The sequence below is a fragment of the Mesorhizobium sp. M0983 genome, assembly GCF_040318975.1.
Lineage (GTDB): Bacteria > Pseudomonadota > Alphaproteobacteria > Rhizobiales > Rhizobiaceae > Mesorhizobium.
On the sequence record NZ_JAMYNH010000027.1, the window covers coordinates 1 to 55,322 of the forward strand.

Genomic DNA, 55,322 nt, shown 5'->3' on the forward strand with positions numbered 1-55,322 from the left:
CCTCGGGGAGAGGTCGGATTGCCCCGAATTGCCCTTCGCAATTCGGATGGCAATCCGGGTGAGGGGGCACTTGCCCCTATGCGATTGCTACAGTTGAAACGAAGGCCGGCGTTCTTTCGCGCCCCCCTCTGCCCTGCCGGGCATCTCCCCCTCAAGGGGACCCTCAGGGGGGAGATTGGCTGTCATCGGCGCTTTCGCCAGCGTTGCAGGATGAGCGCCAAGGCGGAAGCCGCGATCTCCCCCCACGTGGGGAGATGGCCGGCAGGCCAGAGGGGGGCGCTGTCCCGCCGACCTATCAGTCGATGGCATTAGCGTACCCGCGCAAGTTCCAGCTCATCACACGTTGAAACGAAGGCCGGCGTTCTTTCGCGCCCCCCTCTGCCCTGCCGGGCATCTCCCCCTCAAGGGGGGAGATTGGCTCATCACGCCTTCCCCGCCGCATACTCCAGCGCCACCACGCCGTTGCTGAATTGCCTGGCAAACACCAGTTCGAGCGGCAATTGCGCGCCGGGCGGGAACAGCAGCTTGCCCTGGCCGACGGCACCGGGGTAACTGAGCAGCCTGATGCGGTCGACCAGGCCGTGGCGCAGCAGTTCCTGCGCGACGCTGAGGCTGCCATGCACATAGATGTTGCCGCCGCTGCCTTGCTTCAGCCCTCTGACCGCGTCCGGCAAGGCGCCCTGCAGCAACTCGGCCGGCTGCCAGTCGAGCGCCGTCAAGCTCGTCGACGCCACATATTTCGGCAGCGCATTGAAGCGGTCGGCGAAATCTCCGGTTTCCTTCGGCCACGATCCGGCAAAGATCTCGTAGGTCGTGCGCCCCAAAAGCATGGCGCCGCTGTCGGCAAGCTCGTCGTCCTTGAACTTTTGCATCTCATCGTTCCAGGCCACGCTCGGCAGCTTCTCGACCTCGGCAATGCCATCGACGCTGATGAATTCGGTGATGATGAGTTTTCTCATGGCGGGTTCCCTTCTGTTGGGGCGGCCGTGCGGGCCTTATGCGAACTGCGCCATCAACTAGCGCGCCGCTTTTTCAGGGGGAGGGCTTTCCCCGGTTCGCTTCCAAAGAGCGATGGCCGCCTCTGCTCCCTAAGCCGCCCGTCGTTCGGCCATGCCACAAGGTCCGCGTCGGGTGGGGGGCGGTCTTTTTGCCTGTCCCCGATTGGATCTGGTTCGTAATTACGGGCTGCCTACAGCTTGGCAATACCGGCTTTCAGCAGTCCTTCGCGGACGTGCTGCACATCAGGCTCCTGGGCATAGTGCAGGGTGGCGATAAATGAATCGAGGTCGAATTGGGGATCGAGCGTTCTGATCTTGCCTAGATGCGCCGCGGCCGCGATTTCGTCGCCGAGCCAGCCGTAACAGGCAGCGGCGAAAGCGTGCTGAACCGAGTCCATGGTTGACAGATGCATGAAAGCTTCGATCGCCTCGCCATACTGGCGCGCGGCGAAATGCGCCTTTCCCAGATGGCTCCAGAACCTCTCCGGGTGGTGCGGGTTCAACTGCATTGCCTTGCGGATCCATTCAATTCCCTCTTCCGGCCTCCCGAGCCACGTCAACAACTCGCCTTGCTGCACCACCACGAGGTCGTAATTGGGATTGAGGGCGAGGGCGCGCTCTTGATGGTAGCGCGCTGTGGTCAGCTCATTGTTGTTCACGTTCACTGCGGCGAGGATGCGGTGGACATCGGCATCGTTGTTGTCCAGCGCCAGCGCCCTGTCCAGCGCTGCCATTATGTTGTTCCATACGGCATCTCTGTCTTCGCACCAGTTATGGACCCAGGCCTGGCCAAGAATGCAGGCCCGCCAGGCATGGGCATGGGCGTAATCGGGGTCGAGCGTGACGGCCCTCTCTATCAAGGTTTGCGCGCGTTCATTATCCGCAATCGTGCTTCGGTGATGCAGCACCTTGGCAGCAAGCACACATTCATAGGCGGCCATGTTTGCAGGTTTCGCCCGCGCGAGCTGGTCCCGCTGAGCCGCCTCGACACGACCGGGCAGCGTGGCTGCGATCGCCGCGGTCACCTCATCCTGAATCGCGAATATGTCGACCAGCTTCCGGTCATATTTGTCTGCCCAGATATGTGCGTCATTCGCCGTGTCGATGAGCTGAACCGTCACGCGCACCCTGTCGCCGATCTTGCGGACGCTTCCCTCCACCAGGTATTGGACGTCGAGTTTCTCGGCCACCTCGCGCACATTCACGGCGCGGTTCTTGTAGACGAAGGCGGAATTGCGCGAGATGACGAACAGCTCATGGTGGCGGGACAATTCGGTGATGATGTCCTCGGTCAGTCCGTCCGCGAAAAATTCCTGCTCGGGGTCGCCGCTCATGTTACTGAATGGCAGCACCACTATCGAAGGTTTCGAGATGGATCGCTTTGCCTCGACTTGTGGCAGGACAGGACTGTCAAACCCAACGCGATAGAGGCGAACCGGGCGGCTGATGTTCTTTAACGTCTTCTCGCCCAGGTCCTCCATGGCAATTTCGAGACGGTCGGCAATTTGGGTCGCCACCGCTGCGGTCACGCAGATACCGCCGACGTCGGCGAGCTGCTCGATGCGCGAGGCAATATTGACGCCGTCGCCGAAAATATCATCATCGTCGAAAATGATGTCGCCGAGATTTATGCCGATCCTGAATTCGATGCGCCGTTCTTGCGGTACATCCGAATTGCGCCGTTTCATGCGCTGTTGGATTTCCACGGCGCATTTCACGGCATCAGTCACGCTCTGGAACTCAACGAGCATGCCGTCTCCGGTGGTCTTGATGATCCGGCCCTTGTTCTTGGCGATGGCGGGATCGACCAGTTCTATGCGATGGGTGCGAAGGCGTGCGAGCGTGCCGGATTCATCGGCCTCCATTAGCCGACTGTAGCCCGCCATATCGGAAGCCAGAATTGCGGCTAGTCTCTGTTCCATCGCTGAACCAAAAACCAAGCCTACGCTTCCTGGGCTGCCAAATCCAGCAATTTGGGCTTGTGGCTGAATCAAGAAGTCTTCCTACCGCAGCAGCAGGAAAGGGCGGATCAGAACCTTCCGCCTGGTGGCTGCCAACTCGATCGCATCAATGGCGGGAGGCGCGGCGTCGAGCTCGTCGAGGCGATATATTTCGGCGGCGCGCTGATCCGGTCGGCGAAGTCTCCGGTCTCCTTGGGCCACGAGCCGGCAAAGATCTCATAGGTCGTGCGCCCCAAAAGCATGGCGCTGCTATCGGCAAGCTCGTCGTCCTTGAAACTTTCCATCTCAGCGCTCCAGGCCATGCTCGGCAGCTTCTCGACCTCTGCAATGCCATCGACGCTGATGAATTCGGTGATGATGAGTTTTCTCATGGGAGTTTCCTTCTGTCGGGGGCTGCGCTCGCCTTTGCGAACCGCTCGAGAAGACTGGCGCGGCGTCTTTGGGAGAAACCTTTGACCTTCTCTGTGGTGTTTCATACCCTGGTGAGAAGGGGGCATCTATGGATTCGCAAGTTCAAGTCGACGGTGTTTCTCCGCGTGCCTTCCTGCGTTGGGCTGGCGGGAAATCTTGGCTCGTGCGCCGATTCGAGGAGATTTTCGGCCACATGTCGTTCACCCGATATCACGAGCCATTTCTCGGTGGTGGGTCTTTCTTTTTTGCTGCCGCCACGCACGTCGTATCGTACCTCTCTGACAAGAATGAAGCACTGATTGAGACCTATCAAAGCATCAAGGATGATTGCGAGAGCGTTATCGAACGAATGCAGGTCTATCAGAATACGTCCGATGATTACTACCGGATCCGTGCTCTGAACCCAGTAGATCGCTTCGAACGAGCAGCTCAGTTTATCTACTTGAACCAGACCTCGTTCAATGGGATTTATCGTGTGAATCTTAAGGGTGTTTACAACGTACCTTATGGAAATCGCACCAAGAAATTTCTAGATGAGGACGCACTTCGAGCCGCTTCCAAGGGATTGTCTCGCGCCATACTCAAGAGCCGGGACTTCGCAGACACAATTCATGACGTAAGCCCCGGGGATCTTATTTTTATTGACCCGCCGTATACTGTGTCGCACAATAATAATGGATTTATTAAGTACAACAAATCGTTATTTTCCTTGGATGATCAGTTTCGGCTAGCGAAATATATAAGAAATGTTCGTGATGTAGGTGCAAACTACATTCTAACAAATGCAGCACATCACAAAATCAAGGAGATCTTTGATCTCGGCGATCGTCATGTCGAGGTTGATCGTGCTAGTTTGATCGGCGGCAAGAAAGCCAAGCGTGGCTCCGTTTCCGAGTTCATATTTACCAACCTAGAAGCTCGTGGCGCATGACGATTCTGAACGATGAAAATTTTTCGCTCGTCCTTGCTGACAAGGATGACCAGGCAAAGATTCGGCAGGAAAGAGCAAAACCGTACTTCGAGCGAAAAGTCCGAAAAGCAGAGTTTGCGTCCCCTGATGTAGGTTGGAGGATTCTTGATAACAATCTCCGGCGGGACGTCAAGCTGGCCAAGGATAAGCCGGCCGACCAAAAATATGAAGATGAGTTGTGGGTTCTCCTTTCTCGTCTTGGCTTCAATCACCTATCTCGCGATCGGAACTGCAGAATTCAGTATGACGACAAAGACGGGGCCGCCCAGCAGGTCGATGTCCTTGCTGTTGACGATGAATGTGCGGTTATCATCGAATGCAAATGCGCAGAGGTTGCGGGTACAAAGCCAGCCGATTTCAAAACAGAAATTGAATCCCTGGGAGCGAAAAAAGCCGGCTTGCATCGAGAACTGCGAACGCGCTTCAATAAGCCAAAGCTCAAAATTGCTTACGTTCTTGCAACAAGAAACTACATTTTGCGGCAAGCTGATTTGGATCGGCTTGCGACATTCGGAATTCATCATTTATCGGATATAGATCTGGAATATTATGCTGAACTTACTGCACACTTGGGTAGTGCTGCTCGCTATCAATTTCAAGCGGACCTTTTTCAAGGGCAAGACATTCCAGAGATGGAAAATCGCGTATATGCCGTTCAAGCATCAATGGGTGGGATAGACTATTATTCGTTTTGCATCGAGCCGGAGCGGTTGCTGAAGATGGGGTATGTTCTTCATCGATCAAAGTCCATTAAAACACTCCCCAGTTATCAGCGACTGATCAAGAAAAAACGCCTCCAGAGTATAAAAAAATTCATCAACAACGGGGGGTACTTCCCAAACTCATTGATTGTGAGCATGGATAATGAAAGCAGGAAGGCTCGCTTCGAGCCATTTGGCTCGCCAATTCCAGGTGCATCTTCACGAGCCGGAATCCTGCATCTGCCGCCTCAATATCGATCGCTCTACGTGATCGATGGGCAACATCGCTTATATGGCTACAGCGACAGTGAGTATTCTTCCAACAATAGCGTACCTGTTGTCGCGTTCTTGGAATTGCCAAGGGAAGAGCAACTTCGGTTGTTTATGGAGATCAATGAGAACCAGAAAGCGGTTTCAAAGAACCTCAAGCACACCCTAGATGCAGACCTAAAGTGGGACTCCCAGAATCTGGCCGAGAGGGCGGAAGGAATAAAAAAGCAGCTTGCTCAAGAACTCGGGGAGAATGTCACATCTCCGCTTTTTAATCGCGTTCTCGTTGGAGAGGACCAGAGGACTGATATCCGAGTGATAACCTTGGAAGCCCTCCTGCGAGGTTTGAATCAAACCAAATTTGTCGGCAAGTTCACGAAAGACGCGGTGCGTGAACAAGGCATGTTCAATACAGGTGACAGTGCGACCACAGTTGAGAGATTACGGCGCGTCCTCTCGGCTTTCTTTGTGTACATCGCGACCGAATACGAAGCCGAATGGATGAGGCTCCCTAAAGACGGCGGCCTTCTGACCATTAACGATGGTATTACGGCCCTCATTATGGTTTTCGGAGATGTCTTGGAGCACATGGAGCGGACAGCCCAGCTCAAGCCTCTGACGGAAGGCCCAGACAGCATTCTCGACAAAGCAGCCACTTACCTTGACGGTCTGAAGCCATACTTTAGAAAACTGACCGAGCCAGACAGAGCTGAGTTGAGAAAAAAATACGGCAGCGGTGCTCCGACGCGCCTCCGGAGGATCTTTCAGAAAGCCATCAACCACGAGCGAGAAGATTTCAATCCGCTTGGCCTCAAAGAGTATTGGCGCGATCAGTCCAAGCTCTACAATGTAGAGACATATTCCAGAGTGGCTGACATTGAGCTCAAGCTTCGCGATGACGTGAAGCAACTGCTTATGCAGGCGCACGGCACTATGTGGTTAAAAAAGGGCTTGCCAGAGAAGCTATTCACCCATTTGTCCACGGAGGCCGCAAAGAAGAACCGCCTCATCGAAAACGATGAGGACGAAAAAACGCCGTGGGATTGCCTGAATTTGATTCATATCCGAGAAATCGTGATGCACGGCGCCCAATGGAGCACTTTATTTCAGAAGGGTTTTACCATTCCAGGCCAAGAATCGAAGAAGAAGGAGGATAAGACGAGCTGGCTAGCGAAGATGAATAGCATTAGGAATAACGCAGATCATGAGTACAGCGTATCGAAAGATGAGGCGGACTACGTTGCTGCCGTTCATGATTGGCTTATTCTTGGAGATTCCACTGATATTGCGTCGCGCAGCTCCAGTGGTGAGCTCGAGGTCCAGGCTGATGATTAGCACCAATTATCAGGGTACCAGTGCCAGTTTTGCTGGAACAATACATTCGCTGTCGGCGGGCAAGCGATGGTGAGAACTAGCCCTGAGTCCTTGGCGCTCCAGATAGGCCCGTCGGCTGTTAGGGCGAAGACGGGGTGACGCCGCAGTCTGGTCTACCAGCTCCTGCAGGAGTCGCTGAAGCTGCCAAAGCAGCACAGCACGTCAATAGTGCCTCTCTCAATCACATGACATTCGTGCCATTCCCACCACCTTCGTCATAGAAAACCTTTTGCCAACCCGCCCCGCGTCCACTGACCTCACCACTCAGCGCCTCGCAGCAACATAAGAGAAAAGCTTTTCTTAAATGGGAGGATCGATATCCAAATCATGGCGTCCGACGCCCAGCCAGTGCCCGCCAAGCAGCCCGTCACCCTCCGCGAAGTGGCCGCCCTTGCCTGCGTCAGCGTCGCCACCGCCTCCAAAGCCCTGAAAGGGCAGGGGCGGATGACGGCCGAGACGCGCGAGCGGATTCGCGAGACGGCGCAGCGGCTTGGCTTCCGCCCGAACAGCCTGGCGCAGAGCCTGTTGCGGCGGCTGGCCCGCTGACCAACGACCTGTCGCCGCGCCTTCGGCGCGCATTTGTGACGGTCACCGCCCTCATGAAGCAACTCTGATATTTGGTATCATCGTGCGATGCCAAGCCGTCCGTGAGGGACGCGGGTAACATCGGCAAAGTGGAACAATCCGGCAGCCGGCGGGTTTGTAGGATGAAGGGCGATCTGTTTCGGAGGAAGATTACGATGAAACGCGTCCTTGCCCAACATGCGGTGCGACTGATGCTGGGCGGCGTAACCTGCCTGCTCACAGTCATCGAGATTCCCAACCCAATTGCGCCATTGTCGCTTGTGTCAGAGGCAAGGGCTGCCACCACCGTTTCGATCAGCACATTCTACGAAGACCTGTCTTCCTATGGTGATTGGGTCTCGTATCACGGAGCGACCGTTTTCGTGCCGGTCGATGTGCCTGACGATTGGCGTCCGTATACGCTTGGACATTGGGTCTATACCGAGCAGTATGGCTGGCTCTGGGTGTCCGACGAGCCATTCGGCTGGGCGACGTACCATTACGGCCGGTGGGGCTATGCCGACGATATCGGCTGGTACTGGGTTCCGGGCACCCGTTGGGCGCCGGCATGGGTCAGTTGGCGTCGTGACAGGGAGCACATGATTTGGGCTCCGCTGCCGCCGCGCCGCGATCCGGATCTGATTTCAATCGAGGTGACCTTCGACACGACGCCGGATTATTACTGGGTTGTGGTCCCCACCCGCGAATTCCTTGCTGCGGACATTTCCACCGTCGTTATCCGTGATGAGCCCGAGTTTGTGCGCATCGTCGAGGCGGCCGAGCCGGCCGGCGACGTGACGATCCAGAACAATGTGGTGATCAACAAAGTCATCGATGTCGATGTGATCGAGAAGGAGACGAACCAGGAGGTGACTGCCGTCAAGGTCAGCAAGACCGACGCGCCCGAACAGGCCGGCAAATTGGAAAACGATACGGTCACGGTCTTTGAAGGTGAGGTGAAAGCCGATGCCGATGCCAAACCGGCTAAGCTCAAAGACATCGAAGAGGTGAAGCAGGTTCAGGCTGGCCGCAAATCGAAGCCGACCGAAGGCGCAGCAACGACCGAACAGGCCGAACCGGAAAAGACCGCCAAGCCTGAGAAGCCGACGACCGAGGAGCAGCCCGCCGCCGGGCAGCAGCAGGCCGAACCCGAGCAGGCAGCCAAGCCTGAGAAGTCGAAGGCCAAGGAGCAACCCGCCACGGAACAGCAGCAGGCTGAGCCCGAACAGACGGCCAAGCCTGAGAAGCAGAAGACCAAGAAGCAGCCCGCCGCGGAACAGCAGCAGGCCGAGCCGGAACAGGCGGCCAAGCCTGAGAAGCAGAAGACCAAGAAGCAGCCCGCCGCGGAACAGCAGCAGGCCGAGCCGGAGCAGGCGGCCAAGCCTGAGAAGCCGAAGACCAAGAAGCAGCCCGCCGCCGAGCAGCAGGCCGAGCCCGAGCAGGCGGCCAAGCCTGAAAAGCAGAAGGCCAAGGAGCAGCCCGCCGAGCAGCAGCAAGCCGAGCCGGAACAGGCGGCCAAGCCTGAAAAGCAGAAGGCCAAGGAGCAGCCCGCCGAGCAGCAGCAAGCCGAGCCGGAACAGGCGGCCAAGCCACAGAAGCAGAAAAACAAGGCGTGCGATCCGCAGACTGAGAGCTGCTAGCCGTACGGGTAGACTGCGGCACCGCGATTATTCGATCGCGGTGCTCGCTGAGCGACCATTCTCCCCTTGCCATCCCGACATCCTTCGTCCTAATCTCCCCCTGAGAAAACCTTTTCCCAATCCGCCTCGCGCCCGCTGACCTCATCAACCAGCAAGCCGCCGGACCATAAGAGAAAAGCTTTTCTCAACCGGGAGGATCGATTCCAAATCATGGCGTCCGACGTCCAGCCAACGCCCGCCAAGCAGCCCGTCACGCTTCGTGAGGTGGCAGCCATTGCCGGCGTCAGCGTTGCCACGGCGTCAAAAGCGCTGAACGGGCAGGGGCGGATGACGGCCGAGACGCGGGCCCGCATTCGCGAGACGGCGCAGCGGCTTGGCTTTCGCCCGAACAGCCTGGCGCAGAGCCTGTTGCGGCGGCGCTCTTTTACCGTCGGGCTGTTGACCAACGACACCTATGGCCGCTTTTCCCTGCCGCTGATGGCCGGCGTTTCCGACGCGCTGGTCGATGCCGGCGTCTCGGTGTTCCTATGCAATGTCGAGGACGACCCGCGCCTTGCCCAGCTGCATGTCGATGCCATGCTCGACAAGCGCGTCGACGGCATCATCGCCACCGGCAAGCGCATCGACCGCCATCTGCCGGTCGACCTCGCCAATCTCGGCATTCCGGCGATCTATGCCTTCACCGAGCCCGATCCCAACGCCATCGCTTTTGTCTCTGACGATGCCGGCGGGGCGCGGCTGGCGGTCGAGCATTTTTGCCGGCTCGGGCGGCGGCGCATTGCCCATGTCACTGGGCCGGCGAGCTTTGCCGTGGTGCATGCCCGCGCCGAGGCCTATCGCGCGGTGCTGGCCGAGAACGGCCTGCCGGTCATGGAGCCGCTGCTTGGCCCGTGGTCGGAAGCCTGGGGGCATGAGGCGGTCAAGACGCTGTTCGACCGCGAGGGGTTCGACGGCACGCGCGAAAAACCCGACGCCGTCTTTTGCGGCAACGACCAGATCGCGCGCGGCGTCATCGACGCTTTGCGCGAGCGCGATATTTGCGTGCCGGACGAGGTCGGCGTCATCGGCTTCGACAATTGGCAGATCGTCGCCGAGGCAACCCGCCCGCCGCTGACCTCCGTCGACATGAACCTCGCCGCGCTCGGGCGCGAGGCCGGCCTTGCCTTGCTTTCGCTCGTCGGCGGCGAACCCGCTCTGCCGGGCATCAGAAAACTGCCGTGCCGGCTGGTGGTGCGTCAGTCATGCGGCCGTCCGCCGGACGGCTGAACGAAACTGGCCGTGTCGATTGTCACCCGCTTGGGGGGGCGCGGCTAAATTAAGACGCTAAATTAAACCATGTGGAGGAGAAGCATGAGAACCACCATTACCGGGCTCGCCATCGCCGCGAGCATTTTCGGCACGCTGGCAACGGTCGGCTCGGCCGCCGCCGACACCGCCAACATCTGGGTTCGCGCCGACGGCTCGAACTTCATGCCGCGCATCGTCGATGCCTTCAACAAGGGCCATCAGAACCAGATCAAGCTCGACATCATCCCCAACGCCGAAATCATCCCGAAATACGGTGCGGCCGCCGCCGGCGGCACGGCGCCCGATGCGCTGTCGCTCGACCTGATCTACACGCCGTCCTTCGCCGCCGCCGGCCAGCTGGAAGACATCACCGACTGGGCGAAATCGCTGCCCTATTTCGCCAGCCTGTCGCCGGCGCATGTCAAGACCGGCACCTATAAGGGCCGCATCTACGGGCTGCCGTTCTCGGCCGACTCCTCGGTGCTGATCTGGAACAAGAAGCTGTTCAAGCAGGCCGGCCTCGACCCGGAAAAGGGCCCGACAAACTGGGCCGAAATCGAAGCCGATGCCGAAAAGGTCAACGCGCTCGGCGGCGACATCAAGGGCTTCTACTTCTCCGGCAATTGCGGCGGCTGCAACATCTTCACCTTCACGCCGCTGATCTGGGCCTCGGGCGGCGACATCCTCACCGAGGACGGCTCCAAGGCGACGCTGGACACGCCGCAGATGCGCGGCGCCATCGACCTCTACCGTTCGATGGTCAAGAAGGACCTGGTGCCTTCAGGCGCGCAGACCGACACCGGCTCCAACTTCTTCGCCGCCTTCGCCACCGGCAATATCGGCATCTCGCCGTCCGGCGCCTTCGCCATCGGCGCGCTCAACACGCAATATCCCGACATCGACTACGGCATCACCTTCCTGCCCGGCAAGGACGGCGCCTGGTCGTCGTTTGCCGGCGGCGATAATTTCGTCGTCACCAAGGGCACCACCAAGGTCGCGGTGGTGAAGGAGTTCCTCGACTTCGCCTATTCGCTCGAGGGCCAGACGATCCTGGCGAAATACGGCAGCCTGCCGGTGCGCGGCGACATCGCCAATGAGGCGCTGAAAGACCTCGACCCGCGCTACAAGGTTGCCGCGGAGGCAATGTCCAAGGGGCGCACGCCCTATTCGGTGGTGTTCAACGATCTGATCAACTCCGCCAACGGTCCGTGGAACCAGATGATGAACGAGGTCTTCTTCGGCGAAGACGTCGACGGCGCCATCGCCAACGCGCAGGAGACCATGCAGTCGATCATCGATTCGGCGCCGCAGAAGTAAAGCGCCGGCGCTCCGGCCGCCCGCCTGTCTCCCTGGGCGGGTGGCCGGACATTGCATCGGAAGACCGCCCGCAACTCACCTTGGAAGGACCGATTGTTAATGTCGGCACCGCCCCTCATCCGCCTGCCGGCACCTTCTCCCCGTATAGTGACGGGGAGAAGGGGCTGGCCGCGACCCTGGCACCCTTTCTGCAACGCGGGATGTTGGCGAAATCCTTTGCGAAGGCACCCTTCTCCCCGTCACTATACGGGGAGAAGTGCCCGGCAGGGCGATGAGGGGCAGCGCAAACCAGACGCGATTGACTTGGGGCGGGAGACCGAAGATTTGCAACCATTCAACCGCAAGAACCGCGCATGACCACCATCACAGCAACCACCGCCACCCCGGCACGCGCATACAAACTGGTCGGCGCCGGCCGCCGGCAGTGGATCGGCCTGCTCTATGTCGCGCCGGCCGTCGCCCTGGTCGTCGTCTTCTTCATCGTGCCGCTTTGCATGACCGCCTGGATGTCGCTGCACAACTGGCCGCTGATGGGCGCGCACAGCTTTGTCGGGCTCGACAATTACTGGGCGATCCTGCGCGACACCCGCTTCTGGAACGCGCTGCGGTTCACCGGCTACTACACGGTGGTGGTGACGATCGCGATCTTCGCCGTCGCCTTTCCGCTGGCGCTGTTCATCGAAAGGCCGCGGCAGCTGACCGGCTTCTACCGCACGTCCTTCTTCATGCCGGCGGTCATCGGTTTTGCCTCGGCCAGCCTTTTGTGGTCATGGCTGCTCAACGTCGATTCCGGCCTGTTCAGCCCGGCCGCTTTCGAGCTTGGCCTGACCGAGAAGAAATTCAACCTGCTGGCGACCTTCCAGCCGGCCTTCTGGTCGATCATCGCCATGGTGGTGTGGAAGGTGGCGGGCTTCACCATGATCATCCTGATGACCGGCCTGCAGTCGATCCCGCCGGACCTGCAGGAGGCGGCGATGATCGACGGGGCAGGGCCACTCGCGCGGTTTCGCGCCATCACCCTGCCGCTGATGCGCCGCACGCTGGCGCTGGCGCTGATCCTGTCGGTGGCCGGCTCGATCCTCGCCTTCGACCAGTTCTACATCATCCTGCGCGGCGGCCCGCGCAACCAGACGCTGACCGCCGTCTACTGGATCTTCAACCAGTCCTTCGTGTCGTTCAAGCTCGGCTATGGCGCCGCACTTTCGATGGTCCTGCTGGTCATCCTGGTGGCGCTCAGCCTCATCCAGCTGCGGCTGCTGCGCCAGCCCGAGGGGGTCGACTGATGGCGCAGGCAAGGAGCCGCAAACGCCGCATCGGCATGCAGATTGCCGAGCACTCGACCGGCATCATCGCGTCCATTCTGTTCCTGGCGCCGATCGCCTGGACGGTGCTTTCGGCCTTCAAGCCGGCGCAGGAAGCGCGCCAGCCGCCGCTGCCGCCCTGGCCGACCAGCGGCATCTCGCTCGAGAACTACGCCACGCTCAACACCTTTGGTGACGGGCTGTGGCTGCCGGCCCAAAACAGCATCTACGTCTCGGTCATGACCGTGGTGCTGTCGGTGATCGTCAGCGTGCTCGCCGGCTACGGTTTCTCGCGCTTCCGTTTTCCGCTGAAGAACCTGCTCTTCGTCGTCATCCTGTCGACGATCATGATCCCGTTCCAGTCGATCCTGACGCCGATCTTCCTGGTGCTGACAAAAATCGGCCTGCACAACACGCTGACCGGGCTGGTCTGCGTCTACGTCACGCTGCAGCTGCCGTTCTCAATCTTCATGATGCGCAACGCCTTCGACGCGGTGCCGCGCGAGATCGAGGAGGCCGCGCGCATGGACGGCGCCAACAATGTCACCATGCTGTTGAGGGTCATGCTGCCGCTGGTCTGGCCGGGCATCGTCACCATTGCGCTGTTCGCTTTCCTCGGCGCCTGGAACGAGTTTCTGGCAGCACTCGTGCTGATGACAGACCAGTCCAAATTCACGCTGCCGATCATGATGACCGCACTCCAGTCCGGCCGCTTCGGCGCCATCGACTGGGGCGCGGTGCAGGCCGGCGTCACCGTGATGATGGTGCCGTGCCTGGTGCTCTTCCTGCTGCTGCAGCGCTTCTACATCCGCGGCCTGATGGCAGGGGCCGTGAAGTGACCACAAGAAATCGAACGGAGTAAGTTGATGACCGCATCGCAATCCGCCAGTCAGGGCGCCAAGCCGAAACTCGCATTCCGCCCGCTGCCGGTACCGCAGGTCGACGTGCGCGGCTTCTGGGGCGACCGTGTCGATGCCGTTGCCAGCAAGACCGCCGGCATCCTCTACGACCGATGCGTCGAGGCGCGCATGCTCGAGCAGATCGATCCCGACCGGCCGTCGCCCGGCGTCGTCATTCCGTTCCACTCACCCTCGCCGGACGAGGCGGCCACCGCCGGCAACGAATTCACCGGATCGACGGTGACCACCCAGATGTTCTGGGACTCGGACTGGGGCAAGACCATCGAGACCGCCGCCTATTCGCTCTACCGCCGCCGCAACGAGGAGCTGGAGAAGAAGATCGACGCCGTCATCGACATGTATGGCAGGCTGCAGCAGCCCGACGGCTATCTGTCGAGCTGGTACCAGCGCATCCAGCCGGGCCTGCGCTGGACCAACCTGCGCGACTGCCATGAGCTCTATTGCGCCGGCCATCTGATCGAGGGCGCCGTCGCCTATTACCAGGCCACGGGCAAGCGCAAGCTGCTCGACATCATGTGCCGCTATGCCGACCATATCGCCGAGACGTTCGGTCCCGAGCCCGGCAAGAAGAAGGGCTATTGCGGCCACGAGGAGATCGAACTGGCGCTGGTCAAGCTGGCGCGGGTGACGGGCGAGCGCAAATACATGGAGCTTGCCAAATACTTCATCGATCAGCGCGGCCAGCAGCCGCATTATTTCGACGAGGAGGCGCGCGCCCGCGGCGCCGACCCGAAGGCCTATCACTTCAAGACCTACGAATACAACCAGTCGCACAAGCCCGTTCGCGAGCAGGACAAGGTCGTCGGCCATGCGGTGCGGGCGATGTACCTCTATTCGGGCATGGCCGACATCGCCACCGAATATGGCGACGACACGCTGCGGGTGGCGCTCGACCGGCTGTGGGACGATCTCATGACCAAGAACCTTTACGTGACTGGCGGTCTCGGGCCATCGTCGCACAATGAGGGTTTCACTGCCGATTACGACCTGCCCAACGACACCGCCTATGCCGAGACCTGCGCTTCGGTCGGCCTGGTGTTCTGGGCAAGCCGCATGCTCGGCATGGGTCCCAATGCGCGCTACGCCGACATCATGGAGCGGGCCCTCTACAACGGCTCGATCTCGGGCCTGTCGCTCGATGGCTCGCTGTTCTTCTACGAAAATCCGCTCGAAAGCCGCGGCGCCCACCACCGCTGGAAATGGCACCGCTGCCCGTGCTGCCCGCCCAATGTCGGGCGCATGGTCGCCTCGATCGGCAGCTATTTCTACGGCCTGTCGGACACAGCACTTGCCGTCCACCTCTATGGAAACGGCACGGCTCGTTTCGATATCGCCGGGACGCAAATAGAGCTCACCCAGACCAGCAATTATCCCTGGGACGGCGCGGTCTCGATCTCCGTCGAACCCGAGTCGCCGACCGCGTTCACCTTGCACCTGCGCCTGCCGGCCTGGTGCCGCAAGGCGGCGCTTAAGGTCAACGGCGCCGATATCGATTTGGATGCTGTCACCAGTGACGGCTATGCCGCGATCCGCCGCGAATGGCGCAAAGGCGACCGCGTCGAGCTCGATCTCGAAATGGCCGTCGACCGCCTCTACGCCAATCCGCAGGTGCGGCAGGATATTGGCCGCGTCGCACTGGCACGCGGTCCGCTGATCTATTGCGTCGAGGAGACCGACAATTCCAGCCAGCTGCACCGCATCGCCCTGCCGCGAACGGCCGACATCGAGACACACAAACAGCCGAACCTTTTGGGCGGCGTCGTCACGCTTTCCGCGATTGCCAAAAAGGAGGCTTTCGAAAACTGGGAAGAGGGGCTCTACCGCACCGAACCGCCGGCGGTCGAGGAAGCGAAAGTCACCGCCGTGCCGTACTTCGCCTGGGACAACCGCGATCCCGGCGAGATGCTGGTCTGGCTCAGGGACGAATAAAGCCCGACGGCGGCGCCCGGCCGATCTCCTCGGCCACAAGTTCCTGCAGCTGCCAGAGATTGCGGTCGCGGATGCCGCAGGCGTCGAGATGGCGAATGGTCTCGAACAGATATTCGGCGCCCGAACCCCAATGGCCGACGGCCGTGGCCAGGGTCGCCGCTATCGCTCGCTTTTCGAGCTTGCCGGCATAACGCGGATTGGCGGGATCGACAACGAAACCAAGCGCTTGGCGCATGCCGTCGCCCGTCCTGACCTGCAGCCAGCGCGGCACGTTGACGGCCGGCAGGATGGTCATCTCGCGGCGCAGCAGCGCTTCGAGATTGGCCGCCACTGGCTCGGCGATCTCGAACACCATCCCCTGGCATTGGCCGCCGCGGTCGAGCGCCATCATCAGGCCGGGCTGCTCCACCGTGCCCCTGAAGCGCTGCACCGTAAAACAGAACGAACGGTGCCAGCCCGTCGCTACGGCCCGTTCGCCACCCTTGACCTCGCCGGCCGGCTTCCACAGCAGTGAACCATAGGCGAACAGCTTCACCGGCCCGGCCGGCGCGCCGGCCAGCACCTCGTCGCGAATGCGCGCGTAATCGGCATCGGTCATGTAGACCATGCCCGGCGTCGGCCCGGCGTCCTCGACCGCCCGCAAGGTGCGGGCGACCAGCGCCTCGGTCAGCGCCATCGGTGACTTGCGCAGCGGCGACTGACGCCGCGATGCGGCGGAAATGACCTTGCTCATCCTCACACTCTCAGCTTTGCCGCCATGTTGCCGAAGGCTGGAGGATTCTCAAGGGCCGAGTACGCGGGCGCGGCATCAGGGTTCAAAATTGTCGTGTACAACAGCTTGACGGAATCGCACAAAATACCCGGCGGACTTTTGCGCGTCGAATTCCAGCCACGGCACCGCATCGCTCTGCCGCGAACGGCTGAGATCGAGGCACACAAGCAGCGAACCGTCTGGGCGGCGGCGTCACGCTTTCGGCGATTGCCAAAAGGAGACTTTCGAAAACTGGAAAGGGGCTCTACCGCACCGAACCGCCGGCGGTCGAGGAAGTGAAAGTCGGCGCCGTGCCGCATTTCGCCTGGCACAACCGCGACCCCGGCGAGATGCTGGTCTGGCTCAGAAGCGCCGGATAGCGGTATCGCCAATTTGAGCCGCGTGAACGCCTTGAATTCGCCGGGGCGCGCGTCATCTAGCTTTGAGTGGCGCCTGCCATTTGAACGGGTGGAGGCAGATTTTGGCGCTCGAAGCTGTCGCGCGTCCGAACGCCGGTGGCCGCTTTGTTGCGGTAGCCGTCGTCGCGGTGCCGTTGGCTTTCGTCGTCAGTGGGCTGGCCATTCGCTATGCCGCATTTGCTTCGGTTTCGGCAGAACCCGGCTTCGCGGCCTATGCCCAGGCGCTCTGCCGCTGGGATTGCGCGTGGTATGTCGGCATTTCCGAACACGGCTATGAGCGCTTTCCCATTCCAGGCCAGAGCAATGTCGGACGCTGGGGCTTTTTCCCGCTCTATCCGATGCTGGTGGCGGCAATCCGGTCTGTTTTCCGCTTTCCGACGATACTCGTCGCGTCGATCACATCGATTGCGTGCAGCTATGCCGCCTGTCTGGTGGCGTGGCCACTGCTCGAGAAGAACATGCGCGCTTATGTTCTGTATTGCGCCTTCCTGCTCAGCGGCCCGTTCTCCTATCACTTCACGACTTTCCTGACCGAACCTCTTTTCGTACTCCTGACTTCGTGCGTTTTTCTGGCGTTCAAACGCTCCAGCTATCTGGCTGCGGGACTGTCATCCGCTCTCCTGTCGGCAACCAGGCTCGTCGGGGTGCTCGTTGTATTCGCGACCGTCATTCAGATGTTCACGGATTACCGCGCAAAGGGCGGATCGACGCTGTCGTTCCCGCGTTGGCTGCTTGGCCGACCGGATCTGCTGGTCGCCATCTTCATCTCGCCAGCCGGCCTATTCGCCTACATCCTGTTTCTCTATCTGACCGTCGGCGACGGCTTTGCCTTCCTGCACGTGCAGCGCGCGTTTGGACGGGTGCCGGGCAATCCGCTCGCCTTTATATGGGACGGGTTTTCGGCCGTTCCGACAACTGGATGGCTGCCCACGGCGCCGCAATGGAGCGCGCTCGCCGCACTCATCGGACTGGCGCTATCGGCGGTTCTGGCGGTTCGCAGGCAATATGGCGCCGCGTTGTTCTGCGCCTGCTGCATCATCCTGCCGCTGATCACGAACCTGGCCTCGATGGTCAGATACGTCGTTGGGCTTGCACCTCTGACAATATTGCTGGCCATGCTGTCGTCGGCGTCGAAGCTGACTTTTCTTGCGGCTCTGGCTCTCTTCCTGGGCGCCTGTTATTTCATGACCGTGGCATGGATCGGAGGCTATCTTGCCCTGGTCTGACATTTCGGGCCGGTATCTGCGCGGGGCCAGGCTTGCCAGCTACGCGCTGGCGGCGGTTCTGGCGGGAACGGAAATCGTCATTCTTGCGCTTGCTCTCAATCCGAATGTCAACGCCGATTATCGCGCCTATTACATTGACCGGACGACGACCTGCCTCAATCGCGATGCGGTCGGCAGCTATACCCTAGGCGAGACGGTGTCGTTCCGGTCCGACGGAGCCAAAAAGGCAGCCGGCATGAGGGTCTGCGGCTGGTCGGGACCCGTTGCCGACGGCACCCATTCCCTAGGCGAGACCTCGCGGCTTCGGCTGAAGATACCGCCGCTCCACGACAGTGTGACGGCCACGCTGCAAATGGCCGCCGCCATTCGCCCGCCGCAGGTCACGCAGCGGATTATTATTTCGGTGAATGGCGTTCGGGTGCATGCGGTGACGCTGTCCGGCAAAGAGCCGCGAACGGTCTCGTTCGTCATTCCAACGGCGGCCCTCGCCGAGGCCAGGATACTCGATGTCGCCTTCGACTACCTCGACGGCATTCCGCCAAGTTCGGCCGCCAGCAACATCTACAAGCGCGCCATCAAATTGTTGTCGTTCCGGCTCGATCCTGTTGAGCCGGGTTAGGGCGGGCGATCACGTTGCTGGCCGGGTCTTCGCTGCGCAAAAACCCACCGGTCGAGCATGAGAAGATTGACCGCTGGAACAAGCAAGCATGTAACCAGAATGGCGATGATCGGCGGCAGGCCGAGTTTGGCCGTCAAAACCGCCGGCGCCGCGTAGGCAACGGCGAAGCCTGTCGCCGTCAGCAAGAAAAAACGCGGAGCTTCCGATCGATGCGATCCGCTCGACGCGAAAGTCACGAACTTATGCGCGAGATAAGAAAACAGGGCGGCTGCGGTGTAAGCCGCGAGCGAGGCACCGACCGGCGAGAGGCCGAACCGTTGCCATTTTACCAAAGCGGCGGCCATCACTGCATAAAGGATCGTTGCGGCGATGCCGACCGACCCGAAGCGCGCCAGCACCCTCAGCCCGGCGTCGCCGGTTGAACGGCGCTCAGACACGCGCACTACACGCATACTGCGCTCCAAGCGGCAAAGGCGCGAATACCCGCTCGACCCTTCTGGCCAAGGGCCTTGCCGATGGCAGCAGCAGGAAATGCTCGGAGCGGATGTCCCGGAAGCCTGTTTCCTGAAAAACGGACCTCGCTTTGGCGGCGTTGAGCAGAACCGCGTCGTGCGATCCGCTCGACGCGAAAGTCACGAACTTATGCGCGAGATAAGAAAACAGGGCGGCTGCGGTGTAAGCCGCGAGCGAGGCACCGACCGGCGAGAGGCCGAACCGTTGCCATTTTACCAAAGCGGCGGCCATCACTGCATAAAGGATCGTTGCGGCGATGCCGACCGACCCGAAGCGCGCCAGCACCCTCAGCCCGGCGTCGCCGGTTGAACGGCGCTCAGACACGCGCACTACACGCATACTGCGCTCCAAGCGGCAAAGGCGCGAATACCCGCTCGACCCTTCTGGCCAAGGGCCTTGCCGATGGCAGCAGCAGGAAATGCTCGGAGCGGATGTCCCGGAAGCCTGTTTCCTGAAAAACGGACCTCGCTTTGGCGGCGTTGAGCAGAACCGCGTCGTGATCGAACGGACACCGGAACACAGCAAGGCGCGTCAGTGGATTGTAGGGATTGTGCTCGATAATGCAGGCGACGCCGCCCGGCCGTACGACGCGCCGCATTTCCAGGAAGAAATCGAGCCAGGAGGAGGGCGGAACGTGATGGACGACGCAACTGGCGAAAGCCAGATCGAACGTGCCGTCCTCGTAAGGCAGCCCCTGAGTGCTGCAGGTCCTGTAGGCCACGCGCGGATTGTGTTGGCTGGCGTGCAAAATCGATTCTTGCGAGACATCGCAACCATCGACGCTGTCGAAAGCACCGTCGAGGTAGGGGTGGAGCGAACCGACGCCGCAGCCGACATCCAGCGCCCTTACAGCCGACCCACCCTGCCGAAGCTTTCGCTCGAAGACCAGACGCCGCAGCAGATCCGCCTTGGCGACAAGGAAGAAGTCGTGGCTGAGTCCGGAAAACCGGATGGACCCTTCGACCGCCTCGCCATAGTTGGATTTATAGCTGTCGAAGAGTTCGGCCATTGGCGGGGACTCCACTCCTGGGTTTGTGAAACGATCGGCGGCGCTCACCGGAGGCGGCACGCATCGACTCGTCGAAGCCGGTGAGCCGATCGATGACATAAAGCGGGCGGCGTTTCACCTCGGCGTGGATGCTGCCGACGTAGAGTCCGACCACGCCGGTCATGAAAAGGTTGATCCCGCACAGGAGCGACACGATCACCACCGTGGATGTCCACCCGGCAATGATCCCGGTTTCAAAAAACCAGGCAAAGATGGCGTAGGCGCCAAAGACCCCCGCAAGCGCGGAAATGACCAACCCGCCCCAGAGCGCCAGGCGCAACGGCTTCTCGGAGAAACTGACGATGCCGTGAACCGCAAGGTGCATCATCTTCCAGAACGGGTATTTGGTCTGGCCCAGGGTTCGTGCGTGGCGCTCAAATGGCACGGCCGTCTGCTTGAACCCCATCCAGCCGAACATGCCCCTGACGAAGCGGTCATGTTCGGGCATACGCTTGAAGGTTTCCAGCGCCTTGCGACCGACTAGGCGGAAGTCGCCGACGTCGCGCGGAATATCGACCGACGTCATTTTCTCCAGCAGGCGATAGAAAAGACTTGCCGTAAAGCGCTTGAACCAGGATTCGCCCTCGCGCTTGACCCGGCGGGCGTAGACGATCTCGAAGCCTTCCTTCCACTTAGCCACCAGATCGAGAACGACTTCCGGCGGATCCTGCAGGTCCGCATCCATGACGATGACGGCATCGCCCGCAGCGGCGTCCATGCCGGCGGTAATCGCCACCTGGTGGCCGAAATTGCGGGACAATTCGATCAGCCGAAAGCGCGGCTCGGCGGCGACCACTTTTTGAAGGTATTCGACGCTTCCATCGCGGCTTCCGTCATCGACGAAGATGGCCTCCGTTTCGCCGTCCAGCCGGCCGATAAGCGAACTGATCCGCTCGATCAGCCGAGGCAGCACCTGTTCTTCATTGTATACGGGCAGGACCAGCGAGTAGCGCGGCGGTGACCTGTTCACCGTTATTCCCGGGCCTTGGACCACAGACTCTCGCATGCGGTTGAAAATGGAACGCAAGCTACAAAGTTCCAAAGGCAATTAAGAAACTGCTAATTTATCTAGTTCTTAAGGGGATACCGGTCCTCGAGGAGGACTGAAGGGTGTCGTGGTGACGTCGGACGTCCGCATCGAAGCGTGAAATTGTCGGTAGGCTGCCGGCGCGATCGGCCTGGCGAGAAGCAGTCGCTGAGGCATAACCCGTTGACCGCATTGCCTGCTCCCGGACTTGCCTGTTGAAGCAGCGCTACGGGTGACCTGAGCGTGCGGGCCGACCGCTTCGACGCATGTCAGACATGGCTCATGGAACATGGTCGCCGAGCCCGGCCGAGTATCGCGCTTGTAGGCCGCCGAGCGTCCTGACCGGCAACCTATCGTACCGGCCGGGCCTTAGCCGGCCCGGCCGGTACGATACAACACTTGCTGGCCAGACGAGGGCGGCCGTCAAGCGGCCGGCCGGATGTTTTGGTTCACCCGGAAGAGGTTGTTCGGGTCGTATTTCTTCTTCAGCGAGGCCAGGCGCTCGTAGTTATCGCCATAAGCCGCCTTGAGCCTTCCCTCGCCCTCGTCATCCATCATGAAGTTCAGGTAGGCGCCACCCAGATCGAACGGATGCACGGCCTCCCAGTAGGCCTTGGTCCAGCGCGTCACCGGCCCCGCTTTCTGTGGGTCCGGATCGATCCCAGCGATGACCATCGACCAGGTCGCATCACGGTAATTCCACGGTGTTTCGTCTTTGCCGACGCGATGGACAGCGCCGTCGATCGGATAGAGATGCATGAGCGATAGCTCGCTCGGTGTTTTCGCCGCCTGCTTGAGATGAGCGTCGATCGCCTCGTCGGACAGCGTCTTGACGAAATCGCCCCGCCAATACCACTGCATCCCCTTCGGATAGAGCCCATCGAACATGCTCTGCACCGCGGGATAGGGCATCATTCCCATCCAATTGAACCAGGGCGCAGGCAGCGCATCGAGTAGCGGAGCCACCGCCTCTCTGCCCTTTTCCTCCGGGCCGTTGTAGCAACACATCAGCAGACACATCCGCTTTCCCCAAAACTCTTCCGGGAACGGTGCGCTCGACAGGATCGTCTTGAGCCCGAGGAAGATCCCGAGTTCCTCGGGCGCGCGCGGCAGGAACTCGCGATAATGCTGCATGATGGTGCGGGCCTGGCGCTGATCCCATGCGATCGGCCCCGCAAAGACCATGCTGACCTGGTGGAGCTTGAACACAAAGCTGGTGACGACGCCGAAATTGCCGCCGCCGCCGCGAAGCGCCCAGAACAGGCTAGGGTTCCGCTCCTTGCTGGCGGTGACGAAGCTGCCGTCGGCAAGCACGACATCGGCCTCGACCAGATTGTCGATGGTCAGGCCATATTTGCGCGTCAGATAGCCATGGCCGCCGCTCAGCGTCAGTCCGGCGACCCCGGTGGTCGAGATGATGCCCGCCGGTACGGCCAGGCCAAAGGCATGGGTTGCGTGGTCGAGGTCGCCCTGAGTGCAGCCCGGACCCACCCGCGCCGTACGGGCATCCGGATCGACACGCACGCCGTTCATCGCCGACAGGTCGATCACCAGACCGTCGTCGCAACTCCCCAATCCTGGTCCGTTATGGCCGCCGCCACGTACCGCAACCAGCAAATTGTTGTCGCGGCCGAAATTCACCGCTGTGATCACGTCGGCCACGTCCACACAGCGGGCGATGATCAGCGGCCGCTTGTCGATCATGCCGTTGTAGAGCTTGCGGGCCTCATCATAGCGGGCGTCGCCGGTCCGGATGACTTCGCCCCGCAGGCTTGCTGCGAATTTGGTGATGTCTTCATCGTGCATGACATTCCTCCCTGTTATTGGACCTGTCGGCCGGTCGATGAAACGCTAATCCCGTCCGCTGTTCCCGCAAATGTCACATCGTCCATTTCTGTTGCCCGATCGTTCAGAGTGGGATTAGACCGGATGGGTAGTTGCTCGGGCGGCTGTATTGCCGGATAGTTCGAGATGCCTGGCCGAAAAACTCGTTGTCAAAGGGAGTAGCCGATCGTTTCCGGAGGTGTAGTGCATGGATGTCCTTTCCGATGTGCTCCGAGCCGTTCGCCTCACCGGTGCGATCTATTTCGACGTCGACGCCAGCTCTCCCTGGGTCGGCGAGTCGCCGGGCACGGCCGACATTGCCGCCGCCATCATGCCGGAGGCAGAGCACATCATTTCTTTTCATGCCGTGATGTCGGGCTCGTGCTGGGCCGCGCTGGCAGACGATTCGGTGCCCCCGGTGCTCGTGAACGCCGGTGATGTCGTTGTCTTCCCCGGTGGTGTTCCGAACGTCTTGAGCTCTTCGCCCGGAGCGCGGGGCGAACCCAATATGGCGATGTATTATCGGCCGATTGACGAGAGCCTGCCGTTCGCGGTGATCCATGGTGGCGGGGGAGACGAGCGGACCCGGTTCATTTGCGGGTATCTTGGCTGCGATGCACGTCCCTTCAATCCTCTCCTCGCTGCATTGCCGGCCATCCTGTGTGCCCGCAAGCCCGCCGATGGAAGCAGCTGGGTTATCGACCTGTTTCGGCTGGCGCTGGCCGAAGGTGGCAGTGGGCGGGCGGGCGGTGAAACGATCCTCGCCAAGCTGAGCGAGCTGATGTTTGTCGAGATCATCCGCCGCCATCTTGAGACCCTCCCCGGCGATTCGCGCGGCTGGCTGTCAGGCCTACGGGATCCACATGTCGGCGAGGCGCTCCGGCTCATCCACGCTCGCCCCAGGGAGGAATGGACATTGGACCGGCTCGCCCGCGAAGTAGGGCTCTCGCGCACGGCGTTTGCGAGCCGCTTTACCCACTATGTCGAGGTCTCGCCGATGCACTATCTTGCTCGCTGGCGTCTGCAACTGGCGGGACGTTTGCTCGAACGGCCCGAAATGAGCATCGCGCAAGCGGGTGCCGACGTCGGCTACGAGTCGGAAGCCGCCTTCAATCGCGCCTTCAAAAAGTTCGTCGGCATTCCACCTGGCACCTGGCGAAAGGGACGGTCGGCGTTGCTCGAGGCTCAAAGATTGCCCGCTGGCGTCGTGCAATAGGAAAGAACTGGCCGGGCGTTGACGCTGCGGTCTGCGTGCCGCGTCCCAATGCTCGAAAGCCCCCTGGCACAAAGCGGTCGACGATGACCGGCCGCCTCGGCGCGCTAGGGCGAGGCGTTTCAGGCTTCGCGCCTCAATCCTTCGCGCGCTCGACATACGCGCCATCCGCCGTCATCACCACCACGCGGGTGCCGGCGCTGATGTGTGGTGGCACCAGGGTACGCACGCCGTTGGACAGCGTTGCCGGCTTATAGGACGAGGACGCCGTCTGGCCCTTGGTCACCGGCTCGGTCTCGACCACCTCGAAAGTGGCGCGCTGCGGCAGTACCAGCGAGATGGCGATGCTGTTGTATTGCGAGATCTGCACCGGCATGCCTTCCACCAGGTAGGGCGCCATGTCGCCGACCACGCTCTCCGGCACCGCCACCTGGTCGTAGCTCTCCGGGTTCATGAAATGAAAGCCTTCGCCGTCCTGGTAGAGGAAAGTGTGCTCGCGCTCCTCGACATAGGCGCGCTCGACCTGCTCGGTGGTGCGGTAACGCTCGGAAACTTTAACCCCGTCGGAGATACGCCGCATGTCGAGCTGGGTGACCGGCGTACCCTTGCCAGGATGAATGTTTTCGGCAAAGAGGATCACATAAAGCTTGCCGTCCTTTTCGACGACGTTGCCTTTGCGTAAGGAGCTGGCGATGACCTTCACGGGTTTCCATCCTGATAAAATTTGTTGGCGCAAATCGGCTGGAGAGGCCGTTGGGTGCGGCCTAGCGCATCTTGGCCGCAATCGCCAGCCCTCTGTGCAATTCGCCTGAAGCCGATGACCGCCGCTTCGCCATGGTGGACGCCGCATGTCCATGCCGATCGCCGGCCGCGGCTGATCCTGCGCAACGCCATTGCCGCCGGCATGCGCGACTGGTTCGCCCGCCGTGACTTCGTGGAGGTGGAGACATCGGCCCTGCAGATCTCGCCCGGCAATGAAGCGCATCTGTCGGCCTTTGCCACCGAGGCGATCGGGCCGGACGGGCAGCGCCAGCCGCTCTACCTCCACACTTCGCCGGAATTCGCCTGCAAGAAGCTGCTTGCCGCCGGCGAGGAGCGCATCTTCAGCCTCGCTGCTGTGTGGCGCAACCGTGAGCGCGGCCCCTTGCACCATCCGGAGTTCACCATGCTCGAATGGTACCGCGTCGGCGAGGCCTATGAGAGCCTGATGCGCGATTGCGCCGAGCTCGTCGCGCTGGCGGCCGAACGGGCGGGCGCAAAGCGTTTTAGCTTCCGCGGCCGCGAGGCCGACCCGTTCGCCGAGCCGGAACGGTTGAGCGTCGCCGAAGCCTTCATGCGCCATGCCGGCATCGATCTGCTGGCGACTGTGGCAGCCGATGGCAGCACCGACCGCGCGGGGTTGCATGCCGCCCTGGTCCAGGCCGGATTGCGGACCGCGCCCGACGACAATTGGGCCGACCTGTTCAGCCGGGTGATGGTCGAAAAAATCGAACCGGCGCTGGGGCAGGGGCGCGCCACCATTCTTTTCGGATATCCGATCTCGGAGGCGGCATTGGCCAGGCCGAGCGCCGACGATCCACGCACCGCCGAGCGTTTTGAGCTTTATTGCTGCGGCGTCGAGCTTGCCAACGCCTTTGGCGAGTTGATCGATCCGGCCGAGCAGCGCCGGCGCTTTGCCGCCGAAATGGACGAAAAGCAGCGTGTCTATGGCGAACGCTATCCGATCGACGAGGATTTCCTCGCCGCCCTCGCCATCACGCCGCAAGCGAGCGGCGCAGCGCTCGGCTTCGACCGGCTGGTGATGCTCGCCACCGGCGCGCTCAGGATCGACGACGTGATCTGGACGCCGGTGGCCGCTTCCTGAGGGATTGTCGATCTCGCCATTGCCGCTCACCTGCCTGACACTGGCAGCCCTGTTCAGGCGCTTGATGCCCCCGCTTTGCGCCTTCTCCCATTGCAGAAGCTGCATCGGGACAATAGATGGTGCAGCAGCGGCTGCCCTTCAGCCGGCCGGAAATAACAGGATTATGCGCATGACCGATACGCTCGACGCAGCGAAACTGACCGACCGCGTCGCGGCCCTGGTCGAGGCTGCCAAACGGGCCGGCGCCGATGCCGCCGATGCGGTTGCAGTACGCGGCCGCTCAACCGGTGTGTCGGTGCGGCTTGGCAAGGTCGAAGGCACAGAGGCGTCCGAGAGCGAGGACGTCTCGTTGCGCGTCTTCGTCGGCAGACGGGTGGCGAGCGTTTCGGCAACGGCGGCATCCGACCCCAATATGCTGGCTGAGCGCGCCGTCGCCATGGCCAAAGTGTCGCCCGAAGATCCCTATCAGGGTCTCGCCGATCCGGCCTTGCTGGTCAAAAAGCCGCGCGATCTCGATCTGTTCGACGCCACCGAGGTATCGGCGGACCAGTTGAAGGAAGCAGCCCTTGCCGCCGAGGCGGCGGCGCTTGCCGTCAAGGGCGTCACCAATTCGGCCGGCAGCGGCGCCAGCGCCGGGCTCGGCGGCCTTGTGCTCGCCACTTCGCATGGGTTTGTCGGCCATTATGTCGCGTCGCGCTTTTCGCGCTCGACCAGCGTCATCGCCGGCGAGGGCACCGGCATGGAGCGCGATTACGAATTCTCCTCGCGCCAGCATTTTTCCGATCTCGACGCGCCGGAAGACATCGGCCGCAAGGCCGGTGAGCGCGCCGTACGCCGCATTGGCGCGCGCAAGGCGGCGACCGGGCCGGTCGACGTGGTGTTCGATCCGCGCGTCGCGCGCGGCATTGCCGGCCATCTCGCCGGTGCCATCAATGGCGCCGCGGTGGCGCGCAAGACCAGCTTTCTGCGCGACATGATGGGCAAGAAGGTGGCTTCGGCCGCAATCACCGTCACCGACGAGCCGCTCCGGCGCCGCGGCCAGGCCTCGCGCCCCTTCGACGGCGAAGGCGTCGAGGGCGAGAAATTGTTCATGGTCGACAAGGGCGTGCTCAACCACTGGTTCCTGTCGACCTCGGCGGCGCGGGAACTCGGCCTCGTCACCAATGGGCGCGGCTCGCGCAGCGGCTCGTCGGTCTCGCCATCGTCGACCAATCTCGCCATCGAGCCCGGGGAAAACACGCCGGAAGAGCTGATCAAGTCGCTCGAGACCGGCTTCTACGTCACCGAAGTGTTCGGCCAGGGGGTCGACATGGTGACGGGCGAATATAGCCGCGGCGCTTCCGGCTTCTGGATCGAGAATGGCGAGCTGGCCTATCCCGTTGCCGAGGTGACCATCGCCTCCAATTTGAAGACGATGTTCCTCAACATGGTTCCGGCGAGCGATCTCGACCGCAATTTCGGCACTGCCGCGCCCACGCTTTTGATCGAAGGGATGACCCTTGCCGGAGCTTGATCCGGCCGTCTCGGCCGGCGCTACTGAAGACCTGCAGCTGCTGCGCGACGCTGCCCGCGAGGCGGGGCTCATCGCCATGCAGTACTTCAACAACAATCCGCAAGTATGGATGAAGGGCGGCACCTCGCCGGTCAGCGAAGCTGATCACGCCGCCGACAAATATCTGCGTGAGACCTTGCTGGCGGCCCGGCCGGACTATGGCTGGTTGTCGGAGGAAACCGTCGACGACCCGGTAAGGCTTATCGCGCGCCGCACCTTCGTCGTCGATCCGATCGACGGCACGCGCGGCTTCCTCGAGGGCCTGCCCACATGGTGCGTCAGCGTCGCGGTGGTCGAGAACGGCCGCACGCTTGCCGGCGTGCTCGACTGCCCGGCGAAGCGCGAAATCTATTGGGCGCTGCCGGGCGAGGGCGCATTCCTGAATGGCAAGCGCATCGGCGTGCGTCCGCCGTCGGAAACGGCCGAAATCGCCGGACCGAAGGCGATGATCGACCTGATGCCAGCGAAATGGCACAAACGGCTGAAGCGCGTGCCCTATATTCCTTCGCTCGCCTACAGGTTGGCGATGATCGCCGGCGGCCAGCTCGATGCCACCTTCGTCAAGGCCAACGCGCATGACTGGGACATCGCCGCGGCCGACCTCATCCTGCGCGAGGCAGGCGGCGCCGTGCTCGATCGGCACGGCCGCGCGCCGCTCTATGCCGGCGAAGTGATCCGCCACGGCGCGCTTGCCGCCGGCAGCGGCGAACTCCTCGCTGTGCTCGCCGGCGTCATCGCCGGGCTGGACCATTGAACGTTATCAATGGTTCCAAAGTCGGCGGCTTTGGTCTAGACCTGTCCCAAACTCACGATATGTGAAGGATCGACATGGCCGCTGAAGACGGAAAGAAACAGCTATTGCACCTGGTGTTCGGCGGCGAACTCAAGAAGCTGGGCGGCACCGAATTCCGCGACCTCGACGCGCTCGACATCGTCGGCATCTATCCGGATTACCAATCGGCGCACGCCATCTGGAAGGCCAAGGCACAAGCCAGCGTCGACAATGCCCATATGCGCTATTTCGTCGTTCACCTGCACCGCCTGCTCGACCCCGAAAACAAGGCTGCCGGTTGACATCGATGAACCATGAAGCGGTCAAGCGATCAGCCCCGCGGTCGGCGGTCAGACGTCGCAAGCCGAAGACGTTCTGGCGCAAGATCCGCGAACCGCTGGCGCAGTCGCGATTCGTCAAGAATGTGCTTGCCGCCCTGTTTGCGTATTTCGTCCGCCTTGTCCGCCTGACCAACCGCATGGTCGACGGATCGGCGAAGTTTTCCGGCGGCGCCTATGCGCAGCTCGAGCCCGGCATCATCGCGCTCTGGCACGGCCAGCATCTGCTGACGCCGGCCTATTATCCCAAGGGACGGCCACTGGTTGCCATGGTGTCGCGCAGCGCCGATGCCGAGCTCAACGCGCTGATGGTCGAGAAATTCGGCATCGAGGCGGTGCGCGGCTCTGGCGGGCGCGAAAGCGCAAGGCATCTCGACAAGGGCGGCGCCAAGGCGCTCATCGCCCTCAAAAAGTCGCTCGCCACCGGCAAGAATGTCGCCATGATTGCTGATATTCCCCACGGCACGCCGCGCGATGCGGGGCTCGGCGTCGTCCTCCTGGCGCGGCTGTCCGGCCGGCCGATCCTGCCTGCCGCGATTGCCACCAGCCGCCGCAAGGTGATCGAGGGCAGCTGGGACAAGACGACGATCAACTTGCCCTTCGGCCGCTCCTCGATTGTCGTCGGCACGCCTGTCTTCGTGCCGGCCAACGCAGACGCCGCGGAAATGGAACGCAAGCGCCAGGAGGTCACGGCCTCGCTCAATGCCGCGACCGCCGAGGCCTATCGCCTTGTGGACGGTTCGAAATGAGTATGCGCTGGGCGCGCGCCTTCCTGACGGCATACCGCTTCGCCGGGGCCGCCGCCTACCCGCTGGTCGGACCTTATGTCGCCTGGCGCACATCCAGAGGCAAGGAGGATCGCATTCGCCGGCGCGAGCGCTACGGCGTCGCCGGACGCGAGCGCCCCGAAGGCCCGGTGATCTGGATCCATGCAGCCAGCGTCGGCGAGACCATCGCCGTCGTGCCGCTGGTCGAGAGCATTCTCGACTACGGCGTCAACATCGTGCTGACGACGGGCACCGTCACCTCGGCGCAGGTCGCCGAAGAACGGCTGGGCGGCCGCATCATCCACCAATATGTGCCGCTCGACCTCAAGCCGGCGGTCAGCCGCTTCCTCGATCATTGGCAACCGGACCTGGCGATCATCGCCGAATCGGAGATCTGGCCGATGACCATCCTGGAACTCGGCGCCCGCCGCGTGCCGCAGGTTCTGGTCAATGGCAGGCTGTCCGACCGCTCCTTCAAATCCTGGAAGAAGCGCGCCAACATCGCCGAAGCATTGTTCGAAAATCTCGCCCATGTCGTCGCCCAGTCGGATCTCGATGGCGAGCGCTTCCTTTCGCTCGGCGCCCGGCCGGTCACCGTGTCCGGCAATCTCAAGGTCGACACCGCGCCGCCGCCGGCCGACGAACGGGCACTGGCGGCGCTGAAACGCCAGATCGGCGCTCGCCCGACCTGGGCGGCGATTTCGACCCATGACGGCGAAGAGGCGGTCGCGGCCGAAGTTCACGCCATGCTGCACAAGCGGCACCACGGGCTTTTGACGATCATCGTGCCGCGCCATCCCGAACGCGCCGGGCAGCTGGCCGCCCAGATTTCCGGCATGGGCCTGAAGCTGGCGCAGCGCAGCAAGGGCGACAGGATCACCGCCGATACCGATATTCTGCTCGGCGACACGATCGGCGAGATGGGGCTTTATCTGAGGCTGACGGAAATTGCCTTTGTCGGCCGTTCGCTGACTTCCGAGGGCGGCCAGAACCCGCTGGAACCGGCCATGCTGGAGACAGCGGTGCTTGCCGGCCGCAACGTCCAGAATTTTCGCGAGGCCTATCAGCGCCTGCTCGACAGTGGCGGCGCCAAGCTGGTGCGCGACCGCGATATGCTGGCCGGCGCCGTGAATTTCCTTTTGACCAACGAGGTGGCTCGTCACGAAATGATGGCGGCGGGTGCGGCGACGGTCGACGAGATGCGCGGTGCGCTGGCGCACACGCTCAGGTCGCTCGAGCCCTATATCCAGCCGCTGGTCGTCAAGTCGCGCCTGAAGGGCGCGAACGGGCGTTGACGTGACCTCGGAAGCGCCGCCCTTCTGGTGGGAAGAGCCGGACTGGCGGGTCGTGGCGCTGTCGCCGCTTTCCGCCATCTATGCGCTTATCGCCGGTCGCCGCATGCGGCACGCGCCGCGCGAAAAAGTCGAGGCGCCGGTGCTCTGCATCGGCAACTTCACGGTCGGCGGCACCGGCAAGACGCCGGTGGCGATCGCATTGGCCGAGCAGGCCCGGCGCATGCAGCTCAATCCCGGTTTCCTGTCGCGCGGCCATGGCGGCTCCTTCGCGCAGCCGCATGTCGTCGATCCGCACCACGACGCCGCCAAGCATGTCGGCGACGAGCCGCTGCTTTTGGCCGAACATGCGCCGGTCGCGGTGACGCCGAACCGGGCCGCCGGCGCCAGGCTTCTGCTGGAGAAGCTCGGCTGCGATTTCCTGATCATGGATGACGGTTTTCAGAGCGCGCGCATCCACATCGATTATGCGCTGGTCGTCGTCGACGCGCGCCATGGCATCGGCAATGGCCGCGTCATCCCCGGCGGACCGCTGCGGGCGAACATCGTCGACCAGCTGGTCTTCACCAGCGGCTTGCTGAAGATGGGCGAGGGCACCGCGGCCGATACGGTCGTGCGCCAGGCAGCGCGCGCCGGCAGGCCGATCTTCGAGGCGCACACCGCCCCGAGCAGCACGGTGACGCTGGCCGGCAGGCGGTTCCTGGCGTTCGCCGGCATCGGCCATCCCGACAAGTTTTTCGACACCGTAGCCGAGGCCGGCGGCGAGCTTGCGCTGACCCGACCGTTTCCTGACCATCATTTCTACAGCGCGGACGAGCTTGCCGAATTGGCGGCGACGGCACGTAAAGCCGGGCTTGGCCTGATTACCACTGCCAAGGATGCTGCCCGCCTGCGTCACGGCGCAGCGCCGCCGGAATTCCTCGACCGGCTCGATGTGCTGGAGATCGACACCGTCTTCGAGCTCGACCATGTGCCGCAACGCATCATCGACGAAACGCTGGATGCCTGGCGGCAGCGCAGGCTTAAAGGCTGACCGGCAGCTTGAGACCGAGGCGATGTGGGGACTGGAATTTGCATCTTTCCGCGGGTCGAGTGTATTTTGTTCTTGCTTTGTGCCGGCAGCTATGCTAGTAATTTAGGTATGGTGATGATTCGCCGACGACCCGCCCTCGAGCCCCGAGGCGGGTTTTTTATTTCAAGATAACTTCTAAGGTTTCGGTGTCGCTGGCTTGACGTCGCGGCAGGAGACGGCGCGCGAAGGATCGCAACGGGGCGACTTGCATTTGCGTCAGACTACCGTCGGCGGCGCAGTTCCGGATGCGCTTCGATCTCGCGGCGCAATGATGCAGCGGCATTCAGATAGGGTTCCTGCCTGGCGACACTCCAATATTTGAGCTCGTCGAGCGGGATGCTCTCGCCGGTCACCGCACAGCGAACGAAGGCGCCGGGGCTAGTCACCTGGAAGTCGCCGTCGAGATAGCGGATGCGGGCTTCCTTGCCGCCGGGGCCTTCGAAACGGTTCATCATGGGGTGGAGCCGAAATTCATGACGATGTCATCGCCACAAATTGCGGCGAGGTCAAGCTTGGTTGGCTTTGCCTGCCTCTGTTTCTGGTGACACTTGCTCGAACAAGCCGGCAAAGCGGATGCCAATGCATGTCGCGCAAAAGTGTGCAGCGGTTTTGCGATAACGACATGCATAAACACAAGAACCTGAAGCGCGTCGCATGAGGCCGGTCGAACGCGACGCGCTTCAGGCATCTCATTCTTCGGCGATGATAAACTCTTCGATCCTCTCCGCTGGCAGCCCGGCCTGGACTGCGATGCGACGAGCAAGTTCGGCTGCCGCGGCGCGCGGCCGCCCCAGCGGCCGGTCGAGCCAGTAGGATATCGGGCTGAGGGCACCGCGCTCGTTCACGGCGACGATGCGGCCCGATTTCAATTGGTCCACCGTCAATGGCGGACGCGCCAGCGCAATGCCGAGCCCGTGCGCGGCGGCGTCGAGCACGAGGTTGTAATCCTCGAAACGGCGGTCGTGCGGCCGCGGCCGATAGTCCATCTCCTGCGCCGCAAACCAGGCGCGCCACGCCGAAGCGTCGGAATCGTTGATCACCGGAAATTCGAGCAGCCGGGCCGGATCGCCGCGGCCGATCTCCCTGGCCAATTCCGGCGAGGCGACCGGGAACACATATTCTTCGAAAAGCTGCACCGAGATCCGGCCCGGAATGCGGCCGCGCCCGCAGCGGATCGACAGGTCGATGCCCTCGTCGGCAAGATCGCCCTGGCGGATGTCGACGTCGAGCACGATGCGCAGCTTGGACGGGTGGTTCTCCAGCGCCGCCATGCGCGGCATCAACCACAGCCCGCTGACCGAGGGGATCGAGGTCAGCCGCACCACCGCCGTGCCGCGCGGCTCGACCCAGCGATCCGAATTGCTGGCGATCAGGGCGAAGGCTTCGGTGGTGCGCAGATGCAGGCGATTGCCCTCGACGGTCAGCGAGACGCCGCGCGCGCCGCGATCGAAGACTTTCAGCCCAAGCCAGTTCTCGAGCTTGGCGATCTGCCGGCTGACGGCGCCATGGGTGATGTTGAGCTTCTCGGCCGCCGCCGAAAAGCTGCCTGCCCGCGCCGCGGCATCGAAGGCGCGCAGGGTTTCAAGCGGCAGCATCGAGTCTGAGCTGTGATCCATAGTCACAGGTGATACTCGATTTGTTCGTTTGTCAATCGACGCGCAATAGCGTTTCTCTACTTCATGGCATTGGATCGCGAGGACACCGAGATGAGCATCTATACCGGAACGTTGAATCCGACACAGCGTATGGATGCCACGGCGGCCATCGCGGTGGCGCTGACGGTGGTCGGCTGGGCCTCCGCCTTTCCGGCGATCCGCGCCGGCCTTGCCGCCTTCGGGCCGCTGGAACTCGGCGCGTTGCGCTTTGCCATCGCCGCGGTTCCGGCGGCGATCTTCCTCGCGGTCAAGCGGCCGGCGCTGCCCAGGCTCGACGAACTCTGGCGCTTTGCCTTCGGTGGTGCCGTCTTCGTCGCGCTCTACACGGTGATGCTCAATTTCGGCGAGCTGACTGTTTCGGCAGGTGCGGCCGGCTTCATCATCAATGTCAGCCCGATCTTCACTGCGATCATGGCCATGGCGCTGCTCGGCGAACGCTTCTCAGGCCTGGCCTGGGCCGGCACATTCCTGTCCTTCGCCGGTATCGGCATCATCGCCATGGGCGAGGGGCAGGGGCTGCATTTCAACAATGCTGCGCTGCTTGTCCTCGGCTCGGCGCTGTGCTCGGCCGTCAACACCATCGTTCAGAAGCCGCTGTTTGGTCGCCACCACCCGCTGACCATCTCGGCCTCGAACATGGTGCTTGGCGCGCTCTGCCTGTCGCCATTCCTGCCGAGCGGTCTGGCGCAGGCAGCGGTCGCCGATACCGCCGGGCTCGGCGCCGTCATCTTTCTCGGCATCGTGCCCAGCCTCATCGCCTACGCTGCCTGGGCAACAGCACTTTCCCGACTGCCCGCGGCGCGTGCCTCGAACTTCCTCTATCTGGTGTCGCCGGTGGCGACGCTGATCGGCTTCTTCTGGCTTGGCGAGGTGCCGACGCTGCTCGGCATCCTCGGCGGCGCACTGGCGCTCGGCGGCGTTATCGTGGTGAATTTGAAGAGATGATTCAGATAATTGAAGCTTTTTCCCGACTCAAACCATGAGCCGTTACTGACGACCATTGCGATGCAGACATGAGCCAGGCCGGCGTCTATGTTGATTGCGTTTGCGAAGCATGGCGAGGGGTCGACATGGGAATGCAGTTTATCTCCGCAATTTTTTTCTTGTTGCTGTTCAGCCAAAATGCCGTCGCGGGTTGGTATCAGATCGAAAACTACGAAGGTTTCATTGGGCCTAACCCAGTCCATCTGTCGCTGCAGAGGAATGACAGTTTCGGCAGCGGGATTACGGTCGAGGGGAGCTATTTCTACGACGCGAAGCAAAGCCCGATAGCAGTGTACGGCAAGATCAACGGCACCAGCGTATCCCTTTGCGAGATTGCGGACGACAAGGAATTCGACCGGGTGCTGGTCATGGGTTCGAAAACGCCCGTCGACACCAGTGGATGCCCATTTTCTCTCGACATTGGTGAAAGCGGCGCAACAGGAACCTGGAGCAAGGGTGCGGACAAACATCCCGTCACGCTCAAGAAAGTTGCGAGCCTGGACGATACCGGCGACGGGAAGATTGACGGAACCGTTGAGATCCCGTTCTGGGCGCAGACCGACACCGACAGGTTTTCAGGCATCTACGCGAAAACCGAAGCCGGAATTTGCATGCGAAAATTGCAAGTCATCGGCAAGCGAAGCAAGAAAGTCTATCAAGAGATCGAGTTCGATGACGACAATTGCGACGCGGGAATGCTGATGACGCCAATCTACATGAATGTTCAAAAACAGACGGAAAAAATCGCCGAGATCATTTCAGTAAACTTTCGTGGCGGCGGCGCTGGCTATACAATGGACTATGTTTTCTCTCTTAAAACTAAGAAGTATCATCAATTGGCGAATTGAGCGGGTGCCTCGCTTGGCGTTGCCCAGGTAATGCTTACCGTCGCCCGAACAGCCTCTCGATATCCGCCAGCTTGAGTTCGATGTAGGTCGGGCGGCCGTGGTTGCAGGTGCCGGAGCCGGGCGTCGCCTCCATCTGGCGCAGCAGAGCGTTCATCTCTTCCGGTTTGAGCAGGCGGCCGGAACGTACCGAGCCGTGGCAGGCCATGGTCGCGGCTATCCTGTCCAGCCGCTCCTTCAGCGTGCCGACCGTGTCATTGTCGGCGATCTCGTCGGCGAGGTCGCGCACCAGCTGCTGGACGTTGGTCTCGCCGAGCATCGACGGCGTCTCGCGCACCGCAACGGCGCCTGGGCCGAAGCGCTCGATGCCGAGGCCGAAGCGGGCCAGCGTCTCGGAGTGCATGGCAAGCCGCTCGGCGTCTTCCTCCGGCAGGTCGACAATCTCGGGCAGCAGCAGCATCTGCGACGGCACCGCGCGTGAGTGGAGGGCGTTCTTCAAGGCCTCGTAAACCAGTCGCTCATGCGCCGCATGCTGGTCGACGATGACAAGCGAATCCCTGGTCTGGGCGACGATGTAGTTCTCATGCACTTGCGCGCGCGCCGCGCCCAATGCCGTGCCGAGCAGCGTCTCTGCCGCCTGATCCTGTCCGGCGCGCGCGTCGGCACTGTGCAGTGGGCCGGCGTCGAAGGCCGCCTGCTCGTCCTCGCCGAAGCCGCCATTTGCAGAGCCCATATCGAGCGGCCGCTGCGGCGAACGGGCAGGGTCGAAACCCGCAAAGCCCGACGCCCGATAGGCGGCCTCGTAACTGCGGTGACCGTTGGCCGGGCCGCCATGCGCATAGGATGCCGCGCCCGGCCGGAACGCTGCCATCATGCCGGCGGCACCGGTGGTGGCGGCGCGGATCCCGGCATGGGCCAGTGCTTCGCGGATGGCGCCGACGATCAGGCCGCGCACCAGCCCCGGATCGCGGAAGCGCACGTCGGCCTTGGCCGGATGGACGTTGACGTCGACGATCGCCGGATCGAGCGTCAGGAACAGCACGGTGACGGCATGGCGGTCGCGCGGCAGCACGTCGGCGAAGGCGCCGCGAATGGCGCCGGCGATCAATTTGTCACGCACCGGGCGGCCGTTGACATAGGCATATTGCTGCAGGGCGTTGGCGCGGGTGAAGGAGGGCACCGAGACATGGCCGGCGAGGTGCACGCCGTCCCGCACCGCGTCGATGGCGATCGCATTGTCGGGAAAGTCGGCGCCCATCACCTGTGCCACCCGGCGCAGCCGGCCTTCCGGGCTGTCCTCGGTCGCCGGCAGCTCCAGCGTCGAGCGGTCCGGGCCGGCCAGCGTGAAGCGCACGGCGGGAAAGGCGATGGCGATGCGCTTGACCACGTCGCCGATGGCCGAGCCTTCGGCGCGCTCACCCTTCATGAATTTGAGCCGCGCCGGCGTGGCGAAGAACAGGTCGCGCACCTCGACCGTGGTGCCGCGGTTGGCCGCCGCCGGCCTGACGGCGGAGACGCGGCCGCCGTCGATGCCGATCTCGGCGGCGTTTTCACTGGACGCTGTGCGTGAGCGGATCGACAGCCGCGCCACCGAGCCGATCGACGGCAAGGCCTCGCCGCGAAAGCCGAGCGAGCGGATGTCGTGGATGTTGTCGGCGAGCTTCGAGGTGCAATGGCGCGCGATCGCCAGCGCCAGTTCCTTTTCCGGAATGCCCGAGCCGTCGTCGCTGACACGGATCAGGTTCAGCCCGCCGCCGGCGGTGACGATCTCGACACGCGTGGCGCCGGCATCGAGCGCGTTCTCGACCAGTTCCTTGACCACGCTTGCCGGACGCTCGATGACTTCGCCGGCGGCGATCTGGTTGATCATCGTTTCGGAAAGCTGGCGAATGGGCATGGCAGCACTATAGGCGGATTCGTGGTCGATGCGGGAGGGGGAGAATAGCGTTGATTGTTGCAAGGCAGGGAGACTGCTCCGTTGCGCTCCGTCCCACCCCCCTCTGGCCTGCCGGCCATCTCCCCCGCAAGGGGGGAGATCGGATGTCGCCTCGGCCTCCGCCAGTCTCCAATGTCTCAAAGGTTGGCGGGACGCATGAACCGCCAATCTCCCCCCTTGCGGGGGAGATGGCCGGCAGGCCAGAGGGGGGTGCTGTCCCGCCACGATGTAGAGATAGGAATTTGTTGAAGTGAATGGGCTTGGCCCCCAATTGACTTAGTGGATTTAGTCGGGCGAAGGCCAAAATCTGAAGCGAATGGCCGTTGGAGGCGACATTTGGACGTCATCCTAGATTACTTAATGGTAAACTTCGCTCGATGGATACAGCGTCGAAAGAGTCGTATTGCAAGAGTAATTTTGTTCACTATTTGGACGATTATTTCGATATCGCTAACAGTTGTTCTGGTTTACCTCCTGTATATTCGAAATCTTACCATATAGATTATTGTTCAATCGTCGGGTCGTTCTCGAGGAAATCCACGCAGCTGACCGCGACCGTGCCTTCAACTCATGAGCTTGGGCAGCGCTGCCGCCAGTGCATCGACGGCAAGGCGGACTTTCATCGGCAGATGTGGCGTCTGCAGCCACAGCGCATGGGCGTCATAGAGAAACCTCGGCTGTTCCGGCAATAGCGGGACAAGTACGCCCGCCTGAATGCGCTGGCGAACCAGCCAGTATGGCAGCCAGGCGAGCCCCATGCCGGCGGCCGCGGCATCGGCGATGGCATCGAGATCGTCGAGCCGCAATCTGCCAGCGAGCCTGACCTCCGTCGCAGGCTGGCCATTGCGTGGAAACAGCCACGGCTGAACGGCACGCCCGGAACGGCGGTAGATGATCGCGTGATGGCTGCCGAGGTCATCTATCGCCTGCGGCTGGCCGTGCCTGTCGAGATAGGATGGCGACGCGCAGACGACCATGTGCTGGCGCGCGACGCGCCGCGCCATCACCCCGGCCTGGTCCTCCAGATCGCCCGTTCGGATGGCAAGGTCGCAGCCGTCCTCGGCGAGGTCGGCGAGGGCGTCGCTGAACGACAGGTCAAGTTCCAGCGCCGGATATTGCTGCGCAAGCCCGAACAGGATTGGGGCAACGCAGCGCCGGCCGAAATGCACCGGCATGAGGACGCGCAGCTTTCCGCGCGGTTCGGCAAGCTGGTCGGCGGCGAGTGCATCCGCGGCCTCCGCTTCGGCAAGCACCAGCCGGCAGCGTTCATAATAGGCGCGCCCGAAATCCGTCAGGCTTTGGCGGCGCGTGGTCCGGTTGATGAGGCGCACGCCCAGGCGCTCCTCGAGAAGCCGGACATGCTTGCCGACCATCGGCCCGGATAGATCGAGAGCCGCCGCCGCAGCCGCGAACGAGCCCAGGTCGACGGCTTTGACGAACACGGCCATGCTCGTAAGGCGATCCATATTCAAAACCCACAGTTTCCACTGATCTACTCAAGCGGCTATTTATCCGCCTGATTGCCGCTGGCATAGCACATTCAGTGCAAATATTTTGGAGTTGTGACCGATGGCGCGTGTCGTTCGTTTTTATGAGCTGGGTGGTCCCGAGGTTCTGCGCATCGAGAATGTCGACATGCCTGCGCCGGGACGAGGCGAGATCCAGATCCGTGTCAAGGCGTTGGGTCTGAACCGGGCCGAGGCGTTGCTGCGTTCAGGCAGATATATCCAAACCGCGCCGTTGCCTTCCGGTCTTGGGCTTGAGGCCGCTGGCCTCGTCGAAACGGTCGGCGAAGGCGTGGACGGGTTTGCGCCGGGCGATGCCGTCAGCATCGTGCCGCCAGTGTCGATGGCCCGCTGGCCTGCCTATGGTGAGATTGCCACATATCCCGCCGAGCTCGTCGTCAAGCATCCACCATCGCTGAGCTGGGAAGAGGCCGCCGCTGCGTGGATGCAATATCTCACCGCCTACGGGGCGCTGATCGACATTGCCAAACTCGGCAGGGAAGACTTTGTCGTTATCACTGCCGCGTCGAGCAGCGTCGGACTGGCGGCGATCCAGATTGCCAACCTGGTTGGCGCGACCCCGATCGCGGTCACACGGACATCTGCCAAGACGCGGGCTTTGCTTCAGTTCGGCGCGGCCCACGTCATCGCCTCGGCAGAGGTGGATCTGGAAGCCAGGTTGAAGGAAATCGCCGGCCCGGACGGCGTGCGCGTGGTGTTCGACGCGGTCGGCGGGCCGATCTTCGAGCCTCTGACGGCAGCGATGGCACTGGGTGGCATTCTCATCGAATATGGCGGCTTGAGCCCCGACCCGACACCTTTTCCGTTACCTGCAGTGCTAGGCAAGACGCTGACGCTGCGCGGCTATCTCGTCCACGAGATCGTGCGCGATCCGGCCCGGCTACAGGCCGCCAAGACATTCATCCTTGATGGACTGAAATCGGGTTCGCTGAAGCCCGCAATCGCTAGAACCTTTCCGTTTGATCAGATCGTCGAGGCGCATCGTTATCTCGAGTCGAACGAACAATTCGGCAAGATCGTCGTGACGGTTTGACCGGGCATTGTGGGATAGCCTCACGCTTGCGCCGCCAGCCAGTCCCGCACCTTGCGGGCGTTGTCGCTGAGCTCGCGGTTCCTCGACCAGATGACATGAAAGCCCTTGCCGGTCGTCATTGTGTGGCCGGTGACGCGCACCAGCAGCCCTGATGCCAGCAGCCGCTCGGCGAGATGACCCCAGCCGAGCGCGATGCCTTGCCCTTCCATGACTGCCTGGATCACCAGCGCATAGTCGTTGATGCGCAAGCCACGCCCGGCATCGGCGATGTCGACACCGGCCGAGGCGAACCATTCGTCCCAGCTGGCGGCCTCGCGAAACGGCTCTTCGAGATGAATGAGACGATGCGATGGAAGGTCCTTCACGTTCGCCGGCAGCCCGAACCGGGCCACATAACTAACGCCGGCGACGGGGAATATCACTTCATCGGCCAGCGGCAGCGAATGATAATCCGGCCATTCCTTGGGCTCGCCGCCGCGGACGCCGAGCGGAATGTCTTCGGCGATGATGTCGAGATCGCGGTCCGCGGTCTGGATGCGCAGGTCGATGCCCGGCAGTTCGTCGCGAAACTGCTGCAGGCGCGGCATCATCCAGAACGAGGCGAATGCGGTCGAGGCGGCGAGCGTCACGTGAGCGCCGACGGCGATCTGGCGCAGATCTTCCGCCGACTTGCGGATGTGCGACAGGCCGAGCGAGACGTCGGCGTGAAAGCGATCGCCGGCCTCGGTAAGGCTGACTTGCCGGTGGCGGCGCTGGAAGAGTTTGGCGCCGAGCTGCTCCTCGAGCCCACGGATCGCATAGGAGACGGCAGCCTGCGTCATGCCGAGCTCCCGCCCGGCGGCGGTAAAGCTCGACAGCCGGCCGGCGGCCTCGAAAACGATCAGGCTGCCGGCCGAGGGCAGCAGATGGCGCAAGCTTCGCATAAGCTGAGCTTATACAAGAGATCAGGATTTTCCAGCGTCACAGCTGCATTTTGTCTGGCTAGATTGATCGAGACAGGAAGATGGAGCCTCCATGAACGCACCGGCCGTTGAAGTGAGCGAACATACCAATCGTCGCGCGGGTGGCCGCCTGGGGCGCAAGGCGCTGCGGGGAGCTCCCGTAACGTCATTTCCGACCCTGGTTCGCAAGATTCCGGTGTATCAGATGGTCCCGGACGAGGCGGTGGAGCTCATCCACCAGGAGTCGCTCAGCATCCTCGAAGAGGTAGGATGCGAGTTCCGCGACGACGAGGCTATCGCAATGTGGAAGGCGGCGGGCGCCGATGTCTCCGAGACAAGGGTCCGGATCGACCGCGCCCTGCTGATGGACCTCGTCTCGAAGGTCCCGTCGGAGTTCACGCTCAATGCGAGGAATCCCCAGCGTTCCGTACGTGTGGGTGGCAACAACTCCATCTTCGTGCCGATGTACGGGGCGCCTTATGTGCGCGACCTCGACAACAACAGGCGCTACGGCACACTCGCCGACCTCAACAATTTCCACAAGCTCGCCTACATGGCGCCGGCGCTGCATTCGTCGAGCTCGATCATCTGCGAGCCGATGGAAATCGCGGTGCCGAAGCGTCACCTCCACATCATCCATTCCGCGCTGAAGCACTCCGACAAGCCGTTCATGGGCATCGTGACCTCCAAAGATCGAGCCGAAGACACGATGGCGATGGCAGGCATCGTGTTCGGCGAGGACTATGTCCGCGACAACCCGGTCCTGGTGGCGATCACCAACTGCAATTCGCCGCTGGTCTGGGATGCCACCATGCTGGACGCGATGAAAGTCTATGCGCGCCACAACCAGCCGCTGATCCTCGCGCCCTTCGCCCTTTGCGGCGCCTCGACTTCGGCCTCTGCAGTCGGTGCGGTCGCGCAGGTCAATGCCGAAGCGCTGGCGGGCGTCGCGTTCACACAGCTCTTGCGTCCGGGTTCGCCGCAGATCTACGGACAGTTCATGGTGACGGTCGACATGAAGACCGGCGCTCCCATGGGCGGCACGCCGGAGGCGGCCCAGATGATGTATCTCATGGGCGCGCTGGCGCGGAAGTATCGGCTGCCGTGGCGCACGTCCGGTTTCCATGTCGGTTCGAAGCTGAACGACGCCCAGGCGGGCTACGAGGCGAACATGCTGATGCATGCCGCCATCCTTGCCGGCGCCAACTACATCTGGCACTCCGCCGGTTGGCTCGAGGCCGGCCTGACCTGCGGCTATTCGAAATTTGCCACCGACTGCGAGCAGCTTGTCGGCTGGTACAAATATGCTGGCGGGCTGCCATTCGACGATTTCAAGGAGGCTATGGCGGCTATCCGCGAGGTCGGACCGCAGGGCCATTTCCTCGGCACCCAACACACGCTCCAGCATTTCGAGTCCGCCTTCTTCATACCGAGCATCATGGACTTCAATTCGTTCGAACAGTGGAAGGCGGAAGGAGCAAAGGACCACGACACCCGCGGCCGCGAGAAAGCGCGCAACATGCTCGCCGATTATGAGGAGCCGAAGCTCGATGAGGGCATCGCCGATGGTCTCAAAGATTTGATTGCGCGGCGCGAGGAGAAACTACCGGACAGCGTTAGTTGATAACGGGCGAAGACCCGATGGGAACCATAACGGAGGAAAAAATGACACTCTTCAGAAGCAATGGTGATCGCGTGCCGAGCGCCATCGAAGCGATGGCCAGCGAAGCGCGTGCAGGTCATGTGGATCGGCGCGAGTTTCTGGCTCTGGCAAGCGCTTTCGGCGCATCGACAGCTCTTGCTTACGGCATGATCGGTCTTGCTGTGCCGGAACAGGCTTTGGCTGAAGAGCCGAAGAAAGGCGGAACGCTGCATGTTTCGATGTCGGTGAAGGCACAAAAGGACCCGCGCACCTACGACTGGGTGGAACTTGCGAACATTTCACGCTGCTGGCTGGAGCCGCTTGTCCGCTACACCCGCCAGTTCACATTCGAGCCGGTTTTGCTCGAAAGCTGGGAGGTCAATGACGACGCCACCGAATATGTGCTGCATGTGCGCAAGGGCATCACCTGGAACAACGGCGATGCTTTCGGCGCCGATGATGTGGCCTACAATCTGACGCGCTGGTGCGAAAAGGCTGCCGCCGGCAATTCCATGGCCGCGCGCGTCGGTGCGCTGATCGACGCAAAAACCGGCAAGGCCAGGGATGGCGCGATCACCAAGGTCGACGACAACACGGTCAAGCTGAAGCTGAACGAACCGGACATCTCGCTGATCCCGAACTTCACCGATTATCCAGCGCTCGTGGTCCATCGCAACTTCGACGCCGACGGCGCCAATCCGATCGAGAAGCCGATCGGCACCGGGCCGTTCGAACTGGTGTCCTATTCGGTCGGCCAGAAAGCGGTCGTCAAGCGTCGGGAGACTGGCAAATGGTGGGGCGGTGAAGCGCTTCTCGACGGCGTCGAATTCATCGACTACGGAACCGATTTCAACGCGTCGATAAATGCATTCGACTCCGGCGAAATCGATCTCAACTTCGAGACGCCCGCCGACTTCATAGACATCCTCGATAAGATGGGGCTGGTAAAATCGGAGGTCGCGACAGCGACCACGCTCGTTGCCCGGACCAACGTCACGCACAAGCCCTACGACGACAAGCGCGTCCGCAACGCCCTGCAAATGGCCGTCGACAACCAGGCGGTGCTCGAACTTGGCTATGCCGGGCGAGGGACTGTTGGTGAAAACCATCACGTCAGCCCGATTCATCCGGAATACTTCGCGCTGCCCAAGAAGACACGTGACGCCGCGGGCGCCAAGAAGCTGATGGCCGAGGCCAAGCAGGCCGACTTCGAGCATGAACTGATCACCGTCGAGGACGATTGGCAAAAGAATACCGGCGACGCTATTGCCGGCCAGTTGCGCGACGCCGGGATCAAGGTGAAGCGCACCGTGCTGCCGGGTTCGACTTTCTGGAACGACTGGACCAAATATCCTTATTCCATGACCATTTGGTACATGCGCCCGCTTGGCGTCCAGGTGTTGGCGCTGGGCTATCGCACCGGCGAGGCCTGGAACGAAACCGGCTACTCGAATCCTGATTTCGACGCCAAGCTCAAGCAGGCTCTCTCGCTCATCGACGTGGAAAAGCGCCGCGAGGTCATGAAGGACATCGAGCAGATCCTCCAGGATTCGGGCGTCATCATTCAGCCGTTTTGGCAGAAGCTGTTCAGCCACATGAACGAGAAGGTGAAGAACTACGCTGTCCACCAAACCTTCGAGATGGATCTCCAGAACGTCTGGCTGAACGCCTGAGTTGCCAGCAGAGGACGCGTTGCAGGATTTCATGGACCGCAAGAAAGCCGACAGGCAAGATGCGTGGTACTGATAGCTTCCGTCAGTGAACAATCGGGGACACGCATGAAACTGCCACTTTTTGTTGCCGCGCTTTCGATGGCCTTGCCGGCGGCCGCGTTTGCCGGCCCTGCTGCCAACGCCGTGAAGTTCTTCTATGTCCCGTCGGTCAAATTCGAGGCCGATGCGCAATATCGCGACCGCTTCACCGCGCCGGTGACGAAACTGTTCGAACTGAACGACAACGCGGCAAAGAACCATCCGGATGAAGTTCCCTGCATCGACTTCGCCCCTGGTCTCGATGCGCAGGACTATGACGAGAAGACCGTGGCCAAGACGCTGACGCTGGCCGAAACGCTGGATGGCGACAGCGCCGAGGTGACGGCGACGTTCAGCCTTTTCCCGGAAGGCGATGATTCCAAACGCGAAATGGTCTGGTCACTCAGGAAGATCGATGGCCAGTGGAAGGTCGCCGACATCACCTCGAAGACCAGCGGCTGGACGCTGAGTGCGCTCGAATGTCTGGCCGGGCAGACCCCGGAGTGATGCCGTGCTCCGCTGCCGTCCCTGGGTTCTGGCGACTGCGTGCCTGCTGGCCGGATTGAGCAGCGCCGCCGCTCAGGGCCTGTTGGGCGCGCCGCCCGCAGACGCGCCGGCCGACAACGCGGCACCTCCGCCGGCAGAGTCGCCGGCAGAAAACGCACCGGCCGCACCCGTGCAGCCGGGCTCGCCGACGGCGGTGGTGAAGCCGTTCTACGAGCATGCCAGGCTCGAGGTCGATCCGGCTCAGCGGGGCCATTTCACCGATCCGGCAAAGTCGGTGCTGGACAAGAGCGACGCGCTGCGGAAGTCGGGGCAGGGCGAGTGCCTCGATCCCAACATGGCGCTCGACAATGCCGAATACGACGAGGCGGAGATCGACAAGAGCCTGAAGACCATCGAAGCGGTCAAGGGCGACCAGGCCAAGGTCGTTGTCGCTTTCGTCGCCTCCGGCAATCCGCACCGGCTGGAATGGAAGCTCAAAAAGGTCGACGGCGACTGGAAGATATCGGACCTGCTCTCGGTGACAGGCGAATGGGCGCTCAGCCAATACCAGTGTGAGTGAGAACGGAACCGATGAAGATCAGCAACATCCGCGTCACCCACGTCAACGTCCCGCTCGATGCTCCGTTCTGGTGGACGGCTGGTCTCTACGGCGGCGCCTCGAAATCGATCATCGAGGTCGAGACGGACGAAGGCGTGGTCGGACTGGGCGAGGCGCCATGGTGGCATTTCGGCGAGGTGATCAAGGCCGAGATCGCGCCGGCGCTGATTGGCGCCGATCCGCTCGACATCGCCGACTGCGAGGCGCGCTGTGTGCCGCCCTGGCAGATCACCGCCAACACCGGCGAGAACGCAGCCACGGTGGCGTTCGGCGCCATCGAACTGGCGCTCTGGGATATAAGAGGCAAGGTCTTCGGCATGCCGCTCTATAAGCTGCTCGGCGGCGCGGTGCGCAAGGACATTCCGTTTTCGGAATATTTCGCCTTTCGCCCCGCTCAAGGCGGAGCCGGCGGCGAGATGACCGCCGAAGCGATCGTCGACTATTGTCTCGGCATGCGAGAACAGCACGGCTCGACGATCTTCGAGGGCAAGCTGATCATGGGCGATCCCGAGCTCGAGATCAGGACAGTGCGCATGCTGCGCGAGGCGCTTGGCGATAAGGCGCAGATCAAACTCGATTCCAACATGCAGTGGTCGCTGACCACAGCGCGCTGGGTACTGCGCGAGATCGAGCCGTTCAACATCCGCAATTACGAGGATCCGGTCGCGACCTTCGAGGAGATGGCAGCGCTGCGCCAGCATTCGCGCATTCCGTTCTCCACGCACATCCCGGATCTCAGACGGGCAGTCGCGCTCGGTGCGCCGGATTACTTCGTCTGCAATTTCGCAGCACTCGGCGGATTGTCGAAAACTCTGAAATTCATCGCCGCCTGTGAGGCGATGGGCAAGGGGTTCTGGTGCTATTCGAACGATCTCGGCATCATGACATCGGCTTATCTGCACGTCGTGGCGGCGACACCGTGGATCACCGAAGCATCGCAGTCGCTGTTTCGCTGGCAGATCGGCGATGTCATCAAGGACGGTCCTTTCCGCCAGACGGGCAATACGGTGCGCGTGCCGGAGGGTGACGGGCTGGGCGTCGAACTCGATCCGGCTGCGATGAAACGCTGGGCGGGCCACTTCGCCGAACACGGGCCGATGGGCCATTTCAGCGACCCGAACAATCCCGGCCGCTACCGGCGGCTCCCGCTCAACTGATGCAACGTATTTTCCTCAGAAACTCAGGCTCACCCGCGCCCGCGATAGGGGGCGACGCCGGTGTCGGGCAGCCACACACCTTCCGGCGGGGCGCCCGTCTGCCAGAACACGTCGATCGGAATGCCGCCGCGCGGATACCAGTAGCCGCCGATGCGCAACCACAATGGCTTGGTCGCGGCGATGATGCGGCGGCCGATCATGACGGTGCATTCTTCGTGGAACGCGCCATGGTTGCGAAACGAGGTCATGAACAGCTTGAGCGACTTCGATTCCACCAGCAGCGCATCGGGTGCGTAGTCGACGACGATATGGGCGAAGTCCGGCTGGCCGGTGACCGGGCAGAGCGAAGTGAATTCCGGGCAGGTGAAGCGAACGATGGCCGGCGGGCCGTCGCCGCGCGAAAATGGCACGGTTTCCAGGACTGCCGCTTCAGGGCTCTGTGGCGCCTCGACGTTGGTGCCGAGCTGGGTGAGGTTTTTCGTATCGGTCATGAGCAGGTTCCTTGCTGCATGTCGCCCAAAACTGCGCAGCGATTTTGGGATAGCGACATGCGTAAAAACAAAAATTTGCCGCTCATTAGCACAATTTGAAACAGCAGGAAGACGATGACTAGCAACGACCCGCTCCTCCAGCCCTATCAGCTCAAGCATCTGACGCTGAAGAACCGGGTGATGTCGACCAGCCATGAGCCGGCCTATTCTGAGGACGGCATGCCAAAGGAGCGGTACCGGCTCTACCATGCCGAAAAGGCCAAGGGCGGCATGGCGCTGACCATGACCGCCGGCTCGGCGATCGTCTCGCGCGACAGCCCGGCCGCCTTCGGCAATCTGCATGTCTATGACGACCGCATCGTGCCGTGGCTCGCCGAGCTTACCGATGCCTGCCACGAGCATGACTGCAAGGTGATGATCCAGATCACCCATCTCGGCCGCCGCACCGGCTGGAACAAGGCCGACTGGCTGCCGGTGCTGTCGGCTTCGCCGGTGCGCGAACCGGCGCATCGCGCCTTTCCCAAGATTATCGAGGACTGGGATATCGAGCGCATCGTCGCCGACTACGCGGCGGCCGCCCAGCGCTGCCAGGCTGCCGGCCTCGACGGCATCGAATTCGAGGCCTACGGCCACCTGATGGACGGCTTCTGGTCGCCGGCCACCAACCAGCGCGACGACGATTTCGGCGGCTCGCTCGACAACCGGCTGCGCTTCACCGGAATGGTGCTCGATGCGGTGCGTGCCGCGGTCGGCGAAAAGTTCGTCGTCGGCATCCGCATGGTCGCCGACGAGGATTTCGAGAAAGGCCTGTCGAAACAGGAAGGCGTCGAAATCGCCAGGCGGCTGGCCGGCTCCGGCAAGGTCGATTTCCTCAACATCATCCGTGGCTCGATCGAGACTGATGCCGCGCTGACAAAAGTCATTCCGGTGACCGGCATGCGGTCGTCGCCGCATCTCGACTTCGCCGGCGAGGTGAGGGCGGCGACGAAATTCCCGACCTTCCATGCTGCGCGGATTTCCGACGTCGCCACCGCGCGTTACGCCATCGCCACCGGCAAGCTCGACATGGTCGGCATGACGCGCGCCCATATCGCCGACCCGCACATCGTCAAAAAAGTGATGGAGGGCCGCGAGCACGAGATACGTCCTTGCGTCGGTGCAACCTACTGCCTCGACCGCATCTATGAGGGCGGTGAGGCGCTGTGCATCCACAATGCGGCAACGGGCCGCGAGGCTGATATCCCGCATATCATCCCGAAAACCGAGGGACCGAAGCGAAAGGTGGTCGTGGTCGGCGCCGGCGCCGGCGGGCTGGAGGCAGCGCGGGTCGCCGCCGAGCGCGGGCACCAGGTAACGGTGCTGGAAGCATCGAGCCAGGCCGGCGGCCAAGTGCGGCTGGCAACGCAGAACCCGCGCCGCAAGGAATTGATCGGCATCATCGACTGGCGGTTGGCCGAGCTGGACCGGCTCGGCGTCGAGATCCGCTACGACACCTGGGCGGAGAAGGACGACGTGCTGGCGCTGTCGCCGGACGTGGTGGTGATCGCCACCGGCGGCCTGCCGCAGAACCCGCCTCTGACTGCGGGCGACGATCTCGTCACCTCGAGCTGGGACATCATGGCCGGCAGCGTCAAGCCGGCCGAGAACGTGCTGCTCTATGACGACAATGGCGGCCATCAGGGCATGGGTGCTGCCGAACTGATCGCCAACAGCGGCGCCAGGCTGGAGCTGGTTTCACCAGAGCGCTTCTTCGCGCCGGAAATGGGCGGCATGAACCATGTGCCTTACATGCGCGCCTTCCAGGAAAAGGGTGTCACGGTGACCATCAACACACGGCTGCGTTCGGTGCGGCGCGAGGGCAACCAGCTGATCGCCGAGCTCGCCTCCGACTTCGCTGATGGCTGGCGCGGAGAGCGCCGCGTCGACCAGGTGGTGGTCGAGCACGGCACGCTGCCGCTCGACGATCTCTATCTGGCGCTGAAGCCGCTGTCGAAGAACGCCGGCGCGATCGACTACGAAAAGCTGGTCAATGGCGGCGACATCTTTCCCGTGCGCAATCCTCACGCCGGTTTCGTGCTCTTCCGCATCGGCGATGCAGTAGCCTCGCGCAACATCCACGCCGCCATCTATGACGGCATCAGGTTCGGCTTGCGAATCTGAGGAATATTTTGGATTGATTGGTGGCGCGCAGCCGAACCTCCGTACGGAGAGCCACCACGGTACTTCGGCTCGTTCTGCGCGCCGCGCACGCCGCCGGCTTGCGGCCGGACACCGTACGATCTTGCGATTGCGGCAGGCCGCTCAAAACATCCTGGCGGTAGCCATGCAGAACACGGTGATGACCAGCAGCCCGCCGGCGATGCGTTCGCCTTTTGTCATCTTCGCGCGCAACTGGGTTTGCGTCGCCGCATCAGCGCCGGCCAACTGCCTGCTGGCGGAACCCACCAGTGCGCCCTGGACCCCGGCGGCAATCAAGGCAGTCAAGATGCCCAGCGCCAGGACCTTCTCCATCGAGCCGAAGGAGCCGTTGTGGAAGAAATACCAGAGCAGCAAACCCGTGAGGAAAACCACGCCGGCCGCGCCCATTTGCGGCCGGAAGAAACGTTCCGCCCGGATCTCCGGTTCGCGGGCAACCGCGATGGTGGTGCCGGCCCAGAACACACCCGCCATGACGTGAAGGCCGAGGACGATGATGTAGACATATTGCATGACCGCATTTCCTCTCTTGCCCACCGCTAACCATATGGATAGATATCAAATGATTAGATGTCAACGCATAAGCTCGAGCCGGTTCCATAGGCTTTGCCCTTGTTCTAGTGTCGGATCATGACGCCCTTTGACCGCCCGCCGATCGGGATGAATCTCGCCCGCACCGCCAAGCTGGTCGCGCAGGCTTTCGACGCTGCCCTGGTCGAGGCGGGGGGCACGCTGCCGGTCTGGGTGACTTTGCTGTCGGTCAAGTCGCGGGAGCTGGCCAACCAACGCGAGCTCGCCGGCATGATCGGTATTCGGGGCGCAACACTGACCCATCATCTCAACGCCATGGAGACGCAAGGCCTGCTGATACGGCGCCGCGATCCCGAAAATCGCCGGGTTCACCAGGTGGAGCTGACCCAAGCCGGAGAAGCGCTGTTCCTGAAATTGCGCACCGCCGCGTTAGCCTTCGACAAGCGGCTGCGGAAGGGATTATCCGACGACAGGTTGGCGGAGTTTGCACAGGTGCTGGCCGCGCTGCGGGCCAATGTCGAAGGTTAGAATTAGGCTAGGAAAACGCTATGCGCGAAATTTCGCTGAAGGATGCCAGGACTACACTCTCGGCGCTGCTCGATCAGGTCGTCGCGGGAGAACCGGCGGCCATCACGCGGCGCGGCCGCAAGCAGGCGGTCATTTTGTCATTTCAGGACTACGAAAAACTGGCGCGTGTGCCCAACATTGGACAATTGCTGGCAGCATTTCCCGGTGATGAGGATGACCTTCCGCCTCGGCTCATCAGGTCGGTTCGCAAGCCCGAACCATGACGGATCTACGCCCGGCTGCCCTGCAGCACCGTCAGCCTGGCCTTCTTGGGCGCCCGGGCCACCAGCCATTCGCGCACCCTGTCCGGTGGCATCGGGAAAGCGATGGAATAGCCTTGCACCTGGTCGCAGCCGATCGCCATCAGCGAGTCGAGCTCGGCTTCGGTTTCGGCGCCCTCGGCGACGATCGAGATGCCGAGACCGCGGGCGAGCTCGGTGAGGGCACGCACGATCTTGGTGTTGCCGCTGTTCTCGTTGATGTTCTGGACGAAACGGCGATCGATCTTCAGCCGGTCGATCTCGTTTGGATTGACATGGCTGAGCGATGCGTAGCCGGTGCCGAAATCATCGAGCTCAAGATGGATGCCGGCGGCGCGGATGTGCCGCAGCTTTGCCGCGATACCGGTCTTCTCGTCATCGAGAATAACGGATTCGACGATCTCCAGCGATAGTTTGTGCGCGGGCAGGCCAGCCCTCTCCAGCGTACCGAACAGGAAGACTTCGAAATCTGTCTCGCGCAGCTCCGAGCCGGACACATTGACGGCGATCCGTCCGAAGGCGATGCCTGCGCGGTTCCATTCGGCTGCTTCGTCGATCGCCTTGGCAATAACGATGCGGCCGATCTCGGGCATCAAGCCGCATTTTTCTGCGATCGGAATGAACTCGCCCGGCGCGATCATGCCGCGCTCGGCATGCCTCCAGCGAACCAAAGCCTCGATGCCACTGATAGCGCCATCCGACAGCGACACCTGCGGCTGGAAATAGACTTCGAACGCCTTCTCAGAGATGGCGATCCTGATGTCGAGTTCGAGCTGCTTGCGATTATCAAGTTCGCGCCTCAGCTCATCGGAGAAGAACGACAAACTGCCGCCGCCCTGCCTCTTGGCTGAATAGAGTGCCAGATCGGCATGGACGAGCAGGTCCTGCGCATTGTCGGCGTCGACGGGGTAGACCGCAATCCCGGCACTTACGCCTGGATGGATCGTCGTGCCTTGGAAGATGACCGGCTCATTGAGTTTGGCCAGCATGCGTCTGGCGACGATATCGATGTCCGCGGTGCTGCCGGCGTCGTTGAGGACGACAACGAATTCGTCGCCTCCGAGACGCACGTTGAGATCCGACGTCCGGCAGGAATCGCGCATGCGCTGCGCGGCCACCACCAGCACATAATCGCCAGCGGCGTGGCCGAGCGTGTCGTTGATCTGCTTGAACCGGTCGAGGTCGAACTGCACTACGGCGACCCGCTCACGCCTTCGCTGCGCACCACTGATGAACGTATCGAAATGGTCGGTCAGGAAGGTACGGTTGTGCAGGCCGGTCAGCCCGTCATGCACGGCAATGAAGGCCATGGAATTGCGTGCATCGACCAGCTCGCGCGTCCGGCGCAAGATGGCATTCGACATCGGCCGGAAAATGAAAAGTGCCACCAGCAGGATGACGCCGATGGTCGAATGGAACAATGTGCGATGAAGATCGAGGAGCCTTTCGGAGCGCTGGTCCGCGTAGGCGCTGATGCGCTGGCCGAGTGCTGCGTAGCCCGACAATGTTGCGTTGGCAACGGAAGCGTCCAGATTAACGCGCTCCTCTCCGCCCTTGTAGCCGCCGCTGCCGGTCGTGTTGAGCCGCGATTCGAATGAAGAGATCAGACGCTCGCCGTTGGCGATAAGCCCGACCGAGAAATAGTCGAGATGGTACGGCTTGGCGAAAAGCACGCTCTCGATCGATTTCGGATCGAATCTTGCCGGCGACACCGGATCGGCGGCGGTCCGCTCGAGCAGCAGATCGTAGTTCTTCTCGAACTCCACTGTCGCTTGCTTGAGCGCGCTAACCAGGGCGTGCTGTTGATCGCGCGAGGCGCTGCCTGTTGCGCCGGCAAGGAAGACGATGCGCTGCGACAGGGCTTTTTGTGTGCTGACGATATCGAGCAGCGCCTGATTGTGCCGTTGGGTCGCCATCACCTGTTGCAGCAGGATGAAGGACGCCACTACCATGGCGGCTATGATCAGCAGAGCCAGCCAGTAGCCGGACTTGATCAGGAGTATAAGCCTGCCCGAAACGGCGTGCACCGGCTGCTGCGACATTTTCCGAGTCGGCCCTCTCGCCAACGAATTCTTGTGCGACAACCTTTGGCTTCAAAGTGTTAACAGCTTTGGGATGGCAACAGGCCGGCGGCGACGACCGTGGCGGGAAACCCGCAAAGTGGTTATTGCAATCTTTCGCGGCGCCTCTGCATTTGAACATCGTGGCCTCTGCCGTGCCATTGCCGCCACCGAAGCGGTCGCTTTTGCGATGGATTTTTCGTCCGCGCGGCGCGACAGTCCTCATCGATCTCAACAGGGCCTGATCATGACCGAAGCATTCCTTTCCCACATCGACAGCGAGCTTGAAGGACTGAAATCGGCAGGTCTCTACAAATCCGAGCGGGTGATAACCTCGACCCAATCGGCCGAGATCGAGGTGGGCGGCGAGAAGGTGCTGAATTTCTGCGCCAATAATTATCTCGGCCTCGCCGACAGCGCCGAACTGCGGGAAGCAGCCAAGCAGGCGCTCGACCGTTACGGCTACGGCATGGCGTCGGTGCGCTTCATCTGCGGCACGCAGGAAGAACACAAGCAGCTCGAGGCGACCATTTCTGATTTCCTCGGCATGGAGGACACTATCCTCTACGGCTCCTGCTTCGATGCTAATGGCGGCCTGTTCGAGACGCTGCTCGGCGAGGAGGATGCGGTCATCTCCGATGCGCTGAACCACGCCTCGATCATCGACGGCGTGCGGCTGTCGAAGGCAAAGCGCTTCCGCTACGCCAACAACGACATGGCCGATCTGGAGGCGCGGTTGAAAGACGCGAGCGACTGCCGGTTCCGGCTGATCGCCACCGACGGCGTGTTCTCGATGGATGGCACCATCGCCAATCTGAAGGGCGTCTGCGACCTCGCCGACAAATACGATGCGATGGTGATGGTCGACGACAGCCATGCAGTTGGTTTCGTCGGCAGGAATGGCCGTGGCTCGGCCGAACATTGTGGCGTCGAGGGCAGGGTGGACATCATCACCGGTACGCTCGGCAAGGCATTGGGCGGAGCGTCGGGCGGCTACACGTCGGGCAGGAAGCCGGTGGTCGACTGGCTGCGCCAGCGCTCGCGGCCCTATCTTTTTTCCAACACGCTGATGCCGGCGATCGCCGGCGCCTCGATAAAGGTCTTCGAACTGATCAAAGTCGGGGGTGGATTGCGGAAGAGGCTCTACGACAATGCCGGGCATTTCCGGTCCGAGATGGGCAAGCTCGGCTTCACCCTGGCCGGCGCTGACCACCCGATCATCCCCGTGATGCTTGGCGATGCGACGCTGGCGCAGGAGATGGCGGCGCGGATGCTGAAGCGCGGCATCTATGTCATCGGCTTCTCGTTCCCGGTGGTGCCGAAGGGCCAGGCGCGCATCCGCACGCAGATGTCGGCCGCCCATTCCAGCGCAGACATCGATCGCGCGGTTGAGGCGTTCGCCGCAGTCGGTCGGGAACTCGGCGTGATTTCCTGAACGGCCGGAACCGAAAAGCGATTCCGGATCAAGAGGTTCAAGCGACTAAGGTTCTGGGGAACAAAAGAATGTCGAACATGATGAAGGCGCTGGTCAAGGCCAAGGCCGAGCCGGGCATCTGGATGGAAGAAGTGCCGGTGCCGGAGATCGGCCCCAACGACGTGCTGATCAAGATCAGGAAGACGGCGATCTGCGGCACCGACGTCCACATCTATAATTGGGACCAGTGGGCGCAAAAGACCGTGCCGGTGCCGATGGTTACCGGCCACGAATTTGTCGGAACCGTCGCCGATTTCGGTGCGGCGGTGACCGAGTACAAACTCGGCCAGCGCGTTTCCGGCGAAGGCCATATCGTTTGCGGCCATTGCCGCAACTGCCGGGCGGGCAGGGGGCATTTGTGCCGCAACACGCTCGGCGTCGGCGTCAACCGGCCGGGCGCCTTTGGCGAATACCTGGCGATCCCGCAGCACAATGTGGTGCCGATCCCCGACGACGTGCCCGACGAGATCGCGGCGATCTTCGATCCCTTAGGCAATGCTGTTCACACCGCATTGTCCTTTGATCTCGTCGGCGAGGACGTGCTGGTCACCGGCGCCGGGCCTATCGGCATCATGGGTGCACTGGTGGCGCAGTGCGTCGGCGCGCGAAAAGTGGTCATCACCGATATCAACCCGGTGCGCCTGGCACTGGCGAAAAAGCTTGGCGTTCAGCATGTCGTCGACGCATCGAAGGAAAAGCTGCGCGACGTGATGCCGGCGCTTGGCATGACCGAGGGCTTTGACGTCGGCCTCGAAATGTCGGGCGCAGCCCCTGCCTTCCGCGACATGATCGACACCATGAACAATGGCGGCAAGATCGCCATTCTCGGCATCGCGCCGACCGGCTTCGAAATCGACTGGAACAAGGTCATCTTCAAGATGCTGCATCTGAAGGGCATCTACGGCCGCGAGATGTTCGAGACCTGGTACAAGATGATTGCGCTGGTGCAGGGTCCTCTCGATGTCAGCGGCCTGATCACCCACCGCATCGGCATTGACGACTATGTTTCCGGCTTCGAAGCGATGAAGAGCGGCAATTCCGGCAAGGTGGTGATGGACTGGTAGGCGATCAGAAATGTTGGCGGGACAGCACCCCCCTCTGGCCTGCCGGCCATCTCCCCCTGTAAGGCAGGGCTATCGCATATGAGTGATGGCATTGATGAGATAGTCGTCGTTCCAGGCGCATTTCTTGATGCGATGGCTGATGGGAACTTTGGCAGCATCGGCGG

Annotated in this window: 50 protein-coding genes and 1 pseudogene; 33 read left to right on the forward strand and 18 right to left on the reverse strand. The window is 62.0% G+C overall.

Annotated elements, in window-relative coordinates; genetic code table 11:
* Window positions 1–422 precede the first annotated feature (422 nt).
* The 3 genes from NKH71_RS29080 to NKH71_RS29090 form a co-directional block, all read right to left on the reverse strand.
* The gene (locus NKH71_RS29080; protein ID WP_352791237.1) at window positions 423–959 is read right to left on the reverse strand and encodes a dihydrofolate reductase family protein; all 537 of its coding nucleotides are present in this window, start codon (window positions 957–959) and stop codon (window positions 423–425) included.
* 230 nt (window positions 960–1,189) lie between these two features.
* The gene (locus NKH71_RS29085) at window positions 1,190–2,920 is read right to left on the reverse strand and encodes an adenylate/guanylate cyclase domain-containing protein (protein ID WP_352791241.1); all 1,731 of its coding nucleotides are present in this window, start codon (window positions 2,918–2,920) and stop codon (window positions 1,190–1,192) included.
* A 107-nt stretch (window positions 2,921–3,027) separates the two neighbouring features.
* A complete protein-coding gene (locus NKH71_RS29090; protein WP_352791235.1) occupies window positions 3,028–3,330 on the reverse strand; it encodes a dihydrofolate reductase family protein in 303 nt (100 codons plus the stop codon).
* Window positions 3,331–3,458: 128 nt separating this feature from the next.
* Here NKH71_RS29090 and NKH71_RS29095 point away from each other — a divergent pair, with 128 nt between their 5' ends.
* The 9 genes and pseudogenes from NKH71_RS29095 to NKH71_RS29135 all read left to right on the forward strand — a co-directional run bounded on the left by NKH71_RS29095 (window position 3,459) and on the right by NKH71_RS29135 (window position 15,643).
* Window positions 3,459–4,301: a DNA adenine methylase gene (locus tag NKH71_RS29095; RefSeq protein ID WP_352791233.1), complete on the forward strand. Its 843-nt coding sequence runs from the start codon at window positions 3,459–3,461 to the stop codon at window positions 4,299–4,301.
* A complete protein-coding gene (locus NKH71_RS29100) occupies window positions 4,298–6,646 on the forward strand; it encodes a DGQHR domain-containing protein (RefSeq protein WP_352791231.1) in 2,349 nt (782 codons plus the stop codon). The genes NKH71_RS29095 and NKH71_RS29100 overlap by 4 nt, the downstream gene beginning before the upstream one ends.
* Window positions 6,647–7,012: 366 nt before the next feature.
* Window positions 7,013–7,219: pseudogene (locus tag NKH71_RS29105) on the forward strand (LacI family DNA-binding transcriptional regulator); the annotation flags it as partial.
* Between the two features lie 206 nt (window positions 7,220–7,425).
* A complete protein-coding gene (locus NKH71_RS29110) occupies window positions 7,426–8,889 on the forward strand; it encodes a DUF6600 domain-containing protein (protein WP_352791229.1) in 1,464 nt (487 codons plus the stop codon).
* A 210-nt stretch (window positions 8,890–9,099) separates the two neighbouring features.
* The gene (locus tag NKH71_RS29115; RefSeq protein ID WP_352791227.1) at window positions 9,100–10,155 is read left to right on the forward strand and encodes a LacI family DNA-binding transcriptional regulator; all 1,056 of its coding nucleotides are present in this window, start codon (window positions 9,100–9,102) and stop codon (window positions 10,153–10,155) included.
* A gap of 84 nt (window positions 10,156–10,239) precedes the next feature.
* Window positions 10,240–11,493, forward strand: a complete 1,254-nt coding sequence (locus NKH71_RS29120) for an ABC transporter substrate-binding protein (protein ID WP_352496165.1) — start codon at window positions 10,240–10,242, stop codon at window positions 11,491–11,493.
* Window positions 11,494–11,846: 353 nt separating this feature from the next.
* Complete coding sequence (locus tag NKH71_RS29125) at window positions 11,847–12,776, forward strand: carbohydrate ABC transporter permease (protein ID WP_352791224.1); 930 nt, start codon at window positions 11,847–11,849, stop codon at window positions 12,774–12,776.
* The gene (locus NKH71_RS29130; RefSeq protein WP_254817449.1) at window positions 12,776–13,633 is read left to right on the forward strand and encodes a carbohydrate ABC transporter permease; all 858 of its coding nucleotides are present in this window, start codon (window positions 12,776–12,778) and stop codon (window positions 13,631–13,633) included. The genes NKH71_RS29125 and NKH71_RS29130 overlap by 1 nt, the downstream gene beginning before the upstream one ends.
* Before the next feature lie 27 nt (window positions 13,634–13,660).
* Complete coding sequence (locus tag NKH71_RS29135; protein ID WP_352791222.1) at window positions 13,661–15,643, forward strand: glycoside hydrolase family 127 protein; 1,983 nt, start codon at window positions 13,661–13,663, stop codon at window positions 15,641–15,643.
* Here NKH71_RS29135 and NKH71_RS29140 read toward each other — a convergent pair.
* On the reverse strand, window positions 15,630–16,376 hold the full coding sequence (locus NKH71_RS29140) for a gamma-glutamylcyclotransferase (RefSeq protein WP_352791220.1): 747 nt from the start codon (window positions 16,374–16,376) through the stop codon (window positions 15,630–15,632). The genes NKH71_RS29135 and NKH71_RS29140 overlap by 14 nt on opposite strands.
* Window positions 16,377–16,705: 329 nt before the next feature.
* Between NKH71_RS29140 and NKH71_RS29145 the strand changes: the two genes are divergently transcribed.
* The 3 genes from NKH71_RS29145 to NKH71_RS29155 all read left to right on the forward strand — a co-directional run bounded on the left by NKH71_RS29145 (window position 16,706) and on the right by NKH71_RS29155 (window position 18,658).
* Window positions 16,706–16,774 (forward strand): hypothetical protein, encoded by a 69-nt coding sequence (locus tag NKH71_RS29145; protein WP_348633208.1) that lies wholly within the window; start codon window positions 16,706–16,708, stop codon window positions 16,772–16,774.
* A 101-nt stretch (window positions 16,775–16,875) separates the two neighbouring features.
* The gene (locus tag NKH71_RS29150) at window positions 16,876–18,039 is read left to right on the forward strand and encodes a putative hexosyltransferase (protein ID WP_352496161.1); all 1,164 of its coding nucleotides are present in this window, start codon (window positions 16,876–16,878) and stop codon (window positions 18,037–18,039) included.
* Entirely contained in the window at window positions 18,026–18,658 is a 633-nt protein-coding gene (locus tag NKH71_RS29155) for a hypothetical protein (RefSeq protein WP_023717155.1), read from the forward strand. Before NKH71_RS29150 ends, NKH71_RS29155 begins: the two co-directional genes overlap by 14 nt.
* Here the strand turns inward: NKH71_RS29155 and NKH71_RS29160 are convergent.
* The 5 genes from NKH71_RS29160 to NKH71_RS29180 form a co-directional block, all read right to left on the reverse strand.
* Window positions 18,655–19,122: a GtrA family protein gene (locus NKH71_RS29160; RefSeq protein ID WP_352895670.1), complete on the reverse strand. Its 468-nt coding sequence runs from the start codon at window positions 19,120–19,122 to the stop codon at window positions 18,655–18,657. The two genes, NKH71_RS29155 and NKH71_RS29160, sit on opposite strands and share 4 nt — an antisense overlap.
* Window positions 19,088–19,456 carry a GtrA family protein gene (locus tag NKH71_RS29165; protein WP_352791216.1) on the reverse strand — a complete coding sequence of 123 codons (369 nt, stop codon included), beginning with the start codon at window positions 19,454–19,456 and terminating at the stop codon, window positions 19,088–19,090. Before NKH71_RS29165 ends, NKH71_RS29160 begins: the two co-directional genes overlap by 35 nt.
* Window positions 19,457–19,487: 31 nt before the next feature.
* Window positions 19,488–20,180, reverse strand: coding sequence for a class I SAM-dependent methyltransferase (locus NKH71_RS29170; protein ID WP_023717157.1), 693 nt, complete (start codon window positions 20,178–20,180; stop codon window positions 19,488–19,490).
* Window positions 20,155–21,225, reverse strand: a complete 1,071-nt coding sequence (locus NKH71_RS29175; RefSeq protein ID WP_352791239.1) for a glycosyltransferase family 2 protein — start codon at window positions 21,223–21,225, stop codon at window positions 20,155–20,157. The genes NKH71_RS29170 and NKH71_RS29175 overlap by 26 nt, the downstream gene beginning before the upstream one ends.
* Before the next feature lie 444 nt (window positions 21,226–21,669).
* A complete protein-coding gene (locus NKH71_RS29180) occupies window positions 21,670–23,052 on the reverse strand; it encodes an FAD-binding oxidoreductase (RefSeq protein ID WP_352791214.1) in 1,383 nt (460 codons plus the stop codon).
* A 226-nt stretch (window positions 23,053–23,278) separates the two neighbouring features.
* Between NKH71_RS29180 and NKH71_RS29185 the strand changes: the two genes are divergently transcribed.
* The gene (locus tag NKH71_RS29185) at window positions 23,279–24,286 is read left to right on the forward strand and encodes an AraC family transcriptional regulator (RefSeq protein WP_023717160.1); all 1,008 of its coding nucleotides are present in this window, start codon (window positions 23,279–23,281) and stop codon (window positions 24,284–24,286) included.
* Window positions 24,287–24,419: 133 nt separating this feature from the next.
* On the opposite strand, the gene efp is transcribed toward NKH71_RS29185, so the two are convergent.
* Window positions 24,420–24,986, reverse strand: a complete 567-nt coding sequence (gene efp / locus NKH71_RS29190) for an elongation factor P (protein ID WP_023717161.1) — start codon at window positions 24,984–24,986, stop codon at window positions 24,420–24,422.
* Window positions 24,987–25,100: 114 nt separating this feature from the next.
* Here efp and epmA point away from each other — a divergent pair, with 114 nt between their 5' ends.
* From epmA to lpxK, 7 genes are all read left to right on the forward strand, one after another.
* Window positions 25,101–26,147, forward strand: a complete 1,047-nt coding sequence (gene epmA, locus NKH71_RS29195; RefSeq protein ID WP_023717162.1) for an EF-P lysine aminoacylase EpmA — start codon at window positions 25,101–25,103, stop codon at window positions 26,145–26,147.
* Window positions 26,148–26,316: 169 nt separating this feature from the next.
* Window positions 26,317–27,660 carry a TldD/PmbA family protein gene (locus tag NKH71_RS29200; protein ID WP_023717163.1) on the forward strand — a complete coding sequence of 448 codons (1,344 nt, stop codon included), beginning with the start codon at window positions 26,317–26,319 and terminating at the stop codon, window positions 27,658–27,660.
* On the forward strand, window positions 27,647–28,453 hold the full coding sequence (locus NKH71_RS29205) for a 3'(2'),5'-bisphosphate nucleotidase CysQ (protein ID WP_352791210.1): 807 nt from the start codon (window positions 27,647–27,649) through the stop codon (window positions 28,451–28,453). Before NKH71_RS29200 ends, NKH71_RS29205 begins: the two co-directional genes overlap by 14 nt.
* Window positions 28,454–28,527: 74 nt before the next feature.
* Window positions 28,528–28,773, forward strand: coding sequence for a DUF4170 domain-containing protein (locus NKH71_RS29210; RefSeq protein WP_352481288.1), 246 nt, complete (start codon window positions 28,528–28,530; stop codon window positions 28,771–28,773).
* Between the two features lie 5 nt (window positions 28,774–28,778).
* Complete coding sequence (locus NKH71_RS29215) at window positions 28,779–29,558, forward strand: lysophospholipid acyltransferase family protein (protein WP_352791208.1); 780 nt, start codon at window positions 28,779–28,781, stop codon at window positions 29,556–29,558.
* Complete coding sequence (gene waaA, locus NKH71_RS29220; RefSeq protein ID WP_023717167.1) at window positions 29,555–30,871, forward strand: lipid IV(A) 3-deoxy-D-manno-octulosonic acid transferase; 1,317 nt, start codon at window positions 29,555–29,557, stop codon at window positions 30,869–30,871. The genes NKH71_RS29215 and waaA overlap by 4 nt, the downstream gene beginning before the upstream one ends.
* A gap of 1 nt (window position 30,872) precedes the next feature.
* Window positions 30,873–31,901 carry a tetraacyldisaccharide 4'-kinase gene (lpxK, locus tag NKH71_RS29225; protein WP_023717168.1) on the forward strand — a complete coding sequence of 343 codons (1,029 nt, stop codon included), beginning with the start codon at window positions 30,873–30,875 and terminating at the stop codon, window positions 31,899–31,901.
* 260 nt (window positions 31,902–32,161) lie between these two features.
* On the opposite strand, the gene NKH71_RS29230 is transcribed toward lpxK, so the two are convergent.
* Complete coding sequence (locus tag NKH71_RS29230; RefSeq protein WP_031193470.1) at window positions 32,162–32,395, reverse strand: DUF2093 domain-containing protein; 234 nt, start codon at window positions 32,393–32,395, stop codon at window positions 32,162–32,164.
* Window positions 32,396–32,629: 234 nt separating this feature from the next.
* Window positions 32,630–33,535, reverse strand: a complete 906-nt coding sequence (locus tag NKH71_RS29235; protein ID WP_352548960.1) for a LysR family transcriptional regulator — start codon at window positions 33,533–33,535, stop codon at window positions 32,630–32,632.
* 111 nt (window positions 33,536–33,646) lie between these two features.
* On the opposite strand from NKH71_RS29235, the gene NKH71_RS29240 reads away from it, so the two are divergent.
* Together NKH71_RS29240 and NKH71_RS29245 are read left to right on the forward strand one after the other, a co-directional pair.
* Window positions 33,647–34,540: a DMT family transporter gene (locus tag NKH71_RS29240; RefSeq protein WP_352791206.1), complete on the forward strand. Its 894-nt coding sequence runs from the start codon at window positions 33,647–33,649 to the stop codon at window positions 34,538–34,540.
* A 68-nt stretch (window positions 34,541–34,608) separates the two neighbouring features.
* Window positions 34,609–35,427 carry a hypothetical protein gene (locus NKH71_RS29245; RefSeq protein WP_023717171.1) on the forward strand — a complete coding sequence of 273 codons (819 nt, stop codon included), beginning with the start codon at window positions 34,609–34,611 and terminating at the stop codon, window positions 35,425–35,427.
* A gap of 34 nt (window positions 35,428–35,461) precedes the next feature.
* On the opposite strand, the gene mutL is transcribed toward NKH71_RS29245, so the two are convergent.
* Both mutL and NKH71_RS29255 read right to left on the reverse strand, forming a co-directional pair.
* On the reverse strand, window positions 35,462–37,321 hold the full coding sequence (gene mutL, locus NKH71_RS29250; RefSeq protein WP_023717172.1) for a DNA mismatch repair endonuclease MutL: 1,860 nt from the start codon (window positions 37,319–37,321) through the stop codon (window positions 35,462–35,464).
* Window positions 37,322–37,923: 602 nt separating this feature from the next.
* Window positions 37,924–38,826: a LysR family transcriptional regulator gene (locus tag NKH71_RS29255; protein ID WP_352791205.1), complete on the reverse strand. Its 903-nt coding sequence runs from the start codon at window positions 38,824–38,826 to the stop codon at window positions 37,924–37,926.
* A gap of 103 nt (window positions 38,827–38,929) precedes the next feature.
* Between NKH71_RS29255 and NKH71_RS29260 the strand changes: the two genes are divergently transcribed.
* Window positions 38,930–39,919 carry a zinc-dependent alcohol dehydrogenase family protein gene (locus NKH71_RS29260; protein ID WP_352791204.1) on the forward strand — a complete coding sequence of 330 codons (990 nt, stop codon included), beginning with the start codon at window positions 38,930–38,932 and terminating at the stop codon, window positions 39,917–39,919.
* Between the two features lie 20 nt (window positions 39,920–39,939).
* On the opposite strand, the gene NKH71_RS29265 is transcribed toward NKH71_RS29260, so the two are convergent.
* Window positions 39,940–40,842, reverse strand: a complete 903-nt coding sequence (locus tag NKH71_RS29265) for a LysR substrate-binding domain-containing protein (RefSeq protein WP_023717175.1) — start codon at window positions 40,840–40,842, stop codon at window positions 39,940–39,942.
* 91 nt (window positions 40,843–40,933) lie between these two features.
* Here NKH71_RS29265 and NKH71_RS29270 point away from each other — a divergent pair, with 91 nt between their 5' ends.
* The 5 genes from NKH71_RS29270 to NKH71_RS29290 all read left to right on the forward strand — a co-directional run bounded on the left by NKH71_RS29270 (window position 40,934) and on the right by NKH71_RS29290 (window position 46,515).
* Window positions 40,934–42,484: a trimethylamine methyltransferase family protein gene (locus tag NKH71_RS29270; protein WP_352895675.1), complete on the forward strand. Its 1,551-nt coding sequence runs from the start codon at window positions 40,934–40,936 to the stop codon at window positions 42,482–42,484.
* Between the two features lie 41 nt (window positions 42,485–42,525).
* Window positions 42,526–44,175: an ABC transporter substrate-binding protein gene (locus NKH71_RS29275; protein WP_352791203.1), complete on the forward strand. Its 1,650-nt coding sequence runs from the start codon at window positions 42,526–42,528 to the stop codon at window positions 44,173–44,175.
* Between the two features lie 105 nt (window positions 44,176–44,280).
* Window positions 44,281–44,760 (forward strand): DUF3828 domain-containing protein, encoded by a 480-nt coding sequence (locus NKH71_RS29280; RefSeq protein ID WP_023717178.1) that lies wholly within the window; start codon window positions 44,281–44,283, stop codon window positions 44,758–44,760.
* A 4-nt stretch (window positions 44,761–44,764) separates the two neighbouring features.
* Window positions 44,765–45,319: a hypothetical protein gene (locus NKH71_RS29285; RefSeq protein WP_051409602.1), complete on the forward strand. Its 555-nt coding sequence runs from the start codon at window positions 44,765–44,767 to the stop codon at window positions 45,317–45,319.
* An 11-nt stretch (window positions 45,320–45,330) separates the two neighbouring features.
* On the forward strand, window positions 45,331–46,515 hold the full coding sequence (locus NKH71_RS29290) for a mandelate racemase/muconate lactonizing enzyme family protein (protein ID WP_023717180.1): 1,185 nt from the start codon (window positions 45,331–45,333) through the stop codon (window positions 46,513–46,515).
* Window positions 46,516–46,544: 29 nt separating this feature from the next.
* On the opposite strand, the gene queF is transcribed toward NKH71_RS29290, so the two are convergent.
* A complete protein-coding gene (gene queF / locus NKH71_RS29295) occupies window positions 46,545–47,006 on the reverse strand; it encodes a preQ(1) synthase (protein WP_023717181.1) in 462 nt (153 codons plus the stop codon).
* Window positions 47,007–47,120: 114 nt separating this feature from the next.
* On the opposite strand from queF, the gene NKH71_RS29300 reads away from it, so the two are divergent.
* Complete coding sequence (locus NKH71_RS29300) at window positions 47,121–49,166, forward strand: oxidoreductase (protein WP_352481281.1); 2,046 nt, start codon at window positions 47,121–47,123, stop codon at window positions 49,164–49,166.
* 141 nt (window positions 49,167–49,307) lie between these two features.
* Here the strand turns inward: NKH71_RS29300 and NKH71_RS29305 are convergent, their stop codons facing one another.
* Window positions 49,308–49,715, reverse strand: a complete 408-nt coding sequence (locus NKH71_RS29305; protein WP_023717183.1) for a hypothetical protein — start codon at window positions 49,713–49,715, stop codon at window positions 49,308–49,310.
* Window positions 49,716–49,832: 117 nt separating this feature from the next.
* On the opposite strand from NKH71_RS29305, the gene NKH71_RS29310 reads away from it, so the two are divergent.
* Both NKH71_RS29310 and NKH71_RS29315 read left to right on the forward strand, forming a co-directional pair.
* On the forward strand, window positions 49,833–50,261 hold the full coding sequence (locus NKH71_RS29310) for a MarR family winged helix-turn-helix transcriptional regulator (protein ID WP_023717184.1): 429 nt from the start codon (window positions 49,833–49,835) through the stop codon (window positions 50,259–50,261).
* 20 nt (window positions 50,262–50,281) lie between these two features.
* A complete protein-coding gene (locus NKH71_RS29315) occupies window positions 50,282–50,524 on the forward strand; it encodes a type II toxin-antitoxin system Phd/YefM family antitoxin (RefSeq protein ID WP_023717185.1) in 243 nt (80 codons plus the stop codon).
* 5 nt (window positions 50,525–50,529) lie between these two features.
* Here NKH71_RS29315 and NKH71_RS29320 read toward each other — a convergent pair whose 3' ends face one another.
* Window positions 50,530–52,602, reverse strand: coding sequence for a putative bifunctional diguanylate cyclase/phosphodiesterase (locus NKH71_RS29320; protein ID WP_023717186.1), 2,073 nt, complete (start codon window positions 52,600–52,602; stop codon window positions 50,530–50,532).
* A gap of 265 nt (window positions 52,603–52,867) precedes the next feature.
* Between NKH71_RS29320 and NKH71_RS29325 the strand changes: the two genes are divergently transcribed.
* Together NKH71_RS29325 and tdh are read left to right on the forward strand one after the other, a co-directional pair.
* Window positions 52,868–54,055 (forward strand): glycine C-acetyltransferase, encoded by a 1,188-nt coding sequence (locus tag NKH71_RS29325; protein ID WP_352791201.1) that lies wholly within the window; start codon window positions 52,868–52,870, stop codon window positions 54,053–54,055.
* Between the two features lie 68 nt (window positions 54,056–54,123).
* Window positions 54,124–55,158 carry an L-threonine 3-dehydrogenase gene (gene tdh, locus NKH71_RS29330; RefSeq protein ID WP_023717188.1) on the forward strand — a complete coding sequence of 345 codons (1,035 nt, stop codon included), beginning with the start codon at window positions 54,124–54,126 and terminating at the stop codon, window positions 55,156–55,158.
* Window positions 55,159–55,322: the final 164 nt, after the last annotated feature.

What these genes read in the sequence shown, in the direction of transcription:
- NKH71_RS29315 (WP_023717185.1), top strand. Translation starts at nt 50,282, where the DNA reads ATGCGCGAAATTTCGCTGAAGGATGCCAGGACTACACTCTCGGCGCTG.
- queF (WP_023717181.1), bottom strand. Translation starts at nt 47,006, where the DNA reads ATGACCGATACGAAAAACCTCACCCAGCTCGGCACCAACGTCGAGGCG.
- NKH71_RS29275 (WP_352791203.1), top strand. Translation starts at nt 42,526, where the DNA reads ATGACACTCTTCAGAAGCAATGGTGATCGCGTGCCGAGCGCCATCGAA.
- NKH71_RS29090 (WP_352791235.1), bottom strand. Translation starts at nt 3,330, where the DNA reads ATGAGAAAACTCATCATCACCGAATTCATCAGCGTCGATGGCATTGCA.
- NKH71_RS29140 (WP_352791220.1), bottom strand. Translation starts at nt 16,376, where the DNA reads ATGAGCAAGGTCATTTCCGCCGCATCGCGGCGTCAGTCGCCGCTGCGC.
- NKH71_RS29300 (WP_352481281.1), top strand. Translation starts at nt 47,121, where the DNA reads ATGACTAGCAACGACCCGCTCCTCCAGCCCTATCAGCTCAAGCATCTG.
- NKH71_RS29240 (WP_352791206.1), top strand. Translation starts at nt 33,647, where the DNA reads ATGAGCATCTATACCGGAACGTTGAATCCGACACAGCGTATGGATGCC.
- NKH71_RS29325 (WP_352791201.1), top strand. Translation starts at nt 52,868, where the DNA reads ATGACCGAAGCATTCCTTTCCCACATCGACAGCGAGCTTGAAGGACTG.
- NKH71_RS29265 (WP_023717175.1), bottom strand. Translation starts at nt 40,842, where the DNA reads ATGCGAAGCTTGCGCCATCTGCTGCCCTCGGCCGGCAGCCTGATCGTT.
- NKH71_RS29125 (WP_352791224.1), top strand. Translation starts at nt 11,847, where the DNA reads ATGACCACCATCACAGCAACCACCGCCACCCCGGCACGCGCATACAAA.
- NKH71_RS29310 (WP_023717184.1), top strand. Translation starts at nt 49,833, where the DNA reads ATGACGCCCTTTGACCGCCCGCCGATCGGGATGAATCTCGCCCGCACC.
- NKH71_RS29270 (WP_352895675.1), top strand. Translation starts at nt 40,934, where the DNA reads ATGAACGCACCGGCCGTTGAAGTGAGCGAACATACCAATCGTCGCGCG.
- NKH71_RS29135 (WP_352791222.1), top strand. Translation starts at nt 13,661, where the DNA reads ATGACCGCATCGCAATCCGCCAGTCAGGGCGCCAAGCCGAAACTCGCA.
- NKH71_RS29215 (WP_352791208.1), top strand. Translation starts at nt 28,779, where the DNA reads ATGAACCATGAAGCGGTCAAGCGATCAGCCCCGCGGTCGGCGGTCAGA.
- NKH71_RS29170 (WP_023717157.1), bottom strand. Translation starts at nt 20,180, where the DNA reads ATGGCCGAACTCTTCGACAGCTATAAATCCAACTATGGCGAGGCGGTC.
- NKH71_RS29180 (WP_352791214.1), bottom strand. Translation starts at nt 23,052, where the DNA reads ATGCACGATGAAGACATCACCAAATTCGCAGCAAGCCTGCGGGGCGAA.
- tdh (WP_023717188.1), top strand. Translation starts at nt 54,124, where the DNA reads ATGTCGAACATGATGAAGGCGCTGGTCAAGGCCAAGGCCGAGCCGGGC.
- NKH71_RS29175 (WP_352791239.1), bottom strand. Translation starts at nt 21,225, where the DNA reads ATGCGAGAGTCTGTGGTCCAAGGCCCGGGAATAACGGTGAACAGGTCA.
- NKH71_RS29245 (WP_023717171.1), top strand. Translation starts at nt 34,609, where the DNA reads ATGAGCCAGGCCGGCGTCTATGTTGATTGCGTTTGCGAAGCATGGCGA.
- NKH71_RS29110 (WP_352791229.1), top strand. Translation starts at nt 7,426, where the DNA reads ATGAAACGCGTCCTTGCCCAACATGCGGTGCGACTGATGCTGGGCGGC.
- NKH71_RS29305 (WP_023717183.1), bottom strand. Translation starts at nt 49,715, where the DNA reads ATGCAATATGTCTACATCATCGTCCTCGGCCTTCACGTCATGGCGGGT.
- NKH71_RS29210 (WP_352481288.1), top strand. Translation starts at nt 28,528, where the DNA reads ATGGCCGCTGAAGACGGAAAGAAACAGCTATTGCACCTGGTGTTCGGC.
- NKH71_RS29185 (WP_023717160.1), top strand. Translation starts at nt 23,279, where the DNA reads ATGGATGTCCTTTCCGATGTGCTCCGAGCCGTTCGCCTCACCGGTGCG.
- NKH71_RS29230 (WP_031193470.1), bottom strand. Translation starts at nt 32,395, where the DNA reads ATGATGAACCGTTTCGAAGGCCCCGGCGGCAAGGAAGCCCGCATCCGC.
- NKH71_RS29200 (WP_023717163.1), top strand. Translation starts at nt 26,317, where the DNA reads ATGACCGATACGCTCGACGCAGCGAAACTGACCGACCGCGTCGCGGCC.
- waaA (WP_023717167.1), top strand. Translation starts at nt 29,555, where the DNA reads ATGAGTATGCGCTGGGCGCGCGCCTTCCTGACGGCATACCGCTTCGCC.
- NKH71_RS29280 (WP_023717178.1), top strand. Translation starts at nt 44,281, where the DNA reads ATGAAACTGCCACTTTTTGTTGCCGCGCTTTCGATGGCCTTGCCGGCG.
- NKH71_RS29255 (WP_352791205.1), bottom strand. Translation starts at nt 38,826, where the DNA reads ATGGATCGCCTTACGAGCATGGCCGTGTTCGTCAAAGCCGTCGACCTG.
- NKH71_RS29095 (WP_352791233.1), top strand. Translation starts at nt 3,459, where the DNA reads ATGGATTCGCAAGTTCAAGTCGACGGTGTTTCTCCGCGTGCCTTCCTG.
- NKH71_RS29260 (WP_352791204.1), top strand. Translation starts at nt 38,930, where the DNA reads ATGGCGCGTGTCGTTCGTTTTTATGAGCTGGGTGGTCCCGAGGTTCTG.
- NKH71_RS29320 (WP_023717186.1), bottom strand. Translation starts at nt 52,602, where the DNA reads ATGTCGCAGCAGCCGGTGCACGCCGTTTCGGGCAGGCTTATACTCCTG.
- NKH71_RS29115 (WP_352791227.1), top strand. Translation starts at nt 9,100, where the DNA reads ATGGCGTCCGACGTCCAGCCAACGCCCGCCAAGCAGCCCGTCACGCTT.
- NKH71_RS29080 (WP_352791237.1), bottom strand. Translation starts at nt 959, where the DNA reads ATGAGAAAACTCATCATCACCGAATTCATCAGCGTCGATGGCATTGCC.
- mutL (WP_023717172.1), bottom strand. Translation starts at nt 37,321, where the DNA reads ATGCCCATTCGCCAGCTTTCCGAAACGATGATCAACCAGATCGCCGCC.
- NKH71_RS29235 (WP_352548960.1), bottom strand. Translation starts at nt 33,535, where the DNA reads ATGCTGCCGCTTGAAACCCTGCGCGCCTTCGATGCCGCGGCGCGGGCA.
- NKH71_RS29130 (WP_254817449.1), top strand. Translation starts at nt 12,776, where the DNA reads ATGGCGCAGGCAAGGAGCCGCAAACGCCGCATCGGCATGCAGATTGCC.
- NKH71_RS29085 (WP_352791241.1), bottom strand. Translation starts at nt 2,920, where the DNA reads ATGGAACAGAGACTAGCCGCAATTCTGGCTTCCGATATGGCGGGCTAC.
- NKH71_RS29100 (WP_352791231.1), top strand. Translation starts at nt 4,298, where the DNA reads ATGACGATTCTGAACGATGAAAATTTTTCGCTCGTCCTTGCTGACAAG.
- NKH71_RS29120 (WP_352496165.1), top strand. Translation starts at nt 10,240, where the DNA reads ATGAGAACCACCATTACCGGGCTCGCCATCGCCGCGAGCATTTTCGGC.
- epmA (WP_023717162.1), top strand. Translation starts at nt 25,101, where the DNA reads ATGACCGCCGCTTCGCCATGGTGGACGCCGCATGTCCATGCCGATCGC.
- NKH71_RS29290 (WP_023717180.1), top strand. Translation starts at nt 45,331, where the DNA reads ATGAAGATCAGCAACATCCGCGTCACCCACGTCAACGTCCCGCTCGAT.